A 49,126-nucleotide genomic window follows, 5' to 3' on the forward strand; every position below is an offset into this window, starting at 1 on the left:
GCTTAGCTTCATATATGAAGCTAAATTGTATTGTTTGTTTGCACGATTTTGTTTGTTTAGTTTTCAAAGAACAAGTCTATTAATCTTTTGCCAACCAATCAAGCGGTTAGCAACATTTGTTATTTTAACATAACATTCTTACGAAGTCAACTTCATTCAAAACACTTAGTTAAAATCCATTTAATTAAGTTGTTTCGTAGCAGCGACAATGAATATCATACTACGTTCTCACCCATTCGTCAAACATTTCTTTGCTCTTTTTTTATTAATTGAATAACACTATTTTCAACTTCATAACAGCCTGTTCCTTTTGTCACAAATTCTTCTCTGGTCAATCCTATTTTTAGCTTTTAAACTACAATATGGAAATAATCGTAAACAAAAAAAATGAAGAGAATTCACGAGGTGCAAATAAATGAAACACTCTGTAGTACAAACCATCGCGATCACTATTTTTTCAATCATCATGGCGTATTCACTAAATACGTTCCTAATCCCCCATAACGTGTTAACCGGTGGAATTGCGGGACTTGCAATTATCATTAATAATTACATACCTATAAATAGCGGCTGGATTATTCTTATCATTAATATTCCATTGTTCGTTCTGGGCTATTTTCACTTGGGGAAAAAGTTTATGTTATTAACGGTTTATTCGGTCATCTTATTGTCCGTTTCAATGAGATTCATTCCAATTCATGCTTTTAGTGAAGATATTTTACTTTCAAGTGTTTTTGGAGGAGTCATCTTTGGAATCTGCGTTGGAGCTAATATTCGTTTTGGCGGATCGGCTGGCGGCGTTGATATTATTAGTGTCATTTTAGCAAAGAAGAAAGATATGTCCGTTGGCTTCATTATAACATGTACAAACTTTGCGATTGTTCTAGTTTCAGCTTTAGTGTACGGCCCTGATACGACACTATACACTCTTTTTGCCATTTTCGCTTCCGGGAAAGCAGTTGATTCTGTTCACACGAACCATTTGAAGCTTACGGTCACGATTGTTACAGATAAATGGAAGGAACTAAATGCCGCCTTAATCCAATTACATCCGCGCGGGGTAACAATGACTGATGCTGAAGGAGTTTATTCTCATCATCCCAAAAAAGTATTAACAACTGTGATTACCAAGTATGAATTAGCAGAAACCAAGGAGGCCATTCAAAAAAATGATCCGGCTGCTTTTGTTCATATTACCAGAGCCATTGAAGTCATGGGGAAATTTAGAAAAGATTAGTAGACGTGATTAGATTCTATTTAATAGGAAAAGATACCATTGTAAACCGTCTTATCAAAAAGGAGCTGACATTAACATGGATATGGATTTCCAGAAAAAAGAGGATGATATAGTTGCTCCGATCGAACAGGAGCAATTAACTCAAACGGCTTTGGAGGAGAAAATGCCCGAATTTGATGTCATTGGAACTGCACTTAACGATGTGTAATCACAAAAAACCCTTTGCGAAAAGAGACATTCTCTCTTTTTGCAAAGGGGTTTATTTTTACCTCTTTAATGCCTTTAAAATGACTGCTTCCCCTTGAAATGAGATGACTTGATCATTTGCAATCGAGACCTTAAATTTGTTTTTTATTTTTTCTGAAGTCTTGAGGATGTATTCAGTGAGTTTCATTTTTTCATGCTCAGGTAAATTCATTCGATTACACCATGATGCGTATTGAAATGTTTTTTCGAAGCGATGCATCTCGTAAATTTCAAACCCATTAATCTCAAGCATCCGAATCCATTCACTCTTCTTCCAAGCCCGAAAATGACTGTAATCCCGCCATTTTTCAATAGAATTATAAAAGAGGTCATATTCATTCTCTTCTGGAACGACATTATCATCCAATAAAAACTGACCGGATGGCTTGAGAACTCGGTGGACCTCTTCTACAAACTTATTCACATTCGGGAAATGATGGGGAGCAATCCGGCAGGTGACCACATCATATATCCCATCTAAAAAGGGAAGATTTTCGGCATCCCCTAATATGAACTCAACATTTTGATGTCCGTTACCCCGAATGAATTTTTCTGCTGCCTGTAACATTTCAGGAGTTAAATCCATTGCGGTGACTTTTTCTACTAAGCTGGCAAAGGCATTGGCCGTATGTCCGCCGCCGGTGGCAATGTCTAATAGAACTTCGTTTCCAGTTACCACCGCTATATCCACAAGCTTTTGCAGGTCACTCCCGTACTTATGGATGGCACTGCTGACGTAGGAGTCTGCACTTTTCCCAAACTGCTGTTTGACATCGTTTTTTAGATCCAAGTCATTTCCCCTCCAAAACCGTTCTACCTTAACTATAAAACAACTATTAGATAAAGAAAATGACGAGAATTCAATGATTTTCCATAAGTAAAACTAATAAAGCGGCCTTTATTCCTTCAGCTCCAACACGACCGGGCAATGATCACTCCCCATTACATTGCAATGGATGTCTACATTATTGAGACGCTCACGCAATTTTTCGGAGACAATAAAATAATCAATTCGCCAGCCAATGTTCCTTTCGCGGACCTTAGCCATATAAGACCACCACGTATAAGCTCCTTCCTGATCGGGGTTAAAATGCCGGTAGCTATCGATAAAGCCTTCAGCGAGCAAGCCTGTCATTTTCCCTCTTTCTTCCTCCGTAAACCCGGAATTGCCAAGATTGGATTTTGGATTGCGCAAATCAATTTCCTGATGGGCCACATTCAAATCCCCGCAAAGTACAACCGGCTTCACTTCATCCAAGGCTTTCAAATGTGCTAGGATCCGATCCTCCCAATCCAACCGGTAGCCGATTCTCGCTAAATCCCTTTGCGAATTTGGCGTGTAAACATTAACCAAGAAAAAATCCTTAAACTCTAATGTTAAAATGCGTCCTTCGTCTTCACTCTCGTCTTGACCAACTCCATACCGGACAGATAGGGGTTCAATTTTTGTGAATACCGCTGTACCTGAATAGCCTTTTTTGACGGCATAATTCCAATATTGGTGATACCCATCCAATTCCAGATTAATTTGTCCTTCTTGCAGCTTCGTTTCCTGCACACAGAAAATATCTGCATCCACTTCCTGAAAATATTCTAAAAAACCTTTTTTTACACATGCCCTAAGGCCATTGACATTCCAAGATATTAGCTTCATTTTACAAATTCCTTCTCCCTTGCTCTCTTCTTAATTATTTCTTTTTGATAGGTGACATTTTATCAGTTAACGAGCCATCGGGAAAGTAATATGAAAACAAAGTAAAAGGCAGTGGTTAGCTGCCCTTTTTTAATGGTATAAAATACTTTTCTGTTGATTTGCCGGAGAACAGACCTGAGGCTGGGACTATTTTTATATGTCGTCTTTTAAATTCGTCCATCGACTGAAAAACCCCAATCGAACATACTTTCCCTGTAATTCCGACATGGCCAATCGCAATTCCTGAGCCCTTAATTTCAGTCACTTTCGCTAGTCTAATCATTTGCTGTCGGACATGCGATGAGGAAGATATATCGTCGAGGAAAACATCTCTTTTAAGGACGGGTACACCGAGTTCATTAGCAATTTTCGGGAACTTTGTATTTGGACTTGTCGCACTATCAATAATAAATAACCTCTTTTCCTTTGCTACCTCAACAATAGCAAGAACAATCTCTTCATTTTCAACTGCAAGTGAACCCATATGGTTATTGATGCCAACAGCATATGGAACATCCTTGATCGCGTCCCTGACGATTTGTTTTACTTCGGCAGCGGAAAGGTCATTCGTAATCGGCCTTGGTCCGAGCCATGATCTTTTTCCTCGTTTCGGTTCCATCGATAAATGTATCATGACTTCGATTCCATATTTATGAGCCCATTTGGCATGTTCAGTCGAGTGTTCTGTAAAGGGCATAACTGCTGCCGTTATCGGAATTTCCCCTTCCAAGAAGTCCCTAACTCCACCTGTTCCGCCGCCAAAATCATCGATGATAATCGCTGCTTTTAGTTCTTTAGGTTCTATTTTTTGGGCTGAAGCCGGTTGGTGAAACGAAAGGAACATGAATGGAATCAGCATTGAAACAAATTTTCTCATATTTGACCTCCAACTTGGACTATTTGAGGTTAATTTGCCCTATGTACAATTAAATTAGACAAAAAAAGAAGAGCTGCAAGAGCTCTCCCTGAGTTATCTATTCTTGGTCATAGACCTTTACTTCTACCATTTTGTCGCCATTTCTCATCGCTTTTGCTGTTTCTAATCCAGAAGTCACTTGTCCAAACACAGTATGTACACCGTTTAGATGCGGCTGTGATTCATGAACGATAAAGAATTGGCTGCCACCAGTGTTTTTTCCTGCATGTGCCATCGATAATGCACCAGGTACATGTTTGTGCGGGTTGCCTTCTGTTTCACATTTAATTGTGTAACCAGGTCCACCAGTTCCACGGCCTTCTGGGCATCCTCCTTGACTTACAAACCCAGGAATAACGCGGTGGAAAGTTAATCCATTGTAGAATCCTTTGTTAGCTAATGATTCAAAATTCTCAACTGTTCCTGGTGCTGCTTCTGGATATAAATCAAATTCAATTTTTTCTCCATTTTCCATGATAAAATGACCTTTTTTCGCCATTCAAAACACTCCTTTATGTAAAAATCATTTTTATCATACACTTTTCAAAAAAGAAATGAAAGTTTGATACCCAAAAATTCTTCCTTTTAGTTATATTTCTCCTCCATTCGTGGTAATATATTAGTACCCCTTCCGAACATTCGCTTGTTGCGGGACACTTAACCACTGTACGGACGGAAGGGGCAAGGTGTAACTTTGGTTACATCGCAAAAGCCGAGATGAAAATCTCGGCTTTTTGTATGCTATCCTTTTCGTTTTTCCAACCCACGGTAAAAAGAATAAATGATCGTTAGGAATAGCAAATAGCCAAAAAAGGTATAGAGATGATTCCATGTACTTGCGTGTTCGAACCAACCGATTAATTCAGAAAATTTTTCAAAAATAGTCATCAACAGACTAATAAAAACAATCAAACCAACTTTCCCCCATTTGTTTACTCGGCTCATCACCTGTAGAAAGACAAAAACAAGGACAGGCACCCCTGCCAGTGGAAAGGTGATGTTAATGGAAAACACCTCTGGCAAGGGCCTTATTGGGAAATGGTACATTTGTTTTCCTACAAAAAAAAGATCTAAATAGGTAGCCAGTATAGAGGATAAAAATATCGTTGTTAAGGTAGGATTATTCCAAAATCGAGATCGCTTTTTTGGCGATGGCTGCGAGTTCAAGCCGTTCAAGTGTTTTACAATATTCATTTTGTATCTCCCCGTCTATATTTTCAGTATCATCGATTAAATAATCACACACACGATTGTCTTCAAACCAGTCCCCTTTTTCTGCCTCTGGTTGACTGATATTTTTCCATGCGTTTTCAAGGGTTGGACTATAAATTTTCCTTGCACGCGGCCGGAGCTGACAGGCTTTTAACCTCGTCTGATAGGCAAAGCCAGGAATCCCTTCATTGACGTTATTAAAAATATTCGGCCAATAATCCTTCCGCGAACCTGTATGTGGATGTTCTTTTGCCCACTCTACTATTTTTTTTAGCCGCTCCTTGTTTTTAAAGAGAACAGCATATAACCTCTTCCCAAGTAATACTCGTTCATGTAAGGACTCAAATTGGTGGAGCGTTTGGCCGGCAAGGCTTCTTTTTCCATAAGGAAAGAGAATATGGTTAAACGAAAGCAAGTCCTGAAGGATAAATTCAAATTTATTTATAACATCTTTTTGGTAAATTGGATTTTGAACCACTCTTTTTTCCAAATAACTTTGTTCATTAATAACTAAAGCGACAGTAAGAATGTAGGTTTCCTGATGTACCCAAAAGTAATTCCAAATCGTTTCCATAAAAATAGAAATATTAAGATACGAACATAAATGAAACAACGGCTTATTTTGTTTAAGGCTTTCTTTGTAGAGCAAGAATTGCGGGTAGATATCTTGGAAGATTAGCCAATTTCCACGCTCTAAAAAAGCAAAGAACACTACCCTATCCTTTTTTGAAAGCAAACGGGTTAGAAATTCCCCTTTAAGGTCGGTCATATTCCAGCCGCCATTTCGGGAGACCATGTGCCCCAGTAAGGCCCAATGGATTTCCGGGTGTTGAAGATAAAATTCAAGATAGGCCTTCGTTCTGGTGACATTGTTTACGTTATGTTCAGCTGTCTGAGTCCTTAATTGTTCAACTAAAACCAAATCTGCCTTTGTAATTTTTGGAGAAGTTCCCGTTTGCTTGCTCATTTTCTTTAAGTCTTCCTTTATCGTTTCAATCGGTGACTTCTCTCGATTTCTTATAAAAAAAATGGCCGATTACCTCCTTTGCGCATTCTCCATCCACGATTGGAATATGTATGAATGAGAGTAATTTAACGGGAGAGGAATGATTCTTACATATGACCCAAATACAAAAAGGCATCGATTGGTTAATTGGAACATTACGAAAAGATCAATCTGCCGACGGCTCTTGGAATTATCCTTTTGAAACTGGACTGTCCACAGATGCTTATATGATCATTTTATTGCGGACATTGGAAATAAATGATGAAGAATTAATCCAAGGCTTGGTAGCGCGGATTTTAAGCAAGCAGGAGAATAATGGGGCTTGGAAGCTTTATTATGATGAAGGTGAAGGAAATCTAACAGCGACAGTAGAGGCATATTATGCTTTGTTGTATTCGGGGTATGTCAAGAAAGATGATAAACAGTTACGTGCGGCTCGAAGATTTATTTTATCCAAGGGCGGTTTAGAAGAAGTCAGTATCTTTACAAAAGTCATGCTTTCATTAACGGGTCAATATATCTGGCCCGATTTTTCTCCTCTTCCAATTGAATTTATCCTCTTACCACACTACTTTCCGATAAATTTTTATTCCTTTTCGGTCTTTGGGCGTGCCAATCTAACACCAATTATTCTTCTTGCCGACAAAAAATTCTTCATTAAGACCGAGAAAAGCCCGAATCTTTCAGAGTTACATTTACATCGACATCAGGAAGATTCGTGGTTTCGTTCCTCAGAATATCGTTCGTTACTAACCTTTATTGAGGATGGTGTGAAAAGATTAATAGGTCTGCCTGAACAGCTTCATCAGTTAGCTGTGGAGCGTGCAAAGAAATACATGTTGGATCACCTTGAACCCGACGGTACCTTTTATAGTTACTACAGCTGTACTTTTTTAATGATTTTCGCCCTTCTTTCGGACGGGTATCAGAAAACGGATCCGATTATTACTAAAGCGGTAAATGGGTTGCTTGCGATGAAATGTGATATCAACGGGCATCCCCATATGCAGTACACAACGGCACATGTCTGGAATACTTCATTAATTGGTTATGCCCTGCAATCCGCTGGGGTTGCTGCAGACGATCCAGTGGTCAACAAGGCCCATCGATATTTATTAAACAGGCAACATCATACATTTGGGGATTGGGTCATTCATAATACTAAGTCCCTGCCCGGCGGTTGGGGGTTTTCCGACGTTAATACCATGAATCCAGATGTAGATGATACCACCGCTTCACTCCGCTCCATTTCAAGGATGGTTCCGTTGGAAAGAGATGCCTGGGATAGAGGTCTCAGCTGGCTCTTATCAATGCAAAATGACGATGGCGGCTGGGCGGCATTTGAAAAAAATACCGATACCAAGTTATTCGAATTTCTCCCCATTGAAAAAGGAGAGTTTTTATTGGCCGATCCTTCTTGTGCTGACATTACAGGAAGGACACTCGAATTTTTAGGAAATTATACGAATTTACCCCGAGACCACAATGTTATAAAGAAAGGAATCAACTGGCTTTTAAAAAATCAAAGAAAGGATGGTTCTTGGTATGGAAGATGGGGGCTTTGTTATTTATATGGAACTTGGGGGGCAGTGACCGGATTAATGGCAACGGGTATCCCTAGAAGTCATTCTTCGATTCGAATGGCAGTGGATTGGTTACTAACCATACAAAATGAGGATGGCGGCTGGGGAGAATCCTGTCAGAGTGATAGTAAAAAAAAGTATGTTCCCTTAGGAGAAAGCACCTTAACACACAGTGCCTGGGCACTGGATGCCCTGATTTCCACTTCTGAAGAACCAACACCTCAAATCCAAAAAGGGATCACCTATTTATTAACTTCGCTTGAAAAATCGGATTGGACGACAGACTACCCAAAAGGTCAAGGGATGGCTGGAGGGTTCTACATTCATTATCATAGTTATCGTTATATTTTCCCTCTGATCGCCTTATCACACTATCGGAAAAAATACGAATCGTAGACAACAAACAAAACATCGACGGATAAATAATAAAACCGTCGATGTTTATTCTGATAAAAGCGGGCCAAGGCCTTTATAGATGTCAACAATTTCCTCCATCCTCATTCGAACCAAACCACTAGAAGATGGCGCGACAAAATCAACCACCCCAGGAACTGATCCGTTTGTTTGTTTTCCCCATTTCACTACTTTTACACCACTATACTGCTGGTAAACTCCTTTTCCGACAAAACACACGACTTGAGGCTTTAATCGTTCGATTTTTTTCCTTAATATCTCTCTCCCCTCTTTATACTCTTCCTTCGTGATTTCATCCGCTGCTTTCGTTGGCCGGGCAACGATATTGGTAAAGCCAAATCCTAATTCTAAAAGCTTGGTATCCTCGCTAGCTTCATACTTTCGCGGTGTTAACCCGGCTTCGTAAATGATTTTCCAAAAGCGATTATTTGGATTCGCATAATGATGGCCGACCTCACTCGAGCGAATACTCGGATTAAAGCCAACAAATAAAACCTTTAAATTTTTCTTAAGATGATCACTGATGGGTTCCATAACTAATCCCCTTTCAAAATACCTCCGTTTTTCCATAAAATTCGGATTATGTTTTATATTATCATACTGTTTTCAGATTTTTTTCAGATTTGTGGACTACACTGCTTACAAATAGAATTTGGAGGCTGAAAAATGAAATTAAAATGGAAAAAGTTGATAATGATGTTTGCCCTGATTCTAACCGTATTTTCGATTGGAACGAGTGTAATTGCTGATGATGGACACGATGATGATGACGACGATGAAAGACATGAATATTACCAAGAAACGGATGACGATGAAGAAAACTGGCAGGCACCACCAAATGAAATCCCTACTCAACAACAAACGGAATATTGGTATATCTGGTCAAGAGAGGCAAGGAACAACCCAAATAATCCACTGCCAAGCACTGACCCTGCTGAATTCCCAGTTGTGTTTGAAGAGAACAAGACAAATGTCTACTTGATTCCCCAAGACGGTCAATTACTTGTTTCGGCAAATGAAATGGCAAAAATATTGGGCGCTCATGTCTCGTTTTATCAACAAAGTAAAATTGCTATTTTACAAAAAGACGACCTGGAATTAGCAGTTAAAGCAGGTTCCAACGCAGCATTTGAAAACAAACTGAAAACTCCGATGCCGACTCAAGCCACCTCTTATGAACAATCGGTATTTCTACCAATTTCAGTTGCTGCCAATGCCTTAGGTTACCGCGTTTCTTGGGACCAGGCTAAACAGGAAATAGTCATTAAATCTATCTAAAGGAGTGTGAGCCTCATGGCAAAATCGAATAAATCTAAGTGGGTCATCGGGATAACAGGCACCGCCCTTTCCGCCTTTGTTATCAGTCAGGTGGGTGCTAATCAACCCAATCAGGACCTGTCATCCAAACCGGTCCTAACTAAGTCAATGAGCAAGGAAGAAAAGGAATTCGTTCAACTTGATTGGTCAAATTTTACGATCAATGGGGTTGTTGTTTCGGAAGGTGTGGAGCCAAGTGATCGACAAACAAGAAGGTCTTAAACCGAGCGAATCGTTAACTTTTACTGCTATGAATACAACCTTTTTCATTGAAGTTACGAACTGTAGTATGCCAAATTGGAAAGAAGTCATCCATGGATGGATTCAGTACGTTGAGAAAGAGTGGTCACGGTTTCAAGGAAAAAACAACGAGTTAGGGCAATTAAATCAACTAGCTATTGGTGAGAAAATGATCTTATCACCGCCGCTTTTCGACATTCTCCATAGAGCGGAGGATTATCGTCAAAAAACAAGCAGCACCTTTTCACCCTACTTATTACCACAACTCCAATATCATGGCTATGAATCTACCTTCCCATTCACTATGTCAAGATGGGTAGGGAATGAGATGCCTCCATTGTTTGAAAATGTAAACTCGCCTTTTTTGTTTGAGCCGCATTCGAATACAGTTATGCGAACAACAGCGGGAAAAGTGGACTTAGGAGGAATTGGAAAGGGGTATGCCGTACAGGCCGTTGCAAGATGGTTAAAGAATATTGGCGGGGCATCGACTGGCATGGTCGACGGCGGCGGAGACATGACTGTTTGGTCGGATGGAAACAAAGAATGGAAGATAGGTGTGGCACATCCCCACCACAAAGAGGTAGAAATTACTCAATTCCGCATCAAAAATGGCAGTATCGCTACCTCCAATAGTATCTTTCGGAGCTGGACTCAAGGGAATGTGAGGAAACATCATATTTTGAATGGAAGGACTGGCCTACCTGCAGAAAATACCATCATTCAAGCCACCGTGATTACAGAAAACTGTTTAGATGCAGAAGTTGGCGCAAAAATCTGTCTGATTGAGGATGTTTCAAACATTAAGCACCAATTAAAAAGACTAAATCCAGCTAGTTCCTTTTTGCTTATAAATAACCAAGGGGAGGTCCTAGCTGATGGATGGGAGGAATGAGGATGAATGAACTGGTCTCTGTGTGGACGTTAATCCGCACTTCTGGCTTTTTGGCATATTACTTCATGACACTCTCACTCGTGTTTGGACTGTTAAGTTCTTTTGCCATCATGAAGAAAAAGAAGACTTTGCTCATTTCATTACACAAAAAAAGTAGTTGGTATGGTCTGCTTACCATTATCTTTCATATGATTTTGATTTGGCAGGATCAGTATGCCCCCTATACTCTGGCAGAGCTGCTCCTTCCTTTTCGCGCTGAAAATGAACCATTATTTTCAACCTTTGGTATTCTCTCCTTTTACTTATTTCTTTTGGTTATGGCTTCCTCCGATTTTTTAATCAAAAAATTAGGTTTTAATAGGTGGAAAAAGATTCACTTAGCCGTCATCCCTGCTTGGTTGTTTATGCTTATTCACGGCTTTGCCATCGGGACGGATTCGTCCGAGGCTTGGGCATTATCGATCTACTTAATTTCCAGTTCAATTATCTGCGTCCTTATGTTAATCCGAGTTATCGAGTCAATGATGCTCCGCCAAAGTTCAGGACGACATAATCTTAAAAGTTAAAAACGCCAGTGCAGCGCGCTGGCGTTATTTTTATTGCCGATTTGAAAATCTGACTTTAGGTTTTCTACTCCTTAAAAATGATTGTGAGAGTTGTTCCCTCACCTTCGATACTATTGGCATGTATCTCTCCCCCATGGGCTGTTACAATCGTTTGGGCAATTGACAGACCTAGGCCAGCGCCACCCTTTTCCCGTGATAAATCCGCTCGGTAAAAACGATCAAAAATGAAGGGTAGATCTTTTGAAGGGATACCACAGCCTGTATCCTGTAAAGTGATGGTTGTGATCCCGTTTTTCGATTGTAATGATAGAACCACTTTCCCTTCCTTTGTATACCTGAAGGCATTATCTAGCAAAATGTATATTAATTGCTGCACCTTTACTTCATCACAGCTAAGGGTCACACCACTTTGAATCCTTTGCTCAAAGTGAATAGATTTACTAGCGATCCTTGAGAATTTTTTATAGATGGCCATTAATAAACGTGATAGATTTACGTCTTTCCTCTCTATTGGCAATTGGTTTTTATCGCTTCTTGCTAACAATAAAAGATTATTAATCAAGCTGCGCATTAAATTTGCCTCCGTTTTGACATCATCAAGGACCTCTATACCATAGTCACTTAATTTGTCTTTTTCTTCCCGCAGTAATAAATCGACGGAGCTATAAAAAATACTTAGCGGCGTTCTTAATTCATGGGATGCATCCGATACAAATTTTTCTTGTTTAAAAAAAGCATTTCTAATAGGTTTCATCGCCTGACCGGCAAAATAATAACCTAAGCCTGCAAATAATAAGCTAAAAAGGAAAGTTAGGCCGATAAGAGTCCAGGTAATACTCTGAATGAGGTGTTTTTCGCTGGTAATATTCATTCCAAGAATAACGTAACCGTATATGTTTCTATTGAGGGTAAGCGGTTTCTTCACTAGGAGAAGATGGTACTGTTTCCATTCCACTCGTTCAATAAATGACTGTCCATCAATCTTTGGATTCTTAACCAGCCAACTGTCCAATGTTGGAAGAGATTCCTCCCCGAAAATCAGCTTACCTTGTGGATTAAATACATAATAAAAAATTGCTCGGTTTGGTTCATATTCCAAGCTATGGTGCTTTCTGTCATGAAGGTCTTCAATAAAGTCAGATTTCTCTTTATTATAATAAACCTTTATTTCGTCTATTTCTTTTTCAATGATTTCATCTGAAATCAGGAAGTATAGCAATCCAATAAAAGAAAAGAGGACGCATAATAAGGATAAAGAATAGAGCATGGTTAGCTTTGCTTTGACTTGGTTAAACATTGGAATGTCTCACTTTATAACCGATGCCGCGAACATTTTGGATTAACGATGGTTTTCCTGGTACATCAATCTTTTTGCGGACTAATTTCACCATGGCATCGAGGGCATTATCAGATACTTCCGTTTCAAAGCCCCATAGTTTTTCAAATAATAGTTCTCTTGTCATGATCTGGTTTTGATTGCGCATCAACAGCTCTAGTAAATGGTATTCTTTCTTAGATAATTCAATAGTGGTGTTGTTTCTTTTGATGACATGTGTATTAAGATTGAGGGTCAAGTCAGCAAGTGAGATGATTTCTTCAAGAGGTTTTTCTTTTCTGCGGCTTATGGCTCTAAGACGTGCTAATAACTCGTTAAATTCAAACGGTTTGACAATATAATCATCTGCACCAGAATCAAGTCCGGAAATGATATCTTGATTAGCATCCTTTGCCGTTACAAATAATATTCCACTTTGGATCCCTTTCTGACGAAGCCTTTTACAAACAGTCAGTCCATCCTGGCCGGGAAGCATCCAGTCCAAGATAATTAAATCGTAGGTAAGAATACAGGCATTGTCGTAAGCGTCCCTTCCATTTTTAACCCAATCAACACGATTAAATTCTTTCTGAAGTAAGTGGGCAACCAGTTTACCAAGTCTGACATCATCCTCTGCTAGTAATATGTTCACTTTCTCCACCCTTCTTTCCAAAAATTCCTTTTACTTTCATCTTAGCAAGGTTTTCTGAAAAAAGAGTGAAAATTGCATGAACATTGGATAGGATGAATCTCCTAACCTATGTAAAAATGTTCATTGCGATAGGAAGTAATTAAACTTGCTAGTAATCCCACAATTGCAACAATAATCAGCGAATAAAATAATTTCACATCTTGAAGAAGGAAGAGGCCGGTAATGATTATTACCGCATCCATCGCAAACATAATGATCCCAACATTCACTTTTGACCATTTGGCAAGAATTAATGCGAGTAAATCCATTCCGCCAGGACTAATATGATTTCGGAGCATCACCCCCACCCCACTCCCTATAATCACCGCACCAACAACCACACTACTCATAATCGGTAATTGAAACATTCCATTTAACGGCATGAGCAATTCAATCATAAGACCCGAACAGATTGCTCCCAATACACCGTTAAAAAAATATACAGGGTCTGATTTAAAGGCGAACATATAAACGGGGATATTAAGAATGATAAACGTGATTCCCGCTTTAAATCCCAATAGATATTTAAGTATCAGACTTATACCCAAAAATCCTCCATTAATTAAGTGCAAAGGAAGAATAAACCCATTGATGCCAATCCCAATCATCGTGCTCCCGAATCCGATTATCGCTAATTTTTTCAGCATATCATCATCCCTTGTCCAATTTCTCTTATTACCACATATATGAAAGAGGACCAGCCTTCATTCTAAGCGATTTTCGCTAAACCAAAAAAGGAGCCCGTATAGGACTCCGTTGTTAAGCAATCGCTTTTTGATATTTTTTAGTTTTTCTTGCCTGCTTCACCACCGATAGCAATATCGTTAATATAGGCAAAATCCATAAAAATAGCGCATAAGGCATATAATTGAGGAGCGGTATTCCAACAATAGTACTGCACATGATCGCCAGGACACTCCACGGCACAACCCCCGGAAATAGCATGGTTGTATCGCCCATTACTCGAGCCAACTCTTCTTTTCCATATTTACTAGACCAATGCGGTAAAAAAGACCTACCTGTGAGAATTATAGGCAGGGTTTGATTCGCTGCGATTAAGGTAATTAAAAAGGTAGCTGCCAGCGTTTTAAGGGTGTCCCCTGTCAGTGAACGAGAAGATTGTAACCATTTATCTAAATATGGCTGAATGACATTCATTTCTTCTAATAGGCCATTATATGCACCTGCTAATGCTAAAAACAATAGCAATTCGTACATATGAAGGAACCCACCCCCAAGACCGTCGATGCCATTCCATAACGAGAAAATGAGATTCGTTATCGATATTCCGCTAAAAAGGGCAATTCCTGCCGCTGATACAATACTAGTTAAAAAGGCGTAAACAATACTAATCCTAAACAGGACAAACGTAATTAAGATCATTGGCGGGATGAATTTAATGACAGAAAGTTCATGCCAATTTAAATGCTGCTGTTTAGATACAATGGAATGAGCGTGGAGAAAGTCAACTATTCCATAAAAGCCGAAGCATAAAATAATCGCCGCCACTGTTGTGAACAGCATCGCCCTCCATTGTCTTTGCACCGGCAATTCAACTGTATGGGATAAAAGTTGATGGGCGCTGGAAAACGGCGAGGTTCTGTCCCCAACAAATGCTCCTGAAACTAAAGCACCGGCGACGATTTCTACTGGAAGCTTCAGCACAATAGCCGTTCCAATGATTGGTATACCTATCGCGCTTAATGTCCCGACCGTCGTACCAAGTAGCATCGAGAAGAGCATGGCGCAAAGGAAGGATAGGACAAGAAAGTGATGTGGTGTAATAAAATGCAGAGCCATTTTCACCATTTGCTGTATGGTACCTGCTAAATACCAAGATGGCAGCAAAAAGCTCACTAAAAATAAGATTAAGATTACGATTCTCGTTTTGTTCACACCGATTATACTAATATGTAAAATTTGTTTCCATGACTTCTCTTTTTTCCTTGATAATAGTACTAGGATGAGGTAGCCAGGGAAAAATCCTACCACAAGCGGATGATGAAAAATAACCGACCAGACAACCCCTGTTAATGTAACCGATAGCAGGAGTAAGACTTGCCTTAATGAAAAATTAACAACCATAAGAACCCATCCTTCTTTATAAAACATCACTTTATTATACGGGTAAGTTCTGTTTCCGAAAAGAATAAATATAACAAATAGAGCCGCAATTAGGCGGCTCCATTCTTGGAGAATTATTTCTTAAATAATTTCCTCAAGCTGTTGGTAGAGACGGTCACGCCTTTTTTCCCGCAACTCCAATTCATGATAGATTTTTTGCAGCAATTCGAGCTCACTCTCTTCTCCCAGCCTTTGTTTCAGGTCTAGGATTTCAGCTTCAATTTGCTCAATTCTTTCCTCCAGCTCGTCTGACTTATCCTCCTCCACCCTTGATACTTTCGGGATGGGAGTTTTGGTTACCACAGGTTTTTCCGATTGTTTTAGCTCCCTCGTTTCATCCAACTTACTCTTCGCCCACTCATAGTTCCCATTGAAAAAGTGAACCTTCCCATCCTCAATCCAGTAAATTTTCTTAAAAAGTTTATTGAGAAAATAGCGGTCATGGGAGACAGCTAAAATTGTGCCATTAAACTGCTCTAGCGCTTCCTCCAACACCTCACAAGAATCGATATCGAGATGATTAGTCGGTTCATCGAGAATGAGAAGATTGATATCCTGGTACATTAACTGGGCCAATCTAAGTCGCATTCTCTCTCCGCCGCTCAGTTGATTCACTTTCCGGAATACCGCTGGTCCGTAGAATAAAAAGCGAGCTAAAATATGACGAGCCTCGCCTTCATTAACGACCACCTCGGACCGAAATACGTCAATCAGCTGTTGATCACCTATGTCTGTAAATACATGTTGAGACAAATAGCCAACCTTTACATTGCTACCAACTTTGACCACACCTTTATCTGGCCCGATTTCCTTCAGAATCATTTTTAAGAGCGTCGATTTACCGGTGCCATTTTCGCCGACAATCGCCGTTCTGTCCTTATACTGAACCAGCATGTTCACTTGATCAAACAGAGTTTTGCTTCCAAAGCTTTTCGCCACGTCCTCGATAACGATTACATCTTTGCCACTCCGGTCATTGGCTTCGAAATCAATCGCCATTTTTTTGACATCGATCTTTGGTCGCTCCAGTTTTTCAATTCGATCCAGTGCCCTTTGCATATTGGTTGCCCGTTTATGAAGAGCTGCACTTGGTGGATTGGAGCGGTTTGCCCAGTCGCGCAGACGTTTGATCGCTTCTTTCATCTTTTTAATTTTCTTCTGCTGCTCTTGATATTCCTGAAATTCTCTCAAGAGTCGTTCTTCTTTTTCTCTAATATACCCGCTGAAGTTCGTATGGTACAAATCAATTTCTCCATCTTCTATTTCCAGCACTTTTGTGACGACCTCATCTAAAAAGTAGCGATCATGGGAAACGAGAATAATTGTACCGGTATACTCTTTTAGATAGGAGCCCAGCCATTCAATCGCCTTCAAATCTAGATGATTGGTCGGTTCATCGAGTAAAAGTAGTTCTGGATTTTTCAATAAACTCAGGCCCAGCCCAACTTTCGTTTTCTCCCCGCCGCTTAAGGAAGAGAAACTTTTATCAAGAAGAGCGGTTATATTCAACCCATTAGCGATCCTGTCCAATTGGGGATCCATTTCATAGCCGCCATTTAAGATAAACTCATCTTGGAGTTTCCCGTATTGATCGATTAATTTTTGGAGGTCACCTTGAGCTATTTCTTGACCCATTTCAAACTCTAACTGTTGAAGCTTGGTTTCTGTTGCTGTTAATTGTTCAAAAGCGGTCTTTAGTACTTCTCTACCAGTCAGCTCCTTAAAATCTGGAATTTGGGCCAGATAGCCAATTTTAAGACCCTTTTTGCAATGAATAACTCCTTCATCGACCGTTTCCTGGTTTGCGAGCAACTTTAATAACGTCGTTTTGCCGCCGCCGTTGCGGCCGACAAGACCCACTCGGATCCCTTCCTGTACTTCAAACGATAAATCTTTAAAAATATTATTACCGCCAAATGATTTAGCTATATGATTAACACTGCAAATGATCATGTTCATTCTCCTTATTATTTATATTAAGATGAACACCCTCTTACATAAAAAAAGCTGCGGGCATCTTTTACGACCCGCAGCTTTTTTATAATTAGGCATGAAAAAAGAGTGCGAAAAAATGCACTCTCTTACTACCTATTTATGGTGGGTAAAGAGATGTGTTATCGTTCCATATTCATTTTGTAATTTTGAAAAAAGGGCAGACTACTCCCTTTGAAAACTACACCATGAAAAATTGCACGATAAATATTAAGAGCCTCCAACCACAATAGCCGTGCAAAAATAGAACGTTTCATCTCTCTCCACCTCCGTTTCAAATTAGTTACTTTTATTGTAAATATTTCTGTTAGCGATTGCAAGCCTATTTATTCTGATAAATCTAAAGGTTGGGAATTTGATTCGGTCACCTGGAGTACGGATCCCGCCAACACTCGGGTGGATTCCCGCCAAACCAAAAATTATTCCTTTAAACATCTCAAGTATTCCGCCAACTGGTCACTTATTCCCGCCAGCACCCTTAATGTAGGTACTTTTTACGAGCTCCCTGCCTTCTCCGGTAGACAAACTTTCTAAAATCATCGTCCTTAAGATTTCCATCATAAACTAAAAATAGTAACGATTGATATTCAGGGTACTGCTCCATGACGAAAAAGGCGAACTCCTTTCGTTCGCCCTTTTGCATCAATTTAAACTCCTCCTGGCTAATTATTTCGTCAATTTTTTTCTCATAATAGGCTTTCGTATTTTCCCACTTATCCTTGCGTTTCTCTAACACATCCCGGGCATATTCAGGTAATTTTTCAATTACCACATCAATATAGCCTTCAGACCACATTAGCATTTTATCTTTTTCCGGCAGTTCAAAGACCATATTCATCAATTCAAGATCATCAACTGTATCATTTGCAGCAAATTTCCCTACCTTGTTCATCTTTTCACCTCAAGACCATTTTCGAGTGGTCTTATTTTACCTCAAATCACGCACCACTATTATTCGTTATTTTTGCGGTTAACGTTATCTTTTTTCCATCACGGTAGACGCCAAATTTAATGTTATCCCCTGTCTTAACTTTGGAATATAGATATTTTCTTAATTCAGAGGAATTCGCTATCTCCGTTCCATTCATTGAGACAATTACATCCTTCGGCTGGAAACCTGCTTTTGCTGCGGCTGAGTTTGGATCAATTGTCATAACAAGTACACCTTTTCTGTTATTCGGCAGGTTTTGCCAGTACATTTGTGGAACCTGATCCAGATCTTCCAAACCTACTCCAAGATATGGTCTGTCAATTTTCCCATTTTTGATTAATTGATTCACTATCGGAATCAGGTCATTACTAGGAATCGCAAAACCTAACCCTTCCACACCACTCTCAGAAATCTTTAAGCTATTAATTCCAATCACCTGGCCTTGTGGGTTTATTAGCGCACCGCCGCTATTCCCAGGGTTAATGGCCGCATCTGTCTGGATAACATTGGTATCCCAATTTCCCGCTGATGTTGAAATGGCAATGCTTCGGTTCGTCGCACTCACAATCCCTTGGGTAACGGTCCGCGAAAGATCAAGTCCAAGCGGGTTTCCGATCGCATAGACCTGATCACCAGGACGAAGTGTCGAGGAGTCACCAAAATCTGCTGTAGCTGTGACATATTTGGCATCAATTTTTAAAACAGCGAGATCTGTTAAGGCATCGGTACCAACTACCTCAGCTGTGGCTTTTTCACCGTCAAACAAAGATACTTCCAGTTTTGAAGCCCCTTCAACGACATGGTTATTGGTGACAATATAGGCTGTTGTATTATTTTTTTGGAAAATAACCCCCGACCCCGAGCCGCTTTCCACACTTTGCGAAGAGTTAGGATCTCCATAAAAATTATTCTGTTGCTGCTGAAAGTTGACGATTCCGACAATTGTCTTAGAAATTTTCTCGACCGTATCAGCAATCGAATTAGAAGAGGCGGCAGTTGGCTGAGCCACGACTGGTTTAGCCTGCGTGCCTTGCTGTGTGCTAACAGACTCTTGATTCTCCACTTTCGGGAAGTGATCATTTATGTAGTCTGTATACGGCAATATCGCTAATGTTAACACAGACCCAATGACCCCAGCGGCTAGTGTCGAGGCAAACCCTTTGACATTCCGTTTTTTGTTTTCCTTTGTCGAGGACCGTTGCTCGATCACTGGAGGAATTGAATCTTCCATTGATATTTTGGATTCGGTAGATTCTTCTTGTCGCTCACGATTGTCATAGTCGTTGGACTCCACTGTGAAAGTTGCATCAACCGCTTGTGAATTATTTTCCTTCGTATGGCTGAAATTGATAAACTGCTCTTCCGCTTGTGTATTTTCACTCTTCTCAGATGAATGTGGTTGATTTTCTTCGAACTCATGTTCATTTTTAAATTCCATTTCACTCAAACTCCTTTATGCATGATTTATCTTGTCTTTACTTTACCTCGCAAATCTTAACAAATTATTAACAAACTATAACAAGTTTTAGAAATTTTTGTTTTAAGGGAAAAAGCTGCAGGCATAGGCCAGCAGCTTTTATAGTTTAATCACAAATTTTGTCCCCTTACCTGCTTCACTGACTACCTCGATTTCACCATTATGAAGGAGTACCAATTGCTTAACTATCGACAGACCTAATCCAAATTCACCATATGGATTACTGGTCCTCGAAATATCAGCTTTATAAAAACGGCGCCAAATATTTTCGATGTCACCTGGGTCAATTCCAATTCCCGTGTCTTCGACTTCAATAATAGTTGACCCTCCCTCCGTTCTCCCGCGCAGCCAAATCATTCCGTTTGATGTAAACTGGATGCTATTTTTGGTGATGTTAATTAATATTTGAATCAGACGATCGTAATCTGCATTAACCATGACATCTGGTTTAGCTTCAATCACAATTTGATTATTTTTAGCGTCCGCTTGAGGCTGCAGTTGTTCCTGAATAATTTCAAGTAACTCGATGAGTTGAAAATCTTCTCGGTATAACTGGATTTGATTGGAGCGAATTTTATCAAAATCCAAGTTTTCATTAACCAGCCGAATCAGTCTTTTGGCTTCTTGACTGACCAGATTGATGCCGCGTTCTTTATCTTCTTCCGGAATCATGTCATTTTTCAAGCCTTCGATGATGCCGCTAATGGTTGTCAGCGGCGTCCGCATTTCATGCGAAACATCTGATAAAAATTGTCTTCTTCTGTTTTCTAAACTTTCAATTTCCTCCATTGAGGTATTAATTTTATCAACCATATGATTAAAATCGTTCGCTAACTCCCCAATTTCATCAAAATTTGAAGATGAAACGTGAACATGATAATTTCCTGATGAGACAAGGGAGGTTGCTTCGCGGAGCCGTTTAATTCGGTTCACATGAATCCTTGATAAAAACCAACTAAGCAGAAATGAAACAACAAGACCAATAATAATGGCGTACAAAATAAATTGATTGACACGATGAACCATGGCACTTGAGCCGCTAATCGGTGAGGTTAATAGAATGCCCCCAATAAAGGTTCCATTCCTAAGATACGGTAAAACAACAAAGGTAACCCCTTCCTGTCCGAATCTTTTATAATCACTATTCACCACAAGAGTTTGACCTTTTGAAATCCGATCCCAATCTTTGTCAGATAATCCCCCAGGGGCTGGCCCCTGTTTGCCAACAGCGTAAAGTTTTCCATCTTGATCAAACATACTAAAGCTCATTTTCCTTGTTGTTAACACCGAACTATAACGATTAATAATTTGGCCCGCCGCTTGCGGAGTTTCATCAATCTCAGAAATTATCGCCTTTCCGTAGGAGATTAACTCATTAGCTTTATTTTCATAGACCAAATTTTCAACATAATGCGCAAACAATAAACTTAATACTAAAAAAGCAACAATAATGATACTGATATGGCTGAAAAACTGTTGATAAATGTATTTAAACTTCACCTGTTTTGACTGACTCATCAAACTTATACCCTACCCCCCAGACCGTATGGAAGAATGGCTGCGTGGTTGTTTCCACCTTTTTCCTAAGACGTTTAATATGGACATCCACCGTCCGTTCATCCCCGTAAAATTGATATCCCCAAACCCGTTCCAGCAATTGCTCCCTTGAAAACACTTGACGGGGATGTTCCGCCATATAGTAGAGTAAATCAAACTCTTTTGGCGTCAGATTGGTAACCGGCGTTCCGTCGACAATCACTTCGCGTGTATTTTTACTTATTTTAAAATGGTCGGTCTGAAGGAAATCATCGGCTTCCCTAGGCACTTGCGTCTGAAACCGGCGCGTAACCGCCTTAATTCTTGCCATTAAGGTTAAGGGACTGAAGGGCTTTGTCACATAATCATCTGCACCCATTTCAAGCCCAAGCACTTGGTCCGACTCGCTGTCTTTTGCTGTTAACATAATAATTGGAACCGTATACCCTTCTTGCCTAATTTTTCGGCAAATGGTTACTCCGTCCATTCCCGGCAACATCCAGTCTATGATAAGTGCATCCCAGGAGTTTTCCTTAATCCGGTTGTATCCCTGGAGACCATCATTCACAAATTCCCCATCAATGCCTTCTTTGGCAAAAAACATTTCGATCATTGAGCAAACACTTGTATTGTCTTCAATCACTAAAATTTTCAAAATAGATCAGCTCCTACTAATACCTAAAGTGTTCTTTTTATTAAGTTTATCTCAATTTTTAAGCATATCAACCATAAAAGCAATTCTTCCCGACTAATTAATAGTTTGTTCATAGTTTATTAATATTTAAGGATTTACATAAAAAAGGAGGCTTGAATTTTCTTCAAGACCTCCTTTACTAATTAGTTCACTTTAACGGCCGCGCCAGCAAATAATGAGACCGCGTTTAAGCCGAGCATTTTGTCGATTTGTTTTTCGGTGATCCCATTCTCACGCAAAGTTGGTAAGATATTTTCAAAAATATGGGCGGGATGCCAGTTGGCCATAATTTGTGTCACTTGTTCATTCATAACAGGAGGCCTGCCCAGCCAAATATTCACGGAATCATGAGCTAATAAGAGTTGATTTTCATAGCCCTCATCGATTAACTCCATTAATGTGGCAACTCTTTCTTGATCAAAAGGAGCTCCGACCAACACCTGAATGCCGAAGCGGTCAAAACCAATTCTGACGCCTTGGTCCAAGACCTCCTTATGATAGGTGGGATTCGTGTTCCCGCACATATGACCAATTATGATTTTGCTAGGGTCCGCGCCTTGTTCAATGAGCATCCTTGCCTGCTCAGGTCCCATCGTTCCTTCTGATGTATGTGTTAGAATAACAATCCCTGTTTCTTGTTGGACTTTTGCGGCGGCACGAAAGAACATTTTCTCGTATTCAGTAATCTCATCCTTACTTGAAGCGAGTTTAATAATCCCTGGCTTAATTCCAGTCCCAGCAATTCCTTCGGTAATCTCTGTTTTAAACATTTCATAGATTTCCTGTTCAGCCGAACCTAATCCCTGTCTCATTTTGAAATACGGCGGAGCGCCTTCACCCTCATAATAATAACCGGTCGCACAAATAATCTGAAGACCTGTGGCTTCTGAGATTTTCTTAAGGAACAATGGATTCCTGCCACACTCATTTGGTGTCGGGTCGACCACCGTTTGTACTCCATAACTTTGCATGAGCCGGGCTACAGCAATCGCTGCCTCTAGTGATTCTTCTTCAATGAAAGGGCCGAGGGTAACATCGCCTTGATAGCCTGGGTAGCCAAAAATAAAGTGTTCGTGTATAAGTGTTTTCCCTAATTGCTCGACTGGAATTGGACCTGTTACTGTTTCAACTGTTTTCATTATTCGTTCACCCTTTCAAAGTGCTTACTAAAATTTGAAAATAAGTTGCCCAGGTGCACTTTACACAAGTTGATTTCGTTTAAATTACGGCTCTAATATTAATTTCCCTTGCGTTTTCCTTGATTGCAACAGTGTATGGACCTTTGCTGCATCCACTAATGGAAATACCCCGCCGATGGTTAGCTTTAATTTTCCGGCACCGAGGTAGGTAAGTAATTCTACTAAACTTGGCTGAAGAAGTTCCGGCTTTCTCATAATCTGTGGCAGGAAAAAGCCGATTACAGATTGATTTCTTGCCATCAGGGAAGACGGATAGAATTTGCTTTGTTCACCGCTTGCTGCTCCAAATACAACCAAGCGCCCAAACGTAGCAAGACATTTGACGGTTTTATTAAAAACATCCCCGCCGACCATTTCAAGTGCCACATTTACGCCTTTGCCGCCTGTTGCTTCCAAAACTTGCTGTTCCCAATCAGGCTCCGTATAGTTGATCAAAACGTCTGCACCCATTTCTCGAGCTAATGCCAATTTTTCCTCTGAACTGGCTGTAGCAATTACCTTACCCGCTCCAAATAATTTGGCAAGCTGAACCGCAATCGTTCCAACACCACCAGCAGCGGCATGAACGAGGACGCTTTCTCCTTTTTCTAACCGGCCCATAGTTTTTAAAATATGATAGGCACTCAAGCCTTGAAGCGGCAGTGCAACAGCGGTATGAAAATCTAATTGTTCAGGGATGGGAATCAAGGCCCGCTCATCAGCCAATGCATAATCAGCATAACCGCCAGATTCTATTAACGTAACAATTCTAGTTCCAGGTTTCACTTTCGTCACCTGGTCTCCAACAGCAGCGACAACACCTGCGATTTCAGCCCCAGGAATGAAAGGCAGCGGTGTTTTAACAACATACTGCCCCTCTCTCCTCGCGGTGTCGGCATAGTTCACACCAATTGCTTTGATTTCAATTAGTACTTCATGACCGGTTGGGACCGGTTTTTCAATTTCCACTATATTTAAAACTTCAGGGCCGCCATACTCTGTTAATTGAATTGCTTTCATCACTGTCATCTCCTATTTTCCTTTAAATGCTGGTTTCCTTTTTTCCTTAAACGCTGTAATTCCTTCCTTGTGGTCCTCGGTTTGTACCATTAATGTCTGGATCAACCGCTCCTGCTCAAGAATATCCTCAAGGGTAGAGTTAAAAGATTGGTCAATTAATTTCTTTTGTTTTCCAAAGGCTTTGCCAGGCCCATGCGCTAATTTTAACGCAAACTTTGTGGTTTCTTCCTGAAGTTTTTCTACAGGCACTAAATGGTTGATCACACCAAGCTGATAAAGCCGCTCAGCTGCAATGGGCTCGGCCGTAAAAAAGAATTGTTTCGCTAAATGCGGCCCTATTAACCTCGGCAGCAAATAGGAACCGCCGCCATCTGAGATTAATCCAACCTGTGAAAAACTGAGGGCAAACTTACTGTCCTCAGCAGCAACAATTAAGTCACAAGCAAGGGCCAAATTGAATCCGGCTCCCGCGGCGAAACCATGCACGGCAGCAATAATTGGCTTCTCGGTGTCCTTCATTAATAATATAAGTTCATTTAGCTTCCCGATATGCTCGTATACTTGATTAGAATCTGCCTGCCCCATCGTCTTCACGTCACCGCCAGCACTAAAGGAACGACCAGCCCCTGATAAAACAATCACCTGGATATCTTCATCATCTTGTGCGTTCGTAAGCGCATCTTTTAATCCTAAAATCATCTCAGGGCTAAATGCATTTAGGCTTTCTGGACGGTTTAATGTCAAAGATAACACGGGACCTAGTTTTTCAATTAATAAATGGGCTTGGCTCATCTTCATCTTCCTCTCCGTTTATATTTAATAACATTAATTATTTGATTAACCAGCCGCCATCAACCAACAAATCAGAACCGGTCATATAGGAGGCATCATGTGAGGCGGCAAAAGCAATGACACTGGCGATTTCTTCGGGGTTACCCACTCTACGTAAAGCCGTGTTTTTTTGAATGGCTTTGACAAACCGGTCATTTTTTAAACCCGTTTCTGTCAATGGGGTCTCGACAAAGCCAGGCGAAACGGAGTTAACACGAATTTCATAGGGGGCTAATTCCAAAGCAAGTGACCTTGTCAAATTAATCACTCCTGCTTTTGCTGCACTGTAATGCGGGATTTCCGCTCCCGCTTGGTGTCCGGATAATGAGGCCACATTAACAATGGCCCGATTATGCTCCTGGCGCTGTGCCCCTTCAACCATGATTTTCCCAAGCGATTTGGATACGAGAAACACACTTTTCAAATTTATCTCTTGGACATCGTCCCATTCTTGTTCTGACATGTTCAAAATTCTTGAGTTTCTAGATCCCCCAGCATTATTCACCAAAACATGCAAATCACCATAATAGCGCTCAACATACTCGGCTAATTCAGCGACATCCTCTGCATCAGTACAATCTGCAGCGAAAACCTCTGCCAATGGAATTCTACTTTTTTTATTAATTGCTTCAGCTGTTTCTTCGAGCTTTTGCTTCGTTCTGCCCACTACGATTACCTTTGCACCCTCATTAGCCAGGCGAATAGCTGTCGCCCTGCCAATTCCACTTCCAGCACCTGTCACTAAGGCAATGGTTTGTGCAAACCTCATAAAGATCTCCACCTTTAAACAGAATATATTGTTTCGACCACGACTTTTCCATTCTGTAATATCGGGATAATCGACGTTATGCCTTTTGAAGCAGCGATTTTTAAATCCGCTTGCTGGTCATATTTATCAAGGAGGCTTCCAACATAGGAATCTAGTAATATTTTGTAGGCATCTTCTTGTCCCAGGTAAAAATACCACGCCGCTTTCGCCGCATCCGTTAATTCATATTCATTATTTTTCACTAAGCAATCAATTAAATGGCCGGCCCCATAAAAATCTTCTAAACTAGTTTCTCCAGAATTTCCAGAGCAAATAATGAGAATGGTGTGCTCCTCTATTACTTTCTGTATAACGCCAGCCACGGCAGGATTATTGAGCAGCGAGGCAATATAGACTTTATCTGCCGATGATGATTTTCTTAATGCAACGGTGCCGTTTGTCGTCGACAATATTAACGTTTTACCTTTGATGGAGTCGCGGATTAATGTGGGACTAGGATAAACGAACCCATCAATCGGTTTAGCATCTAGTTCTCCAGCTAGAACATATTCACCCTGTTTGAACAGCTTTGCCTGTTCGAGTGCATCGTTGCTGTGTAATACTGGAATTACTTCCTTTGCGCCATCCTTTAAAGCGGATACAATAGTGGTTGTTGCAAGAAGTATATCTAAAACTACCGCTATTTTATTTCCTTCTGCAATTTTATCCTCTTGGATGTCTTCTTTCTTCATAAGAAGATGAATCTTGGTCATTCACACCCAGCTCCCTTTTAATACCTCTCATCGGCGACACTCGCAGCATGCTGTAGTAGATTTTTGACGAAATAATTAAAATTGGCAAAACGAGGGTCTGTTGTTTGCCCTTTTTTATAGCGATAGTAGATTTGTTGGCCAATGACAGCCAGTTTAAAATACGCAAAGGTTAAGTAAAAATTGAAACTAGTAATATCCCGCCCGCTTTTTTTCGCATAAAGATCAATAAATTCCTTCCTTGTGAAAAAACCGTCATGAACAGCGGTAATCGGTGCTTTCCCTAACCCCCTTATCAACAGATCAGAATCGTCATTTTGATTCCAGTAGCCCATTGCCACGCCAAGATCTGCTAGCGGATCGCCGACGGTGGTCATTTCCCAATCAAACAAACCAACCATCTGGGTAAAATCTTCATTAAACATCGCATTGTTGAATTTATAATCGTAATGAATAATGGTCGACTCATGTTTTTGGGGGATATGATTAATTAGCCATTTCTTCAATTGTTCCAGACAAGCAATTTCATCCGTTTGCGCCCGTTCATAGCGCCCAATCCACCCATGAACCTGTCTTTCCATAAACCCGGCCGGCTTACTGATGTGAGCAAGGCCTGTTTGTCTATAGTCTAGTGAATGTAATTCCACAAGCCGGTCAACCATTATTTCCGATAGATTCCGACAAAGGTCATCTGTAACTGAGATTCCATCTGGAAAGGATGTATCAATCACATATCCGTTTTTTCTTTCCATCAAGAAAAAAGGACTGCCAACAATCGATTCATTATTAGAAAATAGTAGTGGCTTTGGAGCAGTTGGAAAAATAGGATGCAAATCTGAGAGAATTTTATATTCTCTCTCCATATCATGAGCTTTTGGTGCTACTGGTCCCAGTGGAGGCCTTCTAAGTACGGCTTCCCAATTCCCCTTTTTTATTTGATACGTCAAATTTGAATGCCCTGCAGAAAATTGTAAGATTTCAAGGGGACCACCTGGCAAATTTTTGATATTTTCTTGTAAAAATTCCCCAAGCGCAGCAAGGTTCAATTCCTCTCCTTTTCGGACAGGAATGGTATCTTTGCTCATTTGATGTGGCATGGAAATCCTCCTCTCATTTTGGAAAATACAATCGATACTGACCGGTTGGTATTTACTGCTTAAAAAGAGAGGGCCTTTTCCACAAAAACCCTCATTCCATTTTTTAATTAACTTGGATTCCCTTTAATATCATTTCAACAAATATCTCGGCCACTTCAATGTCAGATGACTTTCCATCGGGATTAAACCATTGATAACTCCAATTAGTAATACCAAGAATCCCCATTGTTATGATTGGTGCATTTAATTCAGGTCGGAACTCGCCTTTTTCAATGCCTTCACGAATTAACCCTTCAATATTTAGACGGAATTGGTCTCTTTTTTGCGCAATTAATTCAAGGTGCTCGGAACTTAAATTATTCATTTCCCGAAAGAAAATCTTAGCTGCCGGACCTTGGGTAGTGATATTGGTAATGAGCATATAAACATTTGCAGATAATTTTTCCTTATATGATTTCGTAGCATCTGCTACTATTTGTTCCTGATTATTAAGCAATCCATCTATATACCCAAGGTGGATATCCATAAGCAATTCTTCTTTACTTGAAAAGTAGTAGTAGAATGTACCTTTGGTCACACCAAGAGAATCCACAACGTCCTGAATGGATGTTTCAGAAAATCCCTTTTTTTCAAATAATCGGATGCTTTGAGCTGTAATTTTGTCTTTCACATTATGTCCCCGCATTCTCTAAAATGTCTATTGAGAATTATATCATAATCTATAACGCCCCTTTAAGTACAAACGAGGATTTCTGCCTTATTAAAATTAGCAGCATTCACATTTAAAGCTTTTATTTATTTTTTATTTCATCTCTTAAAGCACGGCGTAGTATTTTTCCAACATTTGTTTTAGGTAATTGGTCACGGAATTCCACAATCCGCGGCACCTTATAGGCGGCTAGGTTTTTTCTGCAATATTGGATGATTTCTTCTTCATTAACGGTATTGCCTGGTTTTAATACAATCACTGCTTTAATATCTTCTCCTCTGTACGGATCGGGAATTCCAATGCATACCGCCTCTTGGACGGCTGGATGCTCGTAAAGGATTTCTTCTATATCACGTGGATAAACATTAAATCCACTCGCAATGATTAAATCCTTTTTACGGTCAACGATATATAAATAACCCTCTTCATCTACTTTGGCAATATCGCCTGTGAATAACCAGCCGTCACGGAGGGTATGAGCCGTTTCTTCTGGCATATTCCAATAGCCCTTCATAATCTGCGGTCCCTTAATAATGACCTCTCCTAGTTCTCCCACTGGAACATCTTCTGTTCCAGTGGCTAAGTCGACAATCTTATACTCAGTGGAAGGGACTCCAATCCCTACACTGCCTGGTTTCCGCTCTGCAAAAGGCGGATTACAATGGGTTGTTGGTGATGCCTCAGACAATCCATACCCTTCTAAGATTTTTGAACCGGTCTTCTTTTCAAAGCTGCGCAGCAGTTCAAGCGGCATTGGCGCACTGCCGCTATTACACGTTTTAATGCTGTTAATCCCGTATTCTTCAGCCCGTGGATGGCTCGTAATTGCCACATACATCGTAGGAACACCAGGGAAAACCGTTGGCTGTTCATTTTTGATCGTATTTAACACTTCCTCTAAATCAAAGCGAGGGAGCATGATGGATTCTGAGGCTGTATAAATCGATAGGTTCATACAGGAACTCATTCCAAATACATGGAAGAGAGGAATAACCGTTAAATATCGCTCTTTGCCTATTTCCATTTCTTCCTTAAAGAACTCGTAGCACTGAATGACATTGGCTAAAACATTTCGGTGAGTCAGCATTGCTCCTTTAGACCTTCCAGTCGTGCCGCCCGTGTATTGGAGGACGGCCACATCATGTTCGGGTACCAAGGCAACAGGGAGCACATTTCCGGTGCTTTCAGCTAAGAAGCTCTCAAAGGTTCTGTCTGGAGCAAAATCGTTTCCTGATGGCTGGAGGCTGACAACGATGATATTTTTCAACTTGGTCTGTGCTTGCACACTTTTCACCCTTGGATAAAGGGCATCAAGGACAACAATGGTTTCTGCTCCTGAATCCTTAAGGATATATTCAAGCTCTCGTTCGACCGACATTGGGTTCACTTGGGTCACAATCGCTCCAGCTGTTAGAATTCCATAATAGGAAATGACATACTGCGGGCAGTTCGGCAGCATAACTGCCACTCGGTCACCTTTTTGAACCTGATTTCGCTGCAAAGCTGAAGTAAAGGTCCGAACTAGCAAGTTTAATTGCTGGTAAGTAAATTTCCTTCCATAGAAAGAGAGAGCACTATTATCAGGATATTTTTCCGCGGTCTCCTCAAGGATTTGTCCTAACGGCTTATTTGGAATCGTAACATTTGATTCGATGCTCTCCGGATAATAGGCTAGCCAGACTTGCTTTCCACTCATTGAGTTTCCTCCCAAAATGTTTTATTAACAAAGGCGATTGCCTAAAAGGTTAAGCCGCCACCGTCGACAGACAGAGTGGTACCTGTAATAAACGAGGCTTCGTCGGATGCTAAAAATAATACAGCATTGGCCACCTCTTCTGGTGTCCCAATCCGCCCAAGCGCATTTGCACGTGAGATTATTGGCCATTTTCGTTCATTCTGCTTCCAATGGTCAATAATCGGGGTATCGATCACTCCCGGTGCAATCGCATTGACCCTGATATTATACTTTCCATATTCGAGTGCAGCATTTTGTGTCAGCATGACAACCCCTGCCTTTGATGCATTGTACGCTGACACATATTTCTGTCCCTTTAAGCCGAGCAGACTGGAAGTGTTAATGATCGCTCCGCCTCCTGCTTTAATTAATTCAGGGATGGCGTATTTTATTCCAAGGAAAACCCCTTTTAGATTAATGTCAATCACCCGATCCCATTCCTCTTCAGCCAAATCTACACTTCGTACCTCGGAATTCCCCACACCCGCATTATTGAATAAAATATGTAAGGCGCCAAAAGTGCTGGTTGTGGTGTTAATTAACGCTTTAATTTGGTCTGAATCAATTACATCTGTCCTGACAAATATTGCATCTCCACCCACTTCTTTTATTAGACGAACTGTTTCTTCTCCAATGGCGGAGTCAATATCAGCTACAGCAACCTTTGCCCCTTCTTTGGCAAAGCGGATGGCGGTCGAGCGGCCAATCCCGCCGCCTCCGCCAGTAATAATCGCTGTTTTTCCTAGTAATCTCATAAATTCTTCCAACCCTTCTTCATGTCTAAAAGTCTATTGATATTTCCTCAATTCAAGCTTTGCCACCTGTGCACGATGTACTTCATCAGGCCCATCGGCTAATCTCAACGTTCTTGCATTTGCCCACTGGGCCGCAAGTGTAAAATCGTTCGAGACACCCGCAGCACCGAAAGCTTGAATAGCGCGATCAAGGACACGTAATGCCATGGACGGGGCGACCACTTTAATCATCGCAATCTCTGCTTTCGCTTCTTTATTGCCAACGGTATCCATCATATAGGCTGCTTTTAAAGTTAGCAGCCTCGCTTGTTCAATTTCAATCCTCGAATCGGCAATCCATTCTCCAATTACCCCTTGCCGTGCTAATGTTTTACCGAAGGCTGTCCGGCTTTGAACACGCTTACACAATTCCTCTAAAGCTCGTTCTGCTGCGCCTATTAATCTCATACAATGATGGATTCTGCCCGGACCTAGTCTGCCTTGAGCAATCGCGAACCCTTTCCCTTCTCCCCAGAGAATATTTTCAACGGGGACGCGAACATTTTCATAGGTGATTTCTCCGTGTCCATGAGGGGCATGGTCATAACCGAAGACTGGGAGCATTCGTTCAATTTTAACTCCAGGAGAATCCAAAGGAACAAGAATCATCGATTGCTGCTCATGCCTGTTTGCAGACGGATCTGTTTTCCCCATCACTATGGCTATCTTACATCGTGGATCTCCCGCACCTGATGACCACCACTTTCGGCCATTAATAATATACTCATCGCCGACTCTTTCAATCCTCGCTTCAATATTCGTCGCATCTGCAGACGCAACAGCGGGCTCTGTCATTGAAAAACAAGAACGAATCTCGCCTGCTAGCAATGGTTTTAACCATTGTTCTTTATGTTTATCTGTTCCATAGCGTACGATAACCTCCATATTTCCAGTGTCAGGAGCACCGCAATTAAACACCTCAGGACCGATTAACGATCGTCCCATGATTTCACATAAAGGGGCATATTCTTGATTAGTTAATCCAGCCCCATATTCACTCTCTGGTAAGAATAAATTCCAGAGACCTTCCGCTTTTGCCTTTACTTTCAGTTCCTCCATAATTGGCGGGACTGCACTCCAACGGCTTTCTTGTTCGTTTAATTGCTGCTCGTAAATACGCTCATTAGGATAGACATTCGCCTCCATAAAAGCAGTTAATTTTTCCTGCAACTCTTTCACTCTTTGAGAATATGAAAAATCCAACATTTCCACTCCCTTTCTCATACTAACCAGTTGGTATGTTATAAACATAATTATACCTGTAAATAACAAATATTCAAATTAAATTCTAAATATTCTATTAAATTTAGTGTATGATTAGGTGGCAGTTAAAACCTTTTTGTAAAAGATCTCTTCTGTTTGTTCATGACTTCATGAGATTTTTCAATAATATCGGTGAGTACATCCCCTTTATAAATTCTGCCTAGCTTTAATCCTTGCTGGTAATATTCGACAATTTCATCCAATAACTTCGATGTTTCTTTGGTAATCCTAACGTTTAATTGAATTCTTTCGTTTTCAGACATGATAAACACTCCTATTAGTTCATTAGCAAGCTGCTAGCACTTTTCTATTCTATTGTTATCATCTATAAATATACTATATTTCAACAAGTTTTTCAGTAAAAAACAATAGAACCATCAATTTGATGGTCCAAAATAGCTAGTTTATTATCTATTTCAATTCTTTAGATGATTACTGCCTCTTCTGTAGAAATGCTGTTGAAATGTTCTTGCAGCCAATGTTTAAGCAATTTTTCTAGTTCTGGATGAATAGGCAAGGATGATTCAGCAATAATATCTTTTTTTACAGAAAATATTGTTGAGGTTTTTGTAATATACTTACAGGAATGACCCATATTCTCCACTACATGAAATTGCGCATCCCCTTTTACATATAAAGGCAGGTCTTTGAGTACCTCAGGATTTGCTTGATAATCTCGTGCCCCTGTGATTGCAAGGACCGGACAAGTAACTTTGGCTAAATCTTCTCTTACATTATAAAGAAAATGCTCCCGCATCCACTTTGCGTTTGTTTTAATTAGATTAACTTTGGTTACATCCTTTGATGAGCTCATAACTTTATCAATATATTTTTGCGCTTGTTTTTCTACTTTGTTATGGGCACCCAATAAGCGTAGCAAATTCCCTTGAAAACCCTTGGCATGGATTATATCTTCCTTGGCAAGATCTCTCTGCCTTTTCAGCGCTTCACTTAATCTTTCCACGGCACCTGAAAGTAAGATCAAACCACCAAGGTCCTCTCTTGCAGCTACTGCTGTCCCTATCATACAGCCTTCACTATGGCCTAGGACAATTACTTTTTCAGCGTACACTTCAGGAAGGCTTTTTAAAAAATGAACAGCTGCTTGCGCATCATCAACTAAGTCCCAGAGTCCTGTTGTTAAAAAATCCCCTTCACTTGCTGCAACCCCCCGTTTATCATAACGTAAATTAATAAAACCTAACGAGGTTAAATAGTCAGCAATCTGCTGATAAAGCTTTAAATCAAGCTTCTTATTGACTTTTCCATTCCGGTCTAATTTGCCTGAACCAGCAATAATAAGAATAGCTGGTGTCTTTTCCTTCCTGTTCTCTGGAAAAGATAATGTCCCCTTTAATGCTACTTTGCTTTCGATTGTTACTTCCTTCTCCCAAGAATTCATCTCTGTATCCCCCTATTGTTCATTCTTTTTTTCAGGTATCATAATAGTGGCAACTGTCCTTCTTCTCCTGCCCTCTTTGGGTTCATTTTTTAGTACTTTTAAATAAATAGATGAAAGCTCGTTAATAAAATCTGCGTACTCTTCTTCACTAAAGAAGAGCGATGTCTGCCTGAACGAGACACCGTCGGCAACTAAGTCGATACTTTCTTGTTCTAAGTAGCGTTCGTATTCACCCATCAAATTGGCCATAAATTTAATAAAAAGGCTCATATGGTCTTCCTTTGAAAACTTTTTTAGGTCTTCAGGGCTAATCGAGGCTTTGCTCGGATTATGTATGGAATATACTTTTTCGACTGTACCTCGATTTGGAATCTCATCGACAATATGAATGACTCCCGACTCAACTAATTTTTTTAGATTACGGTACATGGATGCCTGCGGGATATCTGGAAGCAATTCTTTTAATTGTTGTGCAGTAAGCTTCTGATTAATTAGATATTGGATAATTCTCATTCGAACAGGGTGTAAAATAACGTCAACTGCTGTTTCATTAGTCATATTTAATTCTCCTGGTTTTTATTATCATTATCAATAATGATAATAATGTATTTTTAGATATTTGTAAAGTGAAAAATGGAAATGAATGTTTTTATTATTTAGCAAGTTAAATTGCTTTGTATTACATGAAATAACAAATTTCTACCAATATTATTATCAGGGAGGATGTAAGATATGTTTTTACCTTTAATATTGGGATTTATCCTAACGTACCAACAGGGAATACCACCTGATCATTTAACGATTACGAAGGATGGCCATACCATAACCACTATAAAACGTGAGGATTTTACCCTTCCTCAACCGGGGCCGCCCTTAATAAATACTAATAAGTACAATAAGTTTTTAGATAACTTAGATAAGCAATTTTCAAATTCACCTATAAATGCAAGCTTGGATCAAAATGGTATGATTCAATCAGAACAAACAGGAACTCGAATTCATCGACAGGCATTTACGGAACAATTTTATGCTTATCTATTTAGTTCTAGAAAAGCAAAATTAGAATTACCTTTCCTTACTGTATATCCAAAGGTGGATAGTGAGTTGCTAAGTGATATACGCAGCATGAGAATCGGGCGTTATGTTACTTCTTATAATCCACGAAATAAAAAAAGATCAAACAATATTCAACTAGCAGCCACTGCGATTAATAATCATGTTGTTTTTCCTGGTGAAACATTTTCTTTTAACAGAGTTGTCGGTAAGCGGACGGCTGCGAAGGGATACTTGCGTGCTCCAGTTATTGTTAAAGGAGAGTTCTCTGAAGACATTGGCGGCGGTATATGTCAGGTTTCCTCCACCCTTTATAATGCCGTCGACAATGCAGGAATGAAGATTGTTGAACGTTTTTCTCATTCAAGAAAGGTCCCCTATATACCACCTGGCCGGGATGCGACTGTAAGTTGGTACGGGCCTGACTTTGAGTTTAAAAATAATTATAATCAACCTATTTTAATTAGAGCTAGGACCTTAGGCCATTTGTTAATCATTAAAATTTACTCTTCCGAAAATATTAATTACATACCCAAGAAGATTCCTGCTCCTAGGTATTAAAAAGTCCGCAACAAAGTGCGGACTTTTTTTAATGTTTCTTATTCAAGGCACTCATCAATAGTTCTTCTGAAAATTCGGTTATGGCAGCGTTATCCATTAGATTAAGGTTTGTTTTCGGTGTAAAATTTCTCAATACATTTTGAAAAGGAAGTGCAAGGTCCTTACGTTTTCCCTTTGTCACTCCAAAAACAGCAGCACTTAAACCAATGCCTAATAGAGATGCCCACATAGCTCCTCTACTTTTTCGTTTTCTTGCAAACATTTTGAAAAACGGCTGAACTTTTATATTTTTCATCGAAAGCACTCCTTCAATTTGAAATGGAAAGGAATTACCCTTCCACTTCCTTAATTTGCTCGTTTTGACGGAGAATATTAGTAGGTAGTAAATAGATAATTAGTTAGTTACTGGTATGGAATTCAAAACAGTTTACATAATACTTTTATCTAAACTTACCTTGCAACAAATAAAAAGAACCTCTTACCTCCTCCTTTCATAAAATGTTAAAAGATAATTGAGGTGGTGTCTTTTTTTATGGGAGGATTTACTTATTTTGACTTCTTAGCCAAATTTGGAGTGGGTGGCGCACATCCAGGTGGAATCCCATTAACACAAAAAGTTTTGGCTAGTGAAAACATTACCAATAAGTCACGTATTTTAGATGCAGGCTGCGGCACCGGCCAAACAGCTGCATATTTATATCAGCACTATTTTGCAAAGGTAGTTGGTCTTGATATTAATCCAATCATGATTGAAAAGGCAAAAATACGTTTTCAATCATTGAATATACCGATTAAACTAATCCAAGGGTCCATTGAAAAACTGCCCTTTAAAGACAATACCTTTGATTTTATTTTATCTGAATCTGTTTTAGCATTCGTCAACAAACCTGCTGCATTAGGGGAATTTTTCCGAGTTTTAAAAAAAGGCGGGCGTTTGATTGCAAATGAAATGACAATAAATGCTAAGCTTAGTCCAGTTGAAGAATCGGAAATCATCCATTTTTATGCATTGGACTCTTTATTGTTAGAAGATGATTGGCGAAACCTATTTCATGAGGCAGGATTCCAAGAAATTGTTATAAAAGCCAACCAAACTGACTTAGGTGTTGGAAATACAACAACTGAATTTAATTTCTCAGCAAATTTTGAACCTGAATTATTTCAGGTTTTAAATGAACATGGAAATTTAGTATTAAAATACCAGGATATTTTAAGTCACCGGGTAATAACATGCTCAAAGCTGTAATACGGTCAAGATGCTCTCCTCTTCAAAATGAAGAGGCTTCTTTTTATTTCAATGCGGGTAATATTTCTATTCCTTTCTGACGAATATATATAATGTCTGATTAAAAAACATGAGGGGAAAGGAATGGTGTGAAAATGGATAACACATTGGGTTACTTAAGAGAAACTTTGTCAAACTATACGGATGATCATTCTGAAGGAAAACATATTTACCGCAAGCTTTCAGAAGGACACTATCCTTCTGAAGGGGACTTTGTACGTGATTTAAACCAAAAGGAAATTAATTTTTTAAATAACATGCTTCCGAAAGAAATTAATTATGCAAAACAGGAGCAAGATGAAAAAAGAGCGAAGGAATTGAACGAAGTTTTCGAGCTTTTATTTTAAAAACCACCAAAGAAAGCGCTTTCTAAATAAGTCTTTTTAAAAGGTGGCAGGATTATCTGTCATCTTTTTTGGAAATAATTCATAATTTGCGAATATATTTCCTAGGTAAGCGCAAGGTGCGACAAAACCTCTATTCATATAACCCCTAATTTCAGCATTAACCGACACGAATCAAAGTAAATCTACAAGCAAATTGTAATTTCTTCTTTATAACGACAAAATTCCCTTTTAGCATATCCTTTTCCCCTCAAAAAAAAGAAACCAAGTTTTCTTGGATTCTAATGGATGTCTTTTTTCTTAAATCTTCCTCCACGGACCTCGGCGATATCTGCAACTGCTAAGAATGCACTATCATCATTTTCAGTTACAATTTCCTTTAATTTTGCTTCTTCAAGACGATTGATCACGCAAAAAATGACTTTTTTATCATCTCCTGAATAAGCGCCTTCCCCATTAATATAGGTGACACCTCGACCCAGACGATTCATAATTGCGTCACCAATTTGCTTTGCATTATCACTAATAATCCACACCGATTTCGATTCATCGAGACCTGTTATGGTAATATCAATCGTTTTGTAAGCTACAAAATACGCAATCAGTGAATACATGGCACGGTCCCATGTAAAGACAAAACCTGCACAGCCCAGAATAAATAGATTAAAGAACATAATAATTTCCCCAACTGAGAATGGCAGCTTATTATTAAAAAGAATGGCTAAAATCTCAGTTCCGTCCAAAGAACCACCATAACGAATGACCAAACCTACCCCTACTCCTAGGACTATACCCCCAAATACGGTTGCTAGGAGGATATCTTGTGTAAAAGCTGGAACTGGATGAAGTAGTGTTGTTCCAATGGAAAGAATAATAATTCCGTAAAGTGTGGATAAGGCGAAGGTTTTCCCTATTTGTTTATAACCAATAAAGAAGAAAGGTATATTGAGAATAAAGAGGAACATCCCTAATTTCCATCCTGTTACATAAGAGAGCATAATCGAGATTCCAGTAATTCCGCCATCAATTACATTATTGGGGACAAGGAAAATCTCCAGCCCCACTGACATGAGGATGGCCCCAAGTGTGATTAATAAAATGCGTTGGAGGATTTTTCTTTTTGTTAGTTTTCGATGTTGAATTTTTGCCATAATCGCTTCCTGTTGTTCAATTAAATTCAATTCTTGTAATCCTGACATTATCTGGCCCCTTTCAAAATTAACTTCCTAGTTATATTATATCGAATTGTTGTTGCTAATTATAATGAAATGCTTAATTATTTCTATTCTATAAGAAAATAAAAAGGAGCTACCTCAATTTTGAAGTAACACCTTAATTTTATTAACACCTTAGGAGACCCAACCATGACATTAGCTGATTCATTATCATATATCCATTTATTTTAATTTTAATTTCAAAATAAATGTGATTAATTGATCCGCCAATGTGTGTTTGTTCCGTTGTAGGAATTAATTCACATGTAATTAAATGGAATTCAAATTCCTAAAAGAAACAAATTTTTCGGTAACTACCGATTGAGACTTATTACTCCATCAATTGGATTATTCGGCTTCTTGGCAATGATTCTTTATGTTGAAAGTTAACCTTGTAACACTTCAACCATTTAGCTTATTAGACTTTAAGTACCACGTATCATCCATTTTCAAATAGTTTTTTTATACTATTTGAAAGAATGTTATCAAGTTTGCTTATGACTCTATTTACCGTAGAATCATATTGGGTTGTGAGCAATTTTTCTACGTATGAATCATAGGTAGAAAAATAATATATCAGTCCCAAGGCATTAATAACACTTGATTTAATATGTGGCAATTTCCTTTTCGTCTAATAAGTGTAAGAGTTATTTTCCTTTGCTGATTTGTTGCTATGGAATACATAGTCACCAATCTTGAAGGAATTTGTTGAAGATTATACCCTTCCAACTAGAATCAATCGCTCCACCTACCCATTGATTGATTGTTAAGGAAAAACCTTACTACTCGTTCACTAACGGAACGAACACGTATGGTTGAGCCTCCTAAGATGTTATCTTTATCTATCTTCTACAATTAGATTATATCACGGAATTTTTTGAATTTACGCATTACTTGTGTCATTTATGTGAATTATTGGATATTTAGGTTAGGTAGGTTAAGGGGATATTATCTATACTAAGTCTCGTAGGAAAGGATGCTCCACCCTATGATTAAAGCTATCAGTAAATATGCAAAACCTTTTGACACCGTTAACGATCTTGACCCAATTTTAGACGCTATTGGTGATGCAAAATACGTGCTGCTTGGAGAATCTTCTCATGGAACCTCAGAGTTTTATTCACTCCGGGCAGAATTATCGAAAAGACTCATTAAAGAAAAAGGCTTCTCATTTATAGCTGTGGAAGGTGACTTCCCATCCTGCCAGAGTGTCAATCAATATATTAAAGGTTTTAACCAACAAACAAAGGATGTACGTAGCGTCCTAACGAGTTTTAACAGATGGCCAACCTGGATGTGGGCTAACGAAGAAATTATCGGATTAATCGAGTGGCTTAAAGATTATAATCAACAAAATAAAAGTGCACAAAAAGTCGGATTTTATGGTTTGGATGTATATAGCCTTTGGGAAAGTATGGATGAAATAATTAAATATCTGGAAAAGACAAATTCCTCTAGCCTTAAGGAAGCCAAAAATGCATTCTCCTGCTTTGAACCATTTAACCGCAATCATGAAAAATATGCTGTTTCTGCGGGATATCTTTCTGAAGATTGTACAAAAGAAGCTCTTGAGCTTCTCGCATCCATCAGGAAAAACAAATGGAAGTTTGACGACGAACAGGAAAGCAGCTTGAATATGGAAGTGAATGCCCTTGTTACCACTAATGCGGAGGGATATTACCGAACCATGGTGAAAAGTGATTCAAAGTCATGGAATGTTCGTGACCAGCACATGGTTGAAGCCCTTAACACAATAATGAACTTCTACGGGAAAGATGCAAAGGTCATTATCTGGGAGCATAATACCCATGTCGGAGATGCCAGGGCCACCGACATGAAGGATGAAGGAATGGTAAATGTTGGACAAATCATTAGAGAACAAAATGGGGAAGATAATGTCTTTATCGTTGGGTTTGGAACCTATAGTGGCACGGTAATCGCCTCAACTGAATGGGGAAGTGACTTTCAAATCACAAAGGTACCTCCTGCTCAACTTGGGAGTTGGGAATCACTTATGCATAAGTCTGGTGCCGTAAATAAGTATTTGCTATTCTCTGATCAGAACCGTGATGAATTTTCGACGATAATTGGTCATAGAGCCATCGGTGTTGTCTATCGGCCAGAATACGAACAATTTGGCAATTATGTTCCCTCCAATATCGGAAAGCGGTATGATGGATTTATTTTTTTCGATCAAACCAAGGCATTGCATCCTCTTGTATTGGAACAGGTCCTAATATAGTGGAAAGTCTTCCTTCACAATAGAAGGAGGACTTTTTTATTAATCGACAATTGGGTTATTAAAATTATCACTTACCTGTATATTGTTTTCTTTTATTTTTTCTTCGACCCTCCATTTATGTTCAGCCAATTTCTCATTATAAGGAATCATAATATCACTACCATCCTTCATTTCAAATCTGTACTTGTAAAAACCAGTTGTTCCTTGATGATTTCGGTAAATAATATGTACTCTCGCCATTTTATCCCATCTATATTCCTTTTCATCAAAACCCATCAAATTATTATAATGAATGCCCTCTTTATCCAGATAATAATAGTTGGTTAAGCTTAATACAAAAGCAGGGATACTAGATAGAAGCAATACGATAAAAATCACTTTAAACAAAGACCCTTCAAAACGCTGTCTAAAAATAAGGTATAAAGTTAAAATAACAGCAAGATAAATCATTCCACTCATAAACGTGATATAAGCAGAAAATGGTGTCGAAAAAAACCATTGTGCTCGTGAAAAATAAACCACACTTTGATAAGTTGCTACTGCAATAAAAGGGACAAACAGGCTGCTTATAAACAAAATAATCGTATACGCTACCATTTTTACATGATTACTTCCAGACGACTCTTTCCTTTTGATTAATTGCAAAATTCTCACCTTCCTTCTTATCGAAAAATAATATACCTGTAACATTTGACGTAAATCCTAAAAGAAAAGTTTCTAGAACATTCAGACAACAGTTTTTTTCCATTTGGCAACTTCATCAGGTAATAAATGTCTCTTTGCAAGATACATATACCTATAAATTCTCCACATACTATTTTTGCATGATAATTTTACATCAAGAAAGAAGGATTATGAAATGACTGTAGGAACACAAGTAAAACAAGCACTAGCTGGATTAAAAAGTGCACAGGCCAGTTTTGAAGGCTTCGCCCTTGCCACTGACAACCAAAACGCAAAGCAGCTCTATCAACAAGCTGCCCAACAAACTCAATCTGTCCTTGATAGTCTTGAACCACGTCTTCAAGAGATCCTAAAAGAAGAACCTCAATATAATCAATAATTTAGTGTCAGGTTGGCGGTAGCCAACCCCTTTTTGATATATAGTCCCGATAGGAAAGGATGTTAAGATAGTGACAATCGCTTCCAATGTCAAGCAATGTCTTTCTACGATTAAAGGCATCGAAGCACAATTGTCTTCCTTTGCCTTAAATTCCATTGATACGGGTGCACAAGCTATTTTTCATGAAGCTTCCTTAACAATTGGGGAGGTAAAGAAGGATCTCCAATATCGCGTTTTGGAACTTGAACGTCATGAACCCCAATATAAAGGTTCATAAATCTTGAGGTGAGAACCGATGCCAGATTGGTTTTTTATTATTGGCCGTTCGTTAGTCTTCTTGGTACTCTTATTTATTACCACAAAGATACTCGGTAAGAAACAAATCTCTGAACTTTCCTTCTTTGAGTATGTTGCTGGTATTACGATTGGCAGTATCGCCGGTGAAGTTGTTACTGGATTAGAAGGAAATATGTTTCATGGAGCACTAGCGCTAATTGTTTTTGGATTTGTTACTTTTTTAGTAAATTTCTTGGCCATTAAAAGTAAAAAATTTAGTGATTTCGCTGAAGGAAAAAGTACCGTCGTGATTAAGGATGGAAAAATATTAGAAGAAAATTTAAAAAAAGAGAAATATACCATTGACGAATTATCAGCTCTCCTCCGGCAGAAAAATATTTTTAAATTCGCTGACGTAGAATTTGCGGTCTTGGAACCGCGTGGAAACTTAAGCGCATTATTAAAAAAGGAAAACCAACCCTTAACACCCAAAGATCTACAAATGAAAATGCCGAACGAGCACGAACCACAAACGGTAATCATGGATGGCAATATTGTGGATGAATCGTTAAGATGTGCGGGAAAAGGCAGAGGCTGGTTATACACAGAGCTAGATAAGCTAAACGCAACACTTGATAATGTCTTTCTTGGACAAGTGGATTCATATGGAGAACTAACGGTCGACCTGTATGATGATACCATTCAGGTACCAGCACCAGCCCAGCGTCCACTTCTAATGGCCACGCTAAAAAAAGTACAGGCTGATTTGGAAATTTTTTCTCTTGAGACTGATTGCGAAAAATCAAAGGCAATGTATAAACAAAATGCTGAAAAGGTCCAAGAAACCATTGAAAAGTTACGACCATTTTTAAACGGATAACAAAAATCAATCCTTATCCCTCTACGCGGATAAGGATTGATCATTTTTCTTGTTATTTATATGCGAAAGTGAGCTGTGCAGGACCATTCCAGCCATAACCAAAATCATCCCGCTCCAAGAAAGGATTGTTGGGAGCGCACTTTTCAAAAGTACCAATTCTCCTGCAACAGCAAATAAAACCTCAACTGATTGTGTTGCCTCCACTGCAGCAAGTTTCTGCATGTTTCCTCTAACCAGATCGGTTGCTTTAAAAAACAGGATCGTGGCGATCACTCCTGAGGATACAGCGACAAGGCCCGATTGTACGATTTGTCCCTTGCTAGGCGCACCAACCGTAAATAGTCCATATAAAGATAATACAGCCCACAACGGCAAACTAGCTAACGTCATCCCTAAAACACGCTGGAAAACATCGAGTCGTCCCCCGCAAATATCCATCATTTTTCTGTTACCAAGTGGATAAGCAAAAGAGGCAATTAACACCGGAGTGACACCAAGGGATATCGCAGCGGGTGAAATATGACTTGCTTGGTCTAACTGCATTAGTATAATTCCAAGGAGGATAATTAATGACATTCCTAAGCCTCTAAAAGGAATTTTCCCCCGTTGTTGGCTTGGTCCCTTTCCTGTCATAACCGTCTCGTAAAAAAGCGGAGCAAGCATCGATCCCGAAATAATTGTTACCTGCCAAGTGGCAGCAATCAGCCAGCCAGGTGCATAGGCAGCTGAAAAACAAATCGGTCCGTAAAATAAACCAAATCCAATTGTGCTCCACACTAACCAAGCACCCGGTCGCTTTTTCATTTCTAAAAGCAATGATTTCAGATTTTTTCTCCCCATGACTATTACGAATAGAAACGGGACCATAAAGAAATACCTTAATGAGGCACTCCAAATCCAACTCCCCCCTGCCTGGTCCATGGAGCGGTTAAGGATAAATGTAAATGCAAAAAAGAATGCCGCAAGGATACCTAAAATTATCGGCCGCATTGTCCTCTATCCTTTCTGTTACAGATTTTAATATGTCTATAGTGTATTTTCTAATATTAGTTGGAAACCATCAAGTGATTTTCCGCTTTTTTGTTAATTAAGCAGTTTTACAGGTTAGTTATGTTTCAAGTCCAAATTGCGCATATGATCATCTTTTAACACATAAAGTTTTTTGGATACAGGTGAAACTTTCTTATCCGCCATTCGTAAAAATGGATGGAATAAATAAAAAAAGTGAGGTTGATTATCCATGTTTGGTAAAGTAGCTGCGGATATTTTAGGCTTAAGTGATGTGGGTTCGGTCATTAAACCCGAGAATTATGATAAGGTGGACGCTGACGATTATGTCATGCATGAAGATGATGAGAAAATTTATTTTCTGATTAAATCGAAGTCTGATGAATACTGTTTTACAAACAATGCCCTCATCCATTTAGATGGCACAAGCGCCACTAGCAAAAAGCGGATGCTCTACCGCTATAGCTATGCAACAAACAGAATTTCAGATGTACATCTCGAAACAGCTGGAACGGTCGACCTTGATGTTGAAATAAAATTTAAAATTGGTTCCGTGCCTTTCTCTATTGACGTCCATAAGAAACATATTGAAGAAGTAAAGGATCTATATAAAGCTTTAATTAAGATTTCTGAAATCTCACATGAAAATGAAATTTCCCTTCAATTTGCTAAACAAAGCCTCGATGTTGCCTCCACAACATTAGGTCGAATGACAAATGCAGACGGCAATTTGGTTGTTCAATTTAAAATGCTCAATCAAGCAGCCTTTCAATGGTTAGAAGACAGCAAAAAACAATACATAGTAAAAGATTTCGGCTATGTATTTGAAAAGTATATTAATAACTAAAAATTAAGGCGCATGAAATTCATTCATGCGCCTTGTCTTTTACTTATATTCTATTAAAACATCTTCCAAAGGTAGTCGCGTGGTATTAAAAGCCGGCGCGGCAGCCTTCCCAACGGAAATTAACACAATTGGAAACAAACGATCTTCTACATTGAACATCTTTACGAATTTTTCTTTATCGAAACCACCCATTGGAACAGTGTCATATCCTCTGTCTTTTGCTATTAGCATCAACTGCATCGACACTAACCCTGCATCAAATGATGCAATATTTTTCAAGACTTCTTCTGGCGCATAAGGATACGTTTTATTGGTGCCTTCTATGAGTCTATTCATATTTGCCTCATCCATAAAACCTGCTTCGTAGGCACTACGGTACACTTTTTCTACATTTTTATACATTTCCTTGTCACCTAAAACCGCAATAACCGCAGATGCTGTTTCTACTTGCTCTTGGTTATTGGCGATTGCTCTAAGTTCCTTTTTTGTTTCTTGGTCTTGAATGACAATAAAACGCCAAGGCTGTAGATTACTAGAGGATGGTGCTAGTGTTGCTTCAGTTAACATATCTTTAATTTCTTCTTTAGAAATATTATATGTGGAATCATATTTTCTAACTGAGTGACGTTCTTTAATCACTTCAGATAAACTTTTCGTTAAAGTTGATTGCATGAGTAATTTCCCCCTAATAAAATTAACTTACTAATAGTAAGTTCTAATTCATCTTACTATTAGTAAGTTCCTTTCGTCAAGTAATAAAACTATGATATGATAACAGAAAAAGGTGGGATTTTAGATGATGGAACCTAACAACCAGAATTGTATGACTCATACTGCAGAAGAAATAAAGCATATATGTACCACATTTCATCGAGCTATTGAATTTATTGGTAAACGCTGGATGGGTTCAGTTATTTTTTCTCTCCTGGCTGGTCCAAAGCGGTACCATGAAATCATTACTTCGATCCCTGGAATCTCTGATCGGCTATTAACAGAGCGTTTACGTGAATTAGAAAATGAAGGGTTGATTGTAAAAAGAGTGATTGCTACCTCACCCAAAAAAGTGATTTATGAGCTAACTCCCGCAGGGAAGGAACTTGAAGAAGTGATTGAAGTTCTGATGAAATGGGTAAAAAAAAGAGAAAATACCCAATAAAAAAGGCTTGCACTAAGAAATAGCTGCAATCCTTTTTTTATGGATGTGGCCGATGAAACAGTCCCATAACCTCAATTGTTTCTGTAATATTCACAAAAGCACAGGAATCGACCTCTGTAATTAAGTTTTTCACTTCATTGAGCTCATATCTTGAAATAACGGTAATCAATACATTCCGCTGGTTATTTGAATAACCGCCTACCCCATCCATGATGGTTAAACCGCGATACAAATTCTTCAGCAAATGATTTCTCATCTCTTCGCCTTTTTCAGTAATGATCATCATCGTTAATTTGGCATGATCGGTATAGATGGCATCGACTACTTTACCTGTCACATAAATAGAGACTAACGTATAAAGAGCAGAATCCCAATCAAACAAAAATCCACTAATCACAATGACAACCGCATTCATGCCTGAAAGTAATACACCAATTGGAAAATCTCTTTTTCTTGCTACAATCATCCCAATAATATCAAATCCACCTGTCGATCCGGAACTACGAAAAACAATGCCAACACCTAAACCGGTTAATGCACCACCAAAAATTGATGAGAGAATTCTATCGTCTGCAATAGCATAAGTAGGAACTAGATAAAGTCCTATTGAGATAATGATTACAGAAAAAATCGAGTTTGCAATAAACTTTTTCCCTAACATCTTATATCCAATAATTAATAATGGGAAATTTAGCAGGAAATTTGCCACCCCTGTATTAATCGGTGAAATCATCCCTAATATCATGGAAATTCCGCTTAATCCACTGCTCAAAACTTCATGTGGGATTAAAAAAAGATTAAACGCAACCACAACAATAAGAGATCCCAACATTATTCCAACAATCTGCATGGTAAAATTCCTCCTAAAACAAACCGACAATCAATTATATTTAAAAATAATACCGACTCTCGTTCTTAAAGTAAAATAAAAAATTTATTTTTATTAAATAAATTATCTGTATATTTCCAATTAGGATATTCCTATTGACATAATGATGATAAATCTTATAGTATACTAATATATTAATTTAATCATAATAAATCCTCATCAAACCGATGAGGTAGAGGTCGCGGTTTTTATTAGTAAGGCGGACGAGATGAGAGACATCCATGACTCCGTTTGAAAGGAAAAGCTGCCGAAGTGTGCTTTCTTCTCTAAAAAGCATGCTGGGGCTGTCTCCGAATAGGAACAGAACTGTCACGTATAGTCCTACCAGCTATGCGTGTTGAGCTATCTTTCGGAAGGTATGATGCGGGGTATTAACAATGCCATCGATTATTCCTCGATGGCATTTTTGTATTCCAAACTCCTTCGCGAAAAAAAAATTAAAAAGGAGTCAAGACAATGCAAACTGCAAGAGTGTTAAAAGAAGAGGAATATTCTAGTGATTTAACGATAAACAAGGATTCAACAGAATTAAAAAGAAGTTTAAAATCTCGTCACCTCACAATGATTTCACTCGGCGGAACGATTGGAACAGGGTTGTTTCTAGCGAGCGGTGGCGCGATCCATTCCGCTGGCCCTGGCGGTGCGATTATTTCTTACCTAGTTATTGGTATTATGGTTTACTTTCTTATGCAGGGCTTGGCAGAAATGGGTGCCTATATGCCTGTTGCAGGGAGCTTTAGTACGTATGCGACTAAATTTGTCGACCCATCCCTTGGCTTTGCTTTAGGATGGAATTACTGGTATAACTGGGCAATCACGATTGCAGCGGAACTTGCTGCCGTTACAATGATTATGAAATTCTGGTTTCCACATACGCCTTCATTTATCTGGAGCGGAATTTTTCTAGTTATCATGTTTTTATTAAATTACCTTTCTGTTAAAGGATTTGGAGAAGCAGAATATTGGTTTTCATTAATAAAGGTAGTAACAGTAATTATTTTTGTCATAACAGGTACGTTAATGATTTTTGGAATTATGGGCGATACTGCAGTAGGCTTCAAAAACTTTACCATTGGTGACGCTCCTTTCCACGGAGGCTTTATGTCGATGCTAGGGATTTTTATGGCTGCGGGGTTTTCCTTTCAAGGAACTGAACTATTAGGCGTTGCAGCCGGTGAAACAGAGGATCCAAAGAAAGCTATTCCACGTGCAGTAAAACAAGTGTTCTGGCGTATTTTATTGTTTTATGTATTCGCAATTTTAGTGATTGGACTTCTTATTCCATATACAAATGGTAATTTAGCAAATGGCGATATTACTGTAAGTCCATTTACTTTAGTATTTCAAAAGGCTGGCATTGCTTTCGCTGCCTCCATCATGAATGCGGTTATCTTAACGGCTGTATTATCAGCTGGTAATTCAGGCATGTATGCTTCAACAAGGATGCTTTGGGATTTGGCACGTCAAGGTAAAGCCCCCAAATTCCTTGGAAAACTAAACAAAAAAGGTGTTCCAGTTAACGCTTTGATTGCAACCACCCTAGTGGGAACCCTTGCCTTTCTTGCTTCATTCTTTGGTGACGGAACCGTTTATGTCTGGTTGTTAAACGCTTCAGGTATGTCAGGCTTTATTGCATGGCTAGGGATTGCTGTCTGTCATTATCGTTTCCGAAAAGCATTTATTGCCCAAGGAAAAGACCTTAGCACGCTTCCTTATAAATCAAATCTCTTCCCATTTGGTCCGATCTTCGCTTTTATCGTTTGTGGAGTGGTTGTCCTAGGTCAAAATTATTCTGCCTTCACTGGTGGCCAAATTGATTGGAATGGTGTTTTAGTTTCCTATATCGGCCTTCCATTATTCCTTATTGTTTGGCTTGGCTATAAATTTACAAAGAAAACAAAGTTTATTCCATTAGAAAAATGTGATTTAAATAATTAATTATTAAGAAAAAAGTACGCGAATTGCGTGCTTTTTTTTAAAACAAAAAACAGACTCTTTTACCAGAGTCTGTTTTAATGCTGTTATGCTTTCTTCTCTTCTGAGGACCAAGTGTATAAATCTTCAATTCGGCAATTTAATTCTTTAGAAATCGTCATCGCAGTATTTAAGTTCATTACTTTCTTTGACAAGTAGTCGTTTAACTGAGTTTGAGGAATACTTGTATTCCTTTCCAAACTTTCCAGGTCCATGCCGCTTTTTGATAGTAGATCTTTGAGGTTACTTTTTTTTGCTTTATAATTGGTCAAAATGACACCTCACTTTTATAAAAGCATAACACATTAATTTCTTAATTGAAAGGATGAAGGGTTTCCCAACCATCTGTACATAAATATCCTAATTTCGTTTGAAATGCGATTCAGGATTTTATGATATAATAAATAAGGAATAGGTAAAGGGGTGTTAAAGTGAAAAACTCAACCAATCTATACAAAAACGGACAATCAGTTAATATTATTGAAACTGGAGAAGTTGTCACCATTTTAAAATCACAATATGTAAAAAACATGAAAAGGTATTCGTATATTGTTAAGGAACATCCAGAAACATTCTTTTTCGAAGAAGAACTGCAAGATCAATAAAAAGAGGAGGCCAGATTAAAAAACTGGTCCCCCTCTTTTTTTATTGGTCTCTCTGAATCCAGCTCCAGCGCCCAACGGCTAGTGTCCTTCGCTCTCC

Annotated in this window: 55 protein-coding genes and 1 riboswitch; of the genes, 18 read left to right on the forward strand and 37 right to left on the reverse strand. The window is 39.1% G+C overall.

The window, feature by feature from the left end; all coding sequences use genetic code 11:
- The first annotated feature begins 415 nt into the window (after positions 1-415).
- Together V7121_RS19950 and V7121_RS19955 are read left to right on the forward strand one after the other, a co-directional pair.
- Positions 416-1,237 carry a YitT family protein gene (locus V7121_RS19950; RefSeq protein WP_335503081.1) on the forward strand — a complete coding sequence of 274 codons (822 nt, stop codon included), beginning with the start codon at positions 416-418 and terminating at the stop codon, positions 1,235-1,237.
- 76 nt (positions 1,238-1,313) lie between these two features.
- Positions 1,314-1,445: a hypothetical protein gene (locus tag V7121_RS19955; RefSeq protein ID WP_335547559.1), complete on the forward strand. Its 132-nt coding sequence runs from the start codon at positions 1,314-1,316 to the stop codon at positions 1,443-1,445.
- Between the two features lie 57 nt (positions 1,446-1,502).
- Here V7121_RS19955 and V7121_RS19960 read toward each other — a convergent pair whose 3' ends face one another.
- The 6 genes from V7121_RS19960 to V7121_RS19985 form a co-directional block, all read right to left on the reverse strand.
- On the reverse strand, positions 1,503-2,273 hold the full coding sequence (locus V7121_RS19960; protein WP_335503076.1) for a class I SAM-dependent methyltransferase: 771 nt from the start codon (positions 2,271-2,273) through the stop codon (positions 1,503-1,505).
- A gap of 108 nt (positions 2,274-2,381) precedes the next feature.
- Positions 2,382-3,137, reverse strand: a complete 756-nt coding sequence (locus V7121_RS19965) for an exodeoxyribonuclease III (RefSeq protein WP_335547561.1) — start codon at positions 3,135-3,137, stop codon at positions 2,382-2,384.
- Positions 3,138-3,252: 115 nt separating this feature from the next.
- On the reverse strand, positions 3,253-4,053 hold the full coding sequence (locus V7121_RS19970; protein WP_335547563.1) for a divergent polysaccharide deacetylase family protein: 801 nt from the start codon (positions 4,051-4,053) through the stop codon (positions 3,253-3,255).
- 97 nt (positions 4,054-4,150) lie between these two features.
- On the reverse strand, positions 4,151-4,591 hold the full coding sequence (locus V7121_RS19975; protein WP_335503067.1) for a peptidylprolyl isomerase: 441 nt from the start codon (positions 4,589-4,591) through the stop codon (positions 4,151-4,153).
- 242 nt (positions 4,592-4,833) lie between these two features.
- Positions 4,834-5,286, reverse strand: coding sequence for a CBO0543 family protein (locus tag V7121_RS19980; protein ID WP_335547565.1), 453 nt, complete (start codon positions 5,284-5,286; stop codon positions 4,834-4,836).
- Entirely contained in the window at positions 5,213-6,271 is a 1,059-nt protein-coding gene (locus V7121_RS19985; RefSeq protein WP_335547567.1) for a DUF2515 domain-containing protein, read from the reverse strand. Before V7121_RS19985 ends, V7121_RS19980 begins: the two co-directional genes overlap by 74 nt.
- A 152-nt stretch (positions 6,272-6,423) precedes the next feature.
- Between V7121_RS19985 and shc the strand changes: the two genes are divergently transcribed.
- A complete protein-coding gene (gene shc, locus V7121_RS19990) occupies positions 6,424-8,289 on the forward strand; it encodes a squalene--hopene cyclase (RefSeq protein ID WP_335547569.1) in 1,866 nt (621 codons plus the stop codon).
- Positions 8,290-8,334: 45 nt separating this feature from the next.
- On the opposite strand, the gene V7121_RS19995 is transcribed toward shc, so the two are convergent.
- Positions 8,335-8,841: a mismatch-specific DNA-glycosylase gene (locus V7121_RS19995; protein ID WP_335547571.1), complete on the reverse strand. Its 507-nt coding sequence runs from the start codon at positions 8,839-8,841 to the stop codon at positions 8,335-8,337.
- A gap of 132 nt (positions 8,842-8,973) precedes the next feature.
- Between V7121_RS19995 and V7121_RS20000 the strand changes: the two genes are divergently transcribed.
- Genes V7121_RS20000 through V7121_RS20015 form a run of 4 tightly spaced genes read left to right on the forward strand, consistent with a single transcriptional unit; the run spans position 8,974 to position 11,325 of the window.
- A complete protein-coding gene (locus tag V7121_RS20000; protein ID WP_335503051.1) occupies positions 8,974-9,585 on the forward strand; it encodes a copper amine oxidase N-terminal domain-containing protein in 612 nt (203 codons plus the stop codon).
- 15 nt (positions 9,586-9,600) lie between these two features.
- Entirely contained in the window at positions 9,601-9,846 is a 246-nt protein-coding gene (locus V7121_RS20005; RefSeq protein ID WP_335503049.1) for a hypothetical protein, read from the forward strand.
- On the forward strand, positions 9,821-10,759 hold the full coding sequence (locus tag V7121_RS20010; RefSeq protein WP_335503047.1) for an FAD:protein FMN transferase: 939 nt from the start codon (positions 9,821-9,823) through the stop codon (positions 10,757-10,759). Before V7121_RS20005 ends, V7121_RS20010 begins: the two co-directional genes overlap by 26 nt.
- A 2-nt stretch (positions 10,760-10,761) precedes the next feature.
- Complete coding sequence (locus V7121_RS20015; protein WP_335503044.1) at positions 10,762-11,325, forward strand: ferric reductase-like transmembrane domain-containing protein; 564 nt, start codon at positions 10,762-10,764, stop codon at positions 11,323-11,325.
- A 64-nt stretch (positions 11,326-11,389) separates the two neighbouring features.
- On the opposite strand, the gene V7121_RS20020 is transcribed toward V7121_RS20015, so the two are convergent.
- The 23 genes from V7121_RS20020 to V7121_RS20125 form a co-directional block, all read right to left on the reverse strand.
- Positions 11,390-12,622 carry a sensor histidine kinase gene (locus V7121_RS20020; protein ID WP_335503041.1) on the reverse strand — a complete coding sequence of 411 codons (1,233 nt, stop codon included), beginning with the start codon at positions 12,620-12,622 and terminating at the stop codon, positions 11,390-11,392.
- Positions 12,615-13,292 (reverse strand): response regulator transcription factor, encoded by a 678-nt coding sequence (locus V7121_RS20025; RefSeq protein WP_335547573.1) that lies wholly within the window; start codon positions 13,290-13,292, stop codon positions 12,615-12,617. Before V7121_RS20025 ends, V7121_RS20020 begins: the two co-directional genes overlap by 8 nt.
- Positions 13,293-13,393: 101 nt before the next feature.
- On the reverse strand, positions 13,394-13,978 hold the full coding sequence (locus tag V7121_RS20030; protein ID WP_335547575.1) for a YitT family protein: 585 nt from the start codon (positions 13,976-13,978) through the stop codon (positions 13,394-13,396).
- A 112-nt stretch (positions 13,979-14,090) separates the two neighbouring features.
- Complete coding sequence (locus tag V7121_RS20035) at positions 14,091-15,416, reverse strand: Na+/H+ antiporter NhaC family protein (protein ID WP_335547577.1); 1,326 nt, start codon at positions 15,414-15,416, stop codon at positions 14,091-14,093.
- Between the two features lie 120 nt (positions 15,417-15,536).
- Positions 15,537-17,408, reverse strand: a complete 1,872-nt coding sequence (gene abc-f / locus V7121_RS20040) for a ribosomal protection-like ABC-F family protein (protein WP_335547579.1) — start codon at positions 17,406-17,408, stop codon at positions 15,537-15,539.
- Positions 17,409-17,569: 161 nt separating this feature from the next.
- A complete protein-coding gene (locus V7121_RS24975) occupies positions 17,570-17,704 on the reverse strand; it encodes an RAxF-45 family protein (protein ID WP_335503027.1) in 135 nt (44 codons plus the stop codon).
- Positions 17,705-17,925: 221 nt separating this feature from the next.
- Positions 17,926-18,339 carry a hypothetical protein gene (locus V7121_RS20045; RefSeq protein ID WP_335547580.1) on the reverse strand — a complete coding sequence of 138 codons (414 nt, stop codon included), beginning with the start codon at positions 18,337-18,339 and terminating at the stop codon, positions 17,926-17,928.
- Positions 18,340-18,385: 46 nt separating this feature from the next.
- Positions 18,386-19,816, reverse strand: a complete 1,431-nt coding sequence (locus tag V7121_RS20050) for a S1C family serine protease (RefSeq protein ID WP_335503021.1) — start codon at positions 19,814-19,816, stop codon at positions 18,386-18,388.
- Positions 19,817-19,954: 138 nt separating this feature from the next.
- On the reverse strand, positions 19,955-21,373 hold the full coding sequence (locus tag V7121_RS20055) for a HAMP domain-containing sensor histidine kinase (protein ID WP_335503019.1): 1,419 nt from the start codon (positions 21,371-21,373) through the stop codon (positions 19,955-19,957).
- Entirely contained in the window at positions 21,345-22,046 is a 702-nt protein-coding gene (locus V7121_RS20060) for a response regulator transcription factor (protein ID WP_335503017.1), read from the reverse strand. The genes V7121_RS20055 and V7121_RS20060 overlap by 29 nt, the downstream gene beginning before the upstream one ends.
- 182 nt (positions 22,047-22,228) lie before the next feature.
- Complete coding sequence (locus V7121_RS20065) at positions 22,229-23,227, reverse strand: phosphotriesterase family protein (RefSeq protein WP_335503086.1); 999 nt, start codon at positions 23,225-23,227, stop codon at positions 22,229-22,231.
- 81 nt (positions 23,228-23,308) lie between these two features.
- A complete protein-coding gene (locus V7121_RS20070) occupies positions 23,309-24,283 on the reverse strand; it encodes a quinone oxidoreductase family protein (RefSeq protein ID WP_335503014.1) in 975 nt (324 codons plus the stop codon).
- Positions 24,284-24,295: 12 nt separating this feature from the next.
- Positions 24,296-25,075 carry an enoyl-CoA hydratase/isomerase family protein gene (locus V7121_RS20075; RefSeq protein ID WP_335503083.1) on the reverse strand — a complete coding sequence of 260 codons (780 nt, stop codon included), beginning with the start codon at positions 25,073-25,075 and terminating at the stop codon, positions 24,296-24,298.
- Between the two features lie 37 nt (positions 25,076-25,112).
- Positions 25,113-25,883: an SDR family NAD(P)-dependent oxidoreductase gene (locus V7121_RS20080; protein WP_335547582.1), complete on the reverse strand. Its 771-nt coding sequence runs from the start codon at positions 25,881-25,883 to the stop codon at positions 25,113-25,115.
- Between the two features lie 14 nt (positions 25,884-25,897).
- Positions 25,898-26,635, reverse strand: a complete 738-nt coding sequence (locus tag V7121_RS20085; RefSeq protein WP_335547583.1) for a 2-phosphosulfolactate phosphatase — start codon at positions 26,633-26,635, stop codon at positions 25,898-25,900.
- A gap of 17 nt (positions 26,636-26,652) precedes the next feature.
- Positions 26,653-27,729, reverse strand: coding sequence for a phosphotransferase family protein (locus tag V7121_RS20090; RefSeq protein WP_335547585.1), 1,077 nt, complete (start codon positions 27,727-27,729; stop codon positions 26,653-26,655).
- Positions 27,730-27,832: 103 nt separating this feature from the next.
- On the reverse strand, positions 27,833-28,399 hold the full coding sequence (locus V7121_RS20095) for a TetR/AcrR family transcriptional regulator (protein WP_335503004.1): 567 nt from the start codon (positions 28,397-28,399) through the stop codon (positions 27,833-27,835).
- A gap of 121 nt (positions 28,400-28,520) precedes the next feature.
- The gene (locus V7121_RS20100; RefSeq protein WP_335547587.1) at positions 28,521-30,134 is read right to left on the reverse strand and encodes a long-chain-fatty-acid--CoA ligase; all 1,614 of its coding nucleotides are present in this window, start codon (positions 30,132-30,134) and stop codon (positions 28,521-28,523) included.
- A gap of 41 nt (positions 30,135-30,175) precedes the next feature.
- Entirely contained in the window at positions 30,176-30,928 is a 753-nt protein-coding gene (locus V7121_RS20105; RefSeq protein ID WP_335547589.1) for an SDR family NAD(P)-dependent oxidoreductase, read from the reverse strand.
- Positions 30,929-30,961: 33 nt separating this feature from the next.
- Positions 30,962-32,170, reverse strand: coding sequence for an acyl-CoA dehydrogenase family protein (locus tag V7121_RS20110; protein WP_335502995.1), 1,209 nt, complete (start codon positions 32,168-32,170; stop codon positions 30,962-30,964).
- 125 nt (positions 32,171-32,295) lie between these two features.
- On the reverse strand, positions 32,296-32,493 hold the full coding sequence (locus V7121_RS20115; protein WP_335502991.1) for a hypothetical protein: 198 nt from the start codon (positions 32,491-32,493) through the stop codon (positions 32,296-32,298).
- Between the two features lie 161 nt (positions 32,494-32,654).
- Positions 32,655-33,632 (reverse strand): alpha/beta hydrolase, encoded by a 978-nt coding sequence (locus V7121_RS20120; RefSeq protein WP_335502988.1) that lies wholly within the window; start codon positions 33,630-33,632, stop codon positions 32,655-32,657.
- 12 nt (positions 33,633-33,644) lie between these two features.
- Positions 33,645-34,190 carry a helix-turn-helix domain-containing protein gene (locus V7121_RS20125; RefSeq protein ID WP_335502986.1) on the reverse strand — a complete coding sequence of 182 codons (546 nt, stop codon included), beginning with the start codon at positions 34,188-34,190 and terminating at the stop codon, positions 33,645-33,647.
- Positions 34,191-34,364: 174 nt separating this feature from the next.
- On the opposite strand from V7121_RS20125, the gene V7121_RS20130 reads away from it, so the two are divergent.
- Positions 34,365-35,246 (forward strand): VanW family protein, encoded by an 882-nt coding sequence (locus tag V7121_RS20130; RefSeq protein ID WP_335502982.1) that lies wholly within the window; start codon positions 34,365-34,367, stop codon positions 35,244-35,246.
- A gap of 28 nt (positions 35,247-35,274) precedes the next feature.
- On the opposite strand, the gene V7121_RS20135 is transcribed toward V7121_RS20130, so the two are convergent.
- Positions 35,275-35,541: a hypothetical protein gene (locus tag V7121_RS20135; RefSeq protein WP_335502979.1), complete on the reverse strand. Its 267-nt coding sequence runs from the start codon at positions 35,539-35,541 to the stop codon at positions 35,275-35,277.
- A 237-nt stretch (positions 35,542-35,778) separates the two neighbouring features.
- Between V7121_RS20135 and V7121_RS20140 the strand changes: the two genes are divergently transcribed.
- Together V7121_RS20140 and V7121_RS20145 are read left to right on the forward strand one after the other, a co-directional pair.
- Positions 35,779-36,492, forward strand: a complete 714-nt coding sequence (locus tag V7121_RS20140) for a class I SAM-dependent methyltransferase (protein WP_335502976.1) — start codon at positions 35,779-35,781, stop codon at positions 36,490-36,492.
- A 134-nt stretch (positions 36,493-36,626) separates the two neighbouring features.
- Positions 36,627-36,878, forward strand: a complete 252-nt coding sequence (locus V7121_RS20145) for a sigma-G-dependent sporulation-specific acid-soluble spore protein CsgA (RefSeq protein WP_335502973.1) — start codon at positions 36,627-36,629, stop codon at positions 36,876-36,878.
- 278 nt (positions 36,879-37,156) lie between these two features.
- On the opposite strand, the gene V7121_RS20150 is transcribed toward V7121_RS20145, so the two are convergent.
- A complete protein-coding gene (locus V7121_RS20150; RefSeq protein WP_420490641.1) occupies positions 37,157-38,026 on the reverse strand; it encodes a YitT family protein in 870 nt (289 codons plus the stop codon).
- A gap of 1,051 nt (positions 38,027-39,077) precedes the next feature.
- On the opposite strand from V7121_RS20150, the gene V7121_RS20155 reads away from it, so the two are divergent.
- Positions 39,078-40,331: an erythromycin esterase family protein gene (locus V7121_RS20155; RefSeq protein ID WP_335503690.1), complete on the forward strand. Its 1,254-nt coding sequence runs from the start codon at positions 39,078-39,080 to the stop codon at positions 40,329-40,331.
- 39 nt (positions 40,332-40,370) lie between these two features.
- Here V7121_RS20155 and V7121_RS20160 read toward each other — a convergent pair whose 3' ends face one another.
- The gene (locus V7121_RS20160; protein ID WP_335503692.1) at positions 40,371-40,976 is read right to left on the reverse strand and encodes a hypothetical protein; all 606 of its coding nucleotides are present in this window, start codon (positions 40,974-40,976) and stop codon (positions 40,371-40,373) included.
- Between the two features lie 214 nt (positions 40,977-41,190).
- Here V7121_RS20160 and V7121_RS20165 point away from each other — a divergent pair, with 214 nt between their 5' ends.
- From V7121_RS20165 to V7121_RS20175, 3 genes are all read left to right on the forward strand, one after another.
- Complete coding sequence (locus V7121_RS20165) at positions 41,191-41,394, forward strand: DUF1657 domain-containing protein (RefSeq protein WP_335503695.1); 204 nt, start codon at positions 41,191-41,193, stop codon at positions 41,392-41,394.
- Positions 41,395-41,464: 70 nt separating this feature from the next.
- Positions 41,465-41,671, forward strand: a complete 207-nt coding sequence (locus V7121_RS20170; protein WP_335503698.1) for a DUF1657 domain-containing protein — start codon at positions 41,465-41,467, stop codon at positions 41,669-41,671.
- Positions 41,672-41,689: 18 nt separating this feature from the next.
- Positions 41,690-42,550: a DUF421 domain-containing protein gene (locus V7121_RS20175; protein ID WP_335503701.1), complete on the forward strand. Its 861-nt coding sequence runs from the start codon at positions 41,690-41,692 to the stop codon at positions 42,548-42,550.
- Between the two features lie 21 nt (positions 42,551-42,571).
- Here the strand turns inward: V7121_RS20175 and V7121_RS20180 are convergent, their stop codons facing one another.
- Positions 42,572-43,540: a DMT family transporter gene (locus tag V7121_RS20180; RefSeq protein WP_335503704.1), complete on the reverse strand. Its 969-nt coding sequence runs from the start codon at positions 43,538-43,540 to the stop codon at positions 42,572-42,574.
- 250 nt (positions 43,541-43,790) lie between these two features.
- Between V7121_RS20180 and V7121_RS20185 the strand changes: the two genes are divergently transcribed.
- Positions 43,791-44,405 (forward strand): PH domain-containing protein, encoded by a 615-nt coding sequence (locus V7121_RS20185; RefSeq protein WP_335503707.1) that lies wholly within the window; start codon positions 43,791-43,793, stop codon positions 44,403-44,405.
- Between the two features lie 39 nt (positions 44,406-44,444).
- Here V7121_RS20185 and V7121_RS20190 read toward each other — a convergent pair whose 3' ends face one another.
- Positions 44,445-45,077 carry a nitroreductase family protein gene (locus tag V7121_RS20190; protein WP_335547591.1) on the reverse strand — a complete coding sequence of 211 codons (633 nt, stop codon included), beginning with the start codon at positions 45,075-45,077 and terminating at the stop codon, positions 44,445-44,447.
- A 124-nt stretch (positions 45,078-45,201) separates the two neighbouring features.
- On the opposite strand from V7121_RS20190, the gene V7121_RS20195 reads away from it, so the two are divergent.
- Positions 45,202-45,561, forward strand: a complete 360-nt coding sequence (locus tag V7121_RS20195; protein WP_335503713.1) for a winged helix-turn-helix transcriptional regulator — start codon at positions 45,202-45,204, stop codon at positions 45,559-45,561.
- Between the two features lie 37 nt (positions 45,562-45,598).
- Here V7121_RS20195 and V7121_RS20200 read toward each other — a convergent pair whose 3' ends face one another.
- A complete protein-coding gene (locus tag V7121_RS20200) occupies positions 45,599-46,411 on the reverse strand; it encodes a YitT family protein (protein ID WP_335503716.1) in 813 nt (270 codons plus the stop codon).
- 204 nt (positions 46,412-46,615) lie between these two features.
- A riboswitch (Lysine riboswitch) is annotated at positions 46,616-46,803 on the forward strand.
- 103 nt (positions 46,804-46,906) lie between these two features.
- On the opposite strand from V7121_RS20200, the gene V7121_RS20205 reads away from it, so the two are divergent.
- Positions 46,907-48,388 carry an amino acid permease gene (locus V7121_RS20205; RefSeq protein WP_335503639.1) on the forward strand — a complete coding sequence of 494 codons (1,482 nt, stop codon included), beginning with the start codon at positions 46,907-46,909 and terminating at the stop codon, positions 48,386-48,388.
- 83 nt (positions 48,389-48,471) lie between these two features.
- On the opposite strand, the gene V7121_RS20210 is transcribed toward V7121_RS20205, so the two are convergent.
- On the reverse strand, positions 48,472-48,696 hold the full coding sequence (locus tag V7121_RS20210) for a helix-turn-helix domain-containing protein (RefSeq protein ID WP_335503642.1): 225 nt from the start codon (positions 48,694-48,696) through the stop codon (positions 48,472-48,474).
- Positions 48,697-48,855: 159 nt separating this feature from the next.
- Here V7121_RS20210 and V7121_RS20215 point away from each other — a divergent pair, with 159 nt between their 5' ends.
- On the forward strand, positions 48,856-49,029 hold the full coding sequence (locus tag V7121_RS20215) for a hypothetical protein (protein ID WP_335503645.1): 174 nt from the start codon (positions 48,856-48,858) through the stop codon (positions 49,027-49,029).
- The last annotated feature ends 97 nt before the right edge of the window (positions 49,030-49,126 follow it).

The sequence above is a fragment of the Neobacillus drentensis genome, assembly GCF_036962125.1.
Classification (GTDB): Bacteria; Bacillota; Bacilli; order Bacillales; family Cytobacillaceae; genus Neobacillus; species Neobacillus drentensis_B.

Bases quoted from the DNA above. Each gene is read 5' to 3' on its own strand.
- V7121_RS20020 (WP_335503041.1), bottom strand. From the start codon at position 12,622: ATGTTTAACCAAGTCAAAGCAAAGCTAACCATGCTCTATTCTTTATCC.
- V7121_RS19950 (WP_335503081.1), top strand. From the start codon at position 416: ATGAAACACTCTGTAGTACAAACCATCGCGATCACTATTTTTTCAATC.
- V7121_RS20000 (WP_335503051.1), top strand. From the start codon at position 8,974: ATGAAATTAAAATGGAAAAAGTTGATAATGATGTTTGCCCTGATTCTA.
- V7121_RS20105 (WP_335547589.1), bottom strand. From the start codon at position 30,928: ATGAGATTACTAGGAAAAACAGCGATTATTACTGGCGGAGGCGGCGGG.
- V7121_RS19975 (WP_335503067.1), bottom strand. From the start codon at position 4,591: ATGGCGAAAAAAGGTCATTTTATCATGGAAAATGGAGAAAAAATTGAA.
- V7121_RS20145 (WP_335502973.1), top strand. From the start codon at position 36,627: ATGGATAACACATTGGGTTACTTAAGAGAAACTTTGTCAAACTATACG.
- V7121_RS19985 (WP_335547567.1), bottom strand. From the start codon at position 6,271: ATGAGCAAGCAAACGGGAACTTCTCCAAAAATTACAAAGGCAGATTTG.
- shc (WP_335547569.1), top strand. From the start codon at position 6,424: ATGACCCAAATACAAAAAGGCATCGATTGGTTAATTGGAACATTACGA.
- V7121_RS20135 (WP_335502979.1), bottom strand. From the start codon at position 35,541: ATGAAAAATATAAAAGTTCAGCCGTTTTTCAAAATGTTTGCAAGAAAA.
- V7121_RS20180 (WP_335503704.1), bottom strand. From the start codon at position 43,540: ATGCGGCCGATAATTTTAGGTATCCTTGCGGCATTCTTTTTTGCATTT.
- abc-f (WP_335547579.1), bottom strand. From the start codon at position 17,408: ATGATCATTTGCAGTGTTAATCATATAGCTAAATCATTTGGCGGTAAT.
- V7121_RS20175 (WP_335503701.1), top strand. From the start codon at position 41,690: ATGCCAGATTGGTTTTTTATTATTGGCCGTTCGTTAGTCTTCTTGGTA.
- V7121_RS20100 (WP_335547587.1), bottom strand. From the start codon at position 30,134: ATGAGTGGAAAGCAAGTCTGGCTAGCCTATTATCCGGAGAGCATCGAA.
- V7121_RS20085 (WP_335547583.1), bottom strand. From the start codon at position 26,635: ATGACCAAGATTCATCTTCTTATGAAGAAAGAAGACATCCAAGAGGAT.
- V7121_RS19980 (WP_335547565.1), bottom strand. From the start codon at position 5,286: ATGAATATTGTAAAACACTTGAACGGCTTGAACTCGCAGCCATCGCCA.
- V7121_RS20150 (WP_420490641.1), bottom strand. From the start codon at position 38,026: ATGGCAAAAATTCAACATCGAAAACTAACAAAAAGAAAAATCCTCCAA.
- V7121_RS20090 (WP_335547585.1), bottom strand. From the start codon at position 27,729: ATGCCACATCAAATGAGCAAAGATACCATTCCTGTCCGAAAAGGAGAG.
- V7121_RS19970 (WP_335547563.1), bottom strand. From the start codon at position 4,053: ATGAGAAAATTTGTTTCAATGCTGATTCCATTCATGTTCCTTTCGTTT.
- V7121_RS20015 (WP_335503044.1), top strand. From the start codon at position 10,762: ATGAATGAACTGGTCTCTGTGTGGACGTTAATCCGCACTTCTGGCTTT.
- V7121_RS24975 (WP_335503027.1), bottom strand. From the start codon at position 17,704: ATGAAACGTTCTATTTTTGCACGGCTATTGTGGTTGGAGGCTCTTAAT.
- V7121_RS20195 (WP_335503713.1), top strand. From the start codon at position 45,202: ATGATGGAACCTAACAACCAGAATTGTATGACTCATACTGCAGAAGAA.
- V7121_RS19965 (WP_335547561.1), bottom strand. From the start codon at position 3,137: ATGAAGCTAATATCTTGGAATGTCAATGGCCTTAGGGCATGTGTAAAA.
- V7121_RS20190 (WP_335547591.1), bottom strand. From the start codon at position 45,077: ATGCAATCAACTTTAACGAAAAGTTTATCTGAAGTGATTAAAGAACGT.
- V7121_RS20185 (WP_335503707.1), top strand. From the start codon at position 43,791: ATGTTTGGTAAAGTAGCTGCGGATATTTTAGGCTTAAGTGATGTGGGT.
- V7121_RS20115 (WP_335502991.1), bottom strand. From the start codon at position 32,493: ATGTCTGAAAACGAAAGAATTCAATTAAACGTTAGGATTACCAAAGAA.
- V7121_RS20070 (WP_335503014.1), bottom strand. From the start codon at position 24,283: ATGAAAGCAATTCAATTAACAGAGTATGGCGGCCCTGAAGTTTTAAAT.
- V7121_RS20205 (WP_335503639.1), top strand. From the start codon at position 46,907: ATGCAAACTGCAAGAGTGTTAAAAGAAGAGGAATATTCTAGTGATTTA.
- V7121_RS19995 (WP_335547571.1), bottom strand. From the start codon at position 8,841: ATGGAACCCATCAGTGATCATCTTAAGAAAAATTTAAAGGTTTTATTT.
- V7121_RS20130 (WP_335502982.1), top strand. From the start codon at position 34,365: ATGTTTTTACCTTTAATATTGGGATTTATCCTAACGTACCAACAGGGA.
- V7121_RS20200 (WP_335503716.1), bottom strand. From the start codon at position 46,411: ATGCAGATTGTTGGAATAATGTTGGGATCTCTTATTGTTGTGGTTGCG.
- V7121_RS20045 (WP_335547580.1), bottom strand. From the start codon at position 18,339: ATGAACAAGGTAGGGAAATTTGCTGCAAATGATACAGTTGATGATCTT.
- V7121_RS20125 (WP_335502986.1), bottom strand. From the start codon at position 34,190: ATGACTAATGAAACAGCAGTTGACGTTATTTTACACCCTGTTCGAATG.
- V7121_RS20075 (WP_335503083.1), bottom strand. From the start codon at position 25,075: ATGAGCCAAGCCCATTTATTAATTGAAAAACTAGGTCCCGTGTTATCT.
- V7121_RS19955 (WP_335547559.1), top strand. From the start codon at position 1,314: ATGGATATGGATTTCCAGAAAAAAGAGGATGATATAGTTGCTCCGATC.
- V7121_RS20030 (WP_335547575.1), bottom strand. From the start codon at position 13,978: ATGCTGAAAAAATTAGCGATAATCGGATTCGGGAGCACGATGATTGGG.
- V7121_RS20120 (WP_335502988.1), bottom strand. From the start codon at position 33,632: ATGAATTCTTGGGAGAAGGAAGTAACAATCGAAAGCAAAGTAGCATTA.
- V7121_RS20005 (WP_335503049.1), top strand. From the start codon at position 9,601: ATGGCAAAATCGAATAAATCTAAGTGGGTCATCGGGATAACAGGCACC.
- V7121_RS20080 (WP_335547582.1), bottom strand. From the start codon at position 25,883: ATGAGGTTTGCACAAACCATTGCCTTAGTGACAGGTGCTGGAAGTGGA.
- V7121_RS20055 (WP_335503019.1), bottom strand. From the start codon at position 21,373: ATGAGTCAGTCAAAACAGGTGAAGTTTAAATACATTTATCAACAGTTT.
- V7121_RS20035 (WP_335547577.1), bottom strand. From the start codon at position 15,416: ATGGTTGTTAATTTTTCATTAAGGCAAGTCTTACTCCTGCTATCGGTT.
- V7121_RS20140 (WP_335502976.1), top strand. From the start codon at position 35,779: ATGGGAGGATTTACTTATTTTGACTTCTTAGCCAAATTTGGAGTGGGT.
- V7121_RS20165 (WP_335503695.1), top strand. From the start codon at position 41,191: ATGACTGTAGGAACACAAGTAAAACAAGCACTAGCTGGATTAAAAAGT.
- V7121_RS20155 (WP_335503690.1), top strand. From the start codon at position 39,078: ATGATTAAAGCTATCAGTAAATATGCAAAACCTTTTGACACCGTTAAC.
- V7121_RS20050 (WP_335503021.1), bottom strand. From the start codon at position 19,816: ATGGAATTTAAAAATGAACATGAGTTCGAAGAAAATCAACCACATTCA.